The sequence below is a fragment of the Pseudomonas sp. GW456-E7 genome (genome assembly GCF_059424105.1).
In genome coordinates, this window is record NZ_JBWKZB010000005.1 from 115,344 (window position 1) to 172,432 (window position 57,089).

51 protein-coding genes and 1 other RNA gene (2 of these 52 cut by a window edge) are annotated in these 57,089 nt (G+C 60.5%); 12 read left to right on the forward strand and 40 right to left on the reverse strand.

The window, feature by feature from the left end:
* Positions 1-93: the final stretch of a substrate-binding periplasmic protein gene (locus AC07YV_RS05825; protein ID WP_102698767.1), read on the forward strand. 705 nt of this gene lie to the left of the window's left edge; the window shows 93 of its 798 coding nt (coding positions 706-798); its start codon lies beyond the left edge, outside the window; it ends in the stop codon at positions 91-93.
* A 60-nt stretch (positions 94-153) separates the two neighbouring features.
* On the opposite strand, the gene ffs is transcribed toward AC07YV_RS05825, so the two are convergent.
* From ffs to AC07YV_RS05855, 6 genes are all read right to left on the reverse strand, one after another.
* Positions 154-250, reverse strand: an RNA gene (gene ffs, locus AC07YV_RS05830) — signal recognition particle sRNA small type.
* Between the two features lie 111 nt (positions 251-361).
* The gene (locus AC07YV_RS05835) at positions 362-1,528 is read right to left on the reverse strand and encodes a zinc-binding metallopeptidase family protein (RefSeq protein WP_102698768.1); all 1,167 of its coding nucleotides are present in this window, start codon (positions 1,526-1,528) and stop codon (positions 362-364) included.
* A gap of 149 nt (positions 1,529-1,677) precedes the next feature.
* Positions 1,678-4,035, reverse strand: a complete 2,358-nt coding sequence (ligA, locus tag AC07YV_RS05840; protein WP_102698769.1) for an NAD-dependent DNA ligase LigA — start codon at positions 4,033-4,035, stop codon at positions 1,678-1,680.
* Positions 4,036-4,277: 242 nt separating this feature from the next.
* Positions 4,278-5,132 carry a cell division protein ZipA gene (gene zipA / locus AC07YV_RS05845; protein WP_102673249.1) on the reverse strand — a complete coding sequence of 285 codons (855 nt, stop codon included), beginning with the start codon at positions 5,130-5,132 and terminating at the stop codon, positions 4,278-4,280.
* Between the two features lie 258 nt (positions 5,133-5,390).
* On the reverse strand, positions 5,391-8,879 hold the full coding sequence (gene smc / locus AC07YV_RS05850) for a chromosome segregation protein SMC (protein ID WP_102698770.1): 3,489 nt from the start codon (positions 8,877-8,879) through the stop codon (positions 5,391-5,393).
* 2 nt (positions 8,880-8,881) lie between these two features.
* On the reverse strand, positions 8,882-9,541 hold the full coding sequence (locus tag AC07YV_RS05855) for a GntR family transcriptional regulator (RefSeq protein WP_102698771.1): 660 nt from the start codon (positions 9,539-9,541) through the stop codon (positions 8,882-8,884).
* Positions 9,542-9,808: 267 nt separating this feature from the next.
* Here AC07YV_RS05855 and xdhA point away from each other — a divergent pair, with 267 nt between their 5' ends.
* The 4 genes from xdhA (at position 9,809) to guaD (ending at position 15,942) form a co-directional block, all read left to right on the forward strand.
* On the forward strand, positions 9,809-11,263 hold the full coding sequence (gene xdhA, locus AC07YV_RS05860) for a xanthine dehydrogenase small subunit (protein ID WP_102698772.1): 1,455 nt from the start codon (positions 9,809-9,811) through the stop codon (positions 11,261-11,263).
* Positions 11,256-13,655 carry a xanthine dehydrogenase molybdopterin binding subunit gene (gene xdhB, locus AC07YV_RS05865; RefSeq protein ID WP_102698773.1) on the forward strand — a complete coding sequence of 800 codons (2,400 nt, stop codon included), beginning with the start codon at positions 11,256-11,258 and terminating at the stop codon, positions 13,653-13,655. Before xdhA ends, xdhB begins: the two co-directional genes overlap by 8 nt.
* A gap of 117 nt (positions 13,656-13,772) precedes the next feature.
* Complete coding sequence (xdhC, locus tag AC07YV_RS05870; RefSeq protein WP_102698774.1) at positions 13,773-14,630, forward strand: xanthine dehydrogenase accessory protein XdhC; 858 nt, start codon at positions 13,773-13,775, stop codon at positions 14,628-14,630.
* A 7-nt stretch (positions 14,631-14,637) separates the two neighbouring features.
* Complete coding sequence (gene guaD / locus AC07YV_RS05875) at positions 14,638-15,942, forward strand: guanine deaminase (RefSeq protein ID WP_102698775.1); 1,305 nt, start codon at positions 14,638-14,640, stop codon at positions 15,940-15,942.
* Positions 15,943-16,121: 179 nt separating this feature from the next.
* Here guaD and AC07YV_RS05880 read toward each other — a convergent pair whose 3' ends face one another.
* A complete protein-coding gene (locus tag AC07YV_RS05880) occupies positions 16,122-16,886 on the reverse strand; it encodes a GntR family transcriptional regulator (protein ID WP_007971481.1) in 765 nt (254 codons plus the stop codon).
* A gap of 357 nt (positions 16,887-17,243) precedes the next feature.
* Between AC07YV_RS05880 and AC07YV_RS05885 the strand changes: the two genes are divergently transcribed.
* Positions 17,244-18,458, forward strand: a complete 1,215-nt coding sequence (locus tag AC07YV_RS05885) for a benzoate/H(+) symporter BenE family transporter (protein ID WP_102698776.1) — start codon at positions 17,244-17,246, stop codon at positions 18,456-18,458.
* A 114-nt stretch (positions 18,459-18,572) separates the two neighbouring features.
* Here the strand turns inward: AC07YV_RS05885 and AC07YV_RS05890 are convergent, their stop codons facing one another.
* On the reverse strand, positions 18,573-18,917 hold the full coding sequence (locus AC07YV_RS05890; RefSeq protein ID WP_007971486.1) for a YggL family protein: 345 nt from the start codon (positions 18,915-18,917) through the stop codon (positions 18,573-18,575).
* A gap of 234 nt (positions 18,918-19,151) precedes the next feature.
* On the opposite strand from AC07YV_RS05890, the gene dacB reads away from it, so the two are divergent.
* On the forward strand, positions 19,152-20,612 hold the full coding sequence (dacB, locus tag AC07YV_RS05895; protein ID WP_102698777.1) for a D-alanyl-D-alanine carboxypeptidase/D-alanyl-D-alanine endopeptidase: 1,461 nt from the start codon (positions 19,152-19,154) through the stop codon (positions 20,610-20,612).
* Between the two features lie 147 nt (positions 20,613-20,759).
* On the opposite strand, the gene AC07YV_RS05900 is transcribed toward dacB, so the two are convergent.
* Both AC07YV_RS05900 and rlmKL read right to left on the reverse strand, forming a co-directional pair.
* On the reverse strand, positions 20,760-23,159 hold the full coding sequence (locus AC07YV_RS05900) for a sensor domain-containing diguanylate cyclase (protein WP_494990268.1): 2,400 nt from the start codon (positions 23,157-23,159) through the stop codon (positions 20,760-20,762).
* Positions 23,160-23,356: 197 nt separating this feature from the next.
* Positions 23,357-25,627, reverse strand: coding sequence for a bifunctional 23S rRNA (guanine(2069)-N(7))-methyltransferase RlmK/23S rRNA (guanine(2445)-N(2))-methyltransferase RlmL (rlmKL, locus tag AC07YV_RS05905; RefSeq protein ID WP_007971490.1), 2,271 nt, complete (start codon positions 25,625-25,627; stop codon positions 23,357-23,359).
* Positions 25,628-26,157: 530 nt separating this feature from the next.
* On the opposite strand from rlmKL, the gene rmf reads away from it, so the two are divergent.
* A complete protein-coding gene (gene rmf, locus AC07YV_RS05910) occupies positions 26,158-26,373 on the forward strand; it encodes a ribosome modulation factor (RefSeq protein WP_003223300.1) in 216 nt (71 codons plus the stop codon).
* Positions 26,374-26,595: 222 nt separating this feature from the next.
* Here the strand turns inward: rmf and AC07YV_RS05915 are convergent, their stop codons facing one another.
* From AC07YV_RS05915 to AC07YV_RS06055, 29 genes are all read right to left on the reverse strand, one after another.
* Entirely contained in the window at positions 26,596-27,615 is a 1,020-nt protein-coding gene (locus AC07YV_RS05915; RefSeq protein WP_102698779.1) for a quinone-dependent dihydroorotate dehydrogenase, read from the reverse strand.
* 143 nt (positions 27,616-27,758) lie between these two features.
* Positions 27,759-29,129, reverse strand: a complete 1,371-nt coding sequence (locus AC07YV_RS05920; protein WP_494990269.1) for a hypothetical protein — start codon at positions 29,127-29,129, stop codon at positions 27,759-27,761.
* A gap of 53 nt (positions 29,130-29,182) precedes the next feature.
* A complete protein-coding gene (locus AC07YV_RS05925) occupies positions 29,183-29,620 on the reverse strand; it encodes a hypothetical protein (RefSeq protein WP_102698780.1) in 438 nt (145 codons plus the stop codon).
* Positions 29,610-30,329 carry an oxygen-regulated invasion protein OrgB gene (locus AC07YV_RS05930; protein WP_102698781.1) on the reverse strand — a complete coding sequence of 240 codons (720 nt, stop codon included), beginning with the start codon at positions 30,327-30,329 and terminating at the stop codon, positions 29,610-29,612. Before AC07YV_RS05930 ends, AC07YV_RS05925 begins: the two co-directional genes overlap by 11 nt.
* Entirely contained in the window at positions 30,301-30,867 is a 567-nt protein-coding gene (locus tag AC07YV_RS05935; protein WP_102698782.1) for an OrgA/MxiK family T3SS sorting platform protein, read from the reverse strand. The genes AC07YV_RS05930 and AC07YV_RS05935 overlap by 29 nt, the downstream gene beginning before the upstream one ends.
* Positions 30,854-31,576, reverse strand: coding sequence for an EscJ/YscJ/HrcJ family type III secretion inner membrane ring protein (locus AC07YV_RS05940; protein ID WP_102698783.1), 723 nt, complete (start codon positions 31,574-31,576; stop codon positions 30,854-30,856). Before AC07YV_RS05940 ends, AC07YV_RS05935 begins: the two co-directional genes overlap by 14 nt.
* Positions 31,573-31,881, reverse strand: a complete 309-nt coding sequence (gene sctI / locus AC07YV_RS05945; RefSeq protein ID WP_102698784.1) for a type III secretion system inner rod subunit SctI — start codon at positions 31,879-31,881, stop codon at positions 31,573-31,575. The genes AC07YV_RS05940 and sctI overlap by 4 nt, the downstream gene beginning before the upstream one ends.
* A gap of 60 nt (positions 31,882-31,941) precedes the next feature.
* Positions 31,942-32,202, reverse strand: coding sequence for a type III secretion system needle filament subunit SctF (gene sctF, locus AC07YV_RS05950; RefSeq protein WP_102698785.1), 261 nt, complete (start codon positions 32,200-32,202; stop codon positions 31,942-31,944).
* A gap of 10 nt (positions 32,203-32,212) precedes the next feature.
* The gene (locus AC07YV_RS05955; protein WP_102698786.1) at positions 32,213-33,382 is read right to left on the reverse strand and encodes a PrgH/EprH family type III secretion apparatus protein; all 1,170 of its coding nucleotides are present in this window, start codon (positions 33,380-33,382) and stop codon (positions 32,213-32,215) included.
* Between the two features lie 126 nt (positions 33,383-33,508).
* On the reverse strand, positions 33,509-33,961 hold the full coding sequence (locus tag AC07YV_RS05960) for a transglycosylase SLT domain-containing protein (protein WP_102698787.1): 453 nt from the start codon (positions 33,959-33,961) through the stop codon (positions 33,509-33,511).
* Entirely contained in the window at positions 33,958-35,541 is a 1,584-nt protein-coding gene (locus tag AC07YV_RS05965) for a winged helix-turn-helix domain-containing protein (protein ID WP_494990270.1), read from the reverse strand. Before AC07YV_RS05965 ends, AC07YV_RS05960 begins: the two co-directional genes overlap by 4 nt.
* Before the next feature lie 306 nt (positions 35,542-35,847).
* A complete protein-coding gene (locus tag AC07YV_RS05970; protein ID WP_102698789.1) occupies positions 35,848-36,117 on the reverse strand; it encodes a phosphopantetheine-binding protein in 270 nt (89 codons plus the stop codon).
* Positions 36,118-36,226: 109 nt separating this feature from the next.
* A complete protein-coding gene (locus tag AC07YV_RS05975; protein WP_102698790.1) occupies positions 36,227-37,312 on the reverse strand; it encodes an IpaD/SipD/SspD family type III secretion system needle tip protein in 1,086 nt (361 codons plus the stop codon).
* A 14-nt stretch (positions 37,313-37,326) separates the two neighbouring features.
* Entirely contained in the window at positions 37,327-38,427 is a 1,101-nt protein-coding gene (locus AC07YV_RS05980; RefSeq protein ID WP_494990271.1) for an IpaC/SipC family type III secretion system effector, read from the reverse strand.
* 29 nt (positions 38,428-38,456) lie between these two features.
* Positions 38,457-40,214, reverse strand: coding sequence for a type III secretion system translocon subunit SseC family protein (gene sctE / locus AC07YV_RS05985; RefSeq protein WP_102698791.1), 1,758 nt, complete (start codon positions 40,212-40,214; stop codon positions 38,457-38,459).
* Positions 40,207-40,698, reverse strand: a complete 492-nt coding sequence (gene sicA, locus AC07YV_RS05990; protein ID WP_102698792.1) for a type III secretion system translocator chaperone SicA — start codon at positions 40,696-40,698, stop codon at positions 40,207-40,209. The genes sctE and sicA overlap by 8 nt, the downstream gene beginning before the upstream one ends.
* Positions 40,699-40,817: 119 nt before the next feature.
* Entirely contained in the window at positions 40,818-41,852 is a 1,035-nt protein-coding gene (locus tag AC07YV_RS05995; RefSeq protein WP_102698793.1) for an EscU/YscU/HrcU family type III secretion system export apparatus switch protein, read from the reverse strand.
* On the reverse strand, positions 41,827-42,633 hold the full coding sequence (gene sctT, locus AC07YV_RS06000; RefSeq protein WP_102698794.1) for a type III secretion system export apparatus subunit SctT: 807 nt from the start codon (positions 42,631-42,633) through the stop codon (positions 41,827-41,829). Before sctT ends, AC07YV_RS05995 begins: the two co-directional genes overlap by 26 nt.
* A gap of 4 nt (positions 42,634-42,637) precedes the next feature.
* Positions 42,638-42,892 (reverse strand): EscS/YscS/HrcS family type III secretion system export apparatus protein, encoded by a 255-nt coding sequence (locus AC07YV_RS06005; protein WP_007993424.1) that lies wholly within the window; start codon positions 42,890-42,892, stop codon positions 42,638-42,640.
* A 10-nt stretch (positions 42,893-42,902) separates the two neighbouring features.
* A complete protein-coding gene (locus AC07YV_RS06010; protein ID WP_102698795.1) occupies positions 42,903-43,562 on the reverse strand; it encodes an EscR/YscR/HrcR family type III secretion system export apparatus protein in 660 nt (219 codons plus the stop codon).
* Positions 43,559-44,482 carry a FliM/FliN family flagellar motor switch protein gene (locus AC07YV_RS06015; protein ID WP_102698796.1) on the reverse strand — a complete coding sequence of 308 codons (924 nt, stop codon included), beginning with the start codon at positions 44,480-44,482 and terminating at the stop codon, positions 43,559-43,561. Before AC07YV_RS06015 ends, AC07YV_RS06010 begins: the two co-directional genes overlap by 4 nt.
* Positions 44,479-45,453: a SpaN/EivJ family type III secretion system needle length determinant gene (locus AC07YV_RS06020; protein ID WP_102698797.1), complete on the reverse strand. Its 975-nt coding sequence runs from the start codon at positions 45,451-45,453 to the stop codon at positions 44,479-44,481. Before AC07YV_RS06020 ends, AC07YV_RS06015 begins: the two co-directional genes overlap by 4 nt.
* Positions 45,450-45,905, reverse strand: a complete 456-nt coding sequence (locus AC07YV_RS06025; RefSeq protein WP_102698798.1) for a SpaM family type III secretion system protein — start codon at positions 45,903-45,905, stop codon at positions 45,450-45,452. The genes AC07YV_RS06020 and AC07YV_RS06025 overlap by 4 nt, the downstream gene beginning before the upstream one ends.
* A complete protein-coding gene (gene sctN, locus AC07YV_RS06030) occupies positions 45,902-47,188 on the reverse strand; it encodes a type III secretion system ATPase SctN (RefSeq protein ID WP_102698799.1) in 1,287 nt (428 codons plus the stop codon). The genes AC07YV_RS06025 and sctN overlap by 4 nt, the downstream gene beginning before the upstream one ends.
* Complete coding sequence (locus AC07YV_RS06035; RefSeq protein WP_102698800.1) at positions 47,185-47,592, reverse strand: InvB/SpaK family type III secretion system chaperone; 408 nt, start codon at positions 47,590-47,592, stop codon at positions 47,185-47,187. The genes sctN and AC07YV_RS06035 overlap by 4 nt, the downstream gene beginning before the upstream one ends.
* Positions 47,593-47,605: 13 nt before the next feature.
* The gene (locus tag AC07YV_RS06040) at positions 47,606-49,657 is read right to left on the reverse strand and encodes an EscV/YscV/HrcV family type III secretion system export apparatus protein (protein WP_102698801.1); all 2,052 of its coding nucleotides are present in this window, start codon (positions 49,655-49,657) and stop codon (positions 47,606-47,608) included.
* 23 nt (positions 49,658-49,680) lie between these two features.
* On the reverse strand, positions 49,681-50,787 hold the full coding sequence (gene sctW, locus AC07YV_RS06045) for a type III secretion system gatekeeper subunit SctW (RefSeq protein WP_102698802.1): 1,107 nt from the start codon (positions 50,785-50,787) through the stop codon (positions 49,681-49,683).
* The gene (sctC, locus tag AC07YV_RS06050) at positions 50,784-52,439 is read right to left on the reverse strand and encodes a type III secretion system outer membrane ring subunit SctC (protein WP_102698803.1); all 1,656 of its coding nucleotides are present in this window, start codon (positions 52,437-52,439) and stop codon (positions 50,784-50,786) included. The genes sctW and sctC overlap by 4 nt, the downstream gene beginning before the upstream one ends.
* Before the next feature lie 4 nt (positions 52,440-52,443).
* Positions 52,444-53,226 (reverse strand): helix-turn-helix domain-containing protein, encoded by a 783-nt coding sequence (locus AC07YV_RS06055; protein ID WP_102698804.1) that lies wholly within the window; start codon positions 53,224-53,226, stop codon positions 52,444-52,446.
* A 173-nt stretch (positions 53,227-53,399) separates the two neighbouring features.
* Here AC07YV_RS06055 and AC07YV_RS06060 point away from each other — a divergent pair, with 173 nt between their 5' ends.
* Both AC07YV_RS06060 and AC07YV_RS06065 read left to right on the forward strand, forming a co-directional pair.
* A complete protein-coding gene (locus AC07YV_RS06060; RefSeq protein ID WP_102698805.1) occupies positions 53,400-54,611 on the forward strand; it encodes a CmpA/NrtA family ABC transporter substrate-binding protein in 1,212 nt (403 codons plus the stop codon).
* Between the two features lie 15 nt (positions 54,612-54,626).
* On the forward strand, positions 54,627-55,202 hold the full coding sequence (locus AC07YV_RS06065) for an ANTAR domain-containing response regulator (protein WP_015096057.1): 576 nt from the start codon (positions 54,627-54,629) through the stop codon (positions 55,200-55,202).
* Here the strand turns inward: AC07YV_RS06065 and AC07YV_RS06070 are convergent.
* Complete coding sequence (locus AC07YV_RS06070) at positions 55,174-55,434, reverse strand: hypothetical protein (RefSeq protein ID WP_102698806.1); 261 nt, start codon at positions 55,432-55,434, stop codon at positions 55,174-55,176. The two genes, AC07YV_RS06065 and AC07YV_RS06070, sit on opposite strands and share 29 nt — an antisense overlap.
* A gap of 36 nt (positions 55,435-55,470) precedes the next feature.
* Here AC07YV_RS06070 and AC07YV_RS06075 point away from each other — a divergent pair, with 36 nt between their 5' ends.
* Both AC07YV_RS06075 and AC07YV_RS06080 read left to right on the forward strand, forming a co-directional pair.
* The gene (locus AC07YV_RS06075; protein WP_095965153.1) at positions 55,471-56,682 is read left to right on the forward strand and encodes a nitrate/nitrite transporter; all 1,212 of its coding nucleotides are present in this window, start codon (positions 55,471-55,473) and stop codon (positions 56,680-56,682) included.
* 7 nt (positions 56,683-56,689) lie between these two features.
* Positions 56,690-57,089 carry the start of a bifunctional protein-serine/threonine kinase/phosphatase gene (locus AC07YV_RS06080; RefSeq protein ID WP_102698807.1) on the forward strand. 1,268 nt of this gene lie beyond the right edge of the window, so 400 of the gene's 1,668 nt are visible here — the first part of the coding sequence; it begins with the start codon at positions 56,690-56,692; the stop codon falls past the right edge of the window.

Consider the following 57,089-nt stretch of genomic DNA (forward strand, 5'->3'; position numbering starts at 1 on the left):
GAAATTGTTCGGCTGTATATCGGTGGCGAGCCGGCGCCTGTGGATAAAGCGCAAACGACGAAAAACCGCCCCGGAGAAGATCCTGGCAGCTAGCGAAAGTCTGTATTGAAGAAGATGACGCGAGAGAACACTCGCGTGGCGTTAAGGTGGTAACCCTACCAGCCACACCCCGGCACACAATGTCACCGCTGCGGCTGCTCCCTTCCAGGCCTGACCGGGTTCACGGCTGATCGTTGCGGGGGGACCGATAGGGTCACCATAACGACGCTCACCTGTCGGCGAGCCGCGCCATTGTACCTATCTGAGGCGAAGTTACAACCGTTGGTTTCGGATAAAAAACATGAGGGGCTTCAAGCACTTGCTATTGCGCCTCAAGCACCGCGTCCGCCCTGCCGCCCGCCTGCTGAATCACCAGGTGAACGAAATGCAGCTTGGCAACGACAGCAGGCGGCAGGACGAAGGGGTAGAAATCCGGCTGCCCCATGCTGCGTGACAGCTCGTTGAGCATGCCGGCCAGTTCGATCCAGGCGTTGACGAACGACAGGAAAGCCGTGCCGCCGGGATGCTGCGGATCGTAGAGGGTTTCGGGCGGAAACGGCTGATAATCGAAGTCCATTTCCCGGGCGCTCATGCCAAACCCCAGCGCGGTGTCCACGGCGTCCATCATGTGCAGGTAATGCGCCCAGGTTTCCGCCCAGTCTTCCCACGGGTGCATGGTCGCGTAGGCGCTGACACAGTGCTGCTGCCAGTCGAGCGGCGCGCCCTGCTGATAATGCCGTTCGAGGGCATCGGCGTAGCTCGCGCGTTCATCGCCAAACAAGCCGCGAAAAGGCTCAAGCCAATGGCTGCAGGCGATCAATCGGTCCCAGTAGTAATGCCCGACTTCGTGACGAAAATGCCCGAGCAAGGTGCGATAGGGTTCGTGCATTTGCACCCGCACCTGCTCGCGGTGCGCGTCGTCGGCCTCCTTGATATCCAGGGTGATCAGGCCGTTGGCGTGGCCCGTGGTCGGCGGCTTGCCTTCAAGGTCGACACCAATGAAATCGAAGGCAAGGCCAGTCTCCTCATCGACTGCCTTGGGAATCACCCGCAACCCCAGGCTGACCAGTTGCGCGACCAGACGCCGCTTGGCGGTTTCCACTTTGCGCCAGCGCTCGTGGTTTTCCGTGATTGACAGGTCGGGAATCGTGCGATTCAAGCTACAGGCCATGCACAAGGATTCGTGGTGATTGGCTGGAAGCAGCCAGTTGCACGCAGCCGGAGAGTCGAGATTGGCGCAGCGGCGGAACGCGCCCGCCTGCGGATCGGCGTCGAGCCACCAGGTGTCGGGGCGCTCGCCCGGTTGCAGGGAAGATAAACGACTTTGCTCAGGTTGATACCCGAGGGCCGCTGAACACGCCAGGCACTGGCTGTTGCGGAAGAACAGCGACTGCCCGCAACGACAGGGCCACACCTTGCTGTTGCGCGAGCTTTCGCCCATGAACGGTGCAGCGATGCGCGAGCTGAGCTGCTCGAAGAAAGGGTGCATGGCGATCTCTCCCTGGGGCTTGCAGAGACTAGATCATTCTTGTGCCTGGATCGTTCCAGTTGAAGTTGAGGTGCCTGTAAAAAGATCGCAGCCTTCGGCAGCTCCTACAGAGATCGGTGTAGGAGCTGCCGGAGGCTGCGATCTTTTGTTCAGACCGGGACGCCGTGCTCTTTCAGGAATACCACAAACGCCTCTTCATCCAGCACCTTCAACCCCAGCTCATTGGCCTTGGTCAACTTCGAACCGGCGCCCGGCCCTGCGACCACGCAATGGGTCTTGGCCGACACGGAGCCGGCGACCTTGGCCCCCAGGCTTTCGAGTTTGTCCTTGGCCACATCGCGGCTCATCAGCTCCAGCGAGCCGGTCAGCACCCAGGTCTGCCCGGCGAGCGGCAAGCCTTCGACGACCTTCTTCTCGCTCTGCCAGTGCATGCCGAATTCAGCCAGTTGCTTCTCGGCCGCCTCGGCCAATTGGCGATTCTCTTCGAGCGCGAAGAACTCGCGCACCGAATTGGCCTGTTTCTCCGGCAGAGCCTGACGCATATCCAGCCAGTCAGCACCGATCACCGCCTGCAGCGAGCCGAACTTGTCCGCCAGTTTCTGCGCCCCGCCCGGACCGACCGATGGAATATGCAGTTTGTCGAGGAAACCGCCCAGCGTGGTGCTTGCCGAAAACTCGGCGCCCAACTCGCCCTGATCCTGGATCTGCAAACCATGCTTGAGCAGTTCAGCAATCACCTGCTGGTTATGTGCGTCTTCAAAGAAGCTGTGGATCTCATGCGCGACTTCCAGCCCGACATCCGGCAAGTAGGTCAGCACCTGCGGCAAAGCCTGCTGCACCCGCTCCAGCGACCCCAGGGAGCGGGCCAGCACCTTGGCCGTCTCTTCGCCGACATCGGGAATCCCGAGGGCGTAGATAAACCGCGCCAGGCCCGGCTTCTTGCTGTCTTCGATGGCGCCGAGCAGGTTCTTGCTCGACAGTTCGGCAAAGCCTTCCAGATCGACGATCTGCTCGAACGTCAGGGCGTACAGATCGGCCGGCGAACTCACCAGGCCTTCGTCGACCAGTTGCTCGACGCTCTTCTCGCCCAGGCCTTCGATATCCATGGCACGACGGGAGACGAAGTGAATGATGGCCTGCTTGAGTTGCGCGCCACAGGCCAGGCGACCGACGCAGCGGTACACCGCGCCTTCGCTGATCGTCTCGCGACCCTTGCTGCGCTTGATCAGTTGTGTGCGCTCGACATGGGAGCCACACACCGGGCACTTCTCCGGAATCTGCACCGGCCGGGCGTTTTCCGGACGACGCTCCATGACCACTTGCACTACTTGCGGAATCACGTCACCGGCGCGGCGAATGATCACCGTATCGCCGATCATCAGGCCCAGGCGTGCGACTTCATCCATGTTGTGCAGTGTGGCGTTGGCCACCGTGACGCCTGCGACCTTGACCGGCTTCAGCCGTGCCACCGGTGTTACCGCACCGGTGCGGCCGACCTGGAACTCTACATCGAGCAGTTCGGTGAGCTCTTCCATGGCCGGGAACTTGTGGGCGATGGCCCAACGCGGCTCACGGGCGCGAAAACCCAGTTCGCGCTGGGAGGCGATGCTGTTGACCTTGAACACCACGCCGTCGATTTCATAGGGCAGCGCGTTGCGCCGCTCACCGATGTCGCGGTAGTAATCCAGGCACTCGGCGATACCCTGCGCCAGTTTCAGCTCATGACTGATCGGCATGCCCCAGGCCTTGAGTTGCTGCAAATTGCCGATGTGCGTATCGGCAATGTCCGCCGACACCTGGCCGATGCCGTAGCAGCAGAATTCCAGTGGACGGTTGGCGGTGATCTTCGAATCCAGCTGACGCAAACTGCCCGCCGCTGCGTTGCGCGGGTTGGCGAACGTCTTGCCGCCGACTTCCAGTTGCGTGGCGTTGAGCCGTTCGAAACCGGCCTTGGACATGAACACTTCGCCGCGCACTTCCAGGGTCGCCGGCCAGCCAGTACCGTGCAGCTTGAGCGGAATGTTACGCACGGTGCGTACGTTGACGCTGATGTCTTCGCCCGTCGTACCGTCGCCCCGCGTGGCACCGCGCACCAGGACGCCATCCTGGTACAACAGGCTGACGGCCAGGCCGTCGAGCTTGGGCTCGCAGCTGTATTCGACTGTTGCGCCGCCACCGAACAGGTCACCCGCCGGCAAATCCAGGCCTTCAGTCACCCGGCGGTCGAACTCACGCATGTCGGTTTCTTCGAAGGCGTTGCCGAGGCTGAGCATCGGCACTTCGTGACGCACCTGGGTAAACGCCGACAGCGCCGCGCTGCCCACTCGCTGGGTGGGCGAGTCGCTGGTGATCAGCTCGGGATTGGCCGCTTCCAGCGCCTTGAGCTCGTTGAACAAGCGGTCGTATTCGGCGTCCGGAATGCTCGGCTCGTCGAGCACGTGATAGCGATAGTTATGCTGATCCAGCTCAGCGCGCAGCTCTAAAATACGGTTTTTGGCGGCGGTCATGGGTGTTCTCTCGTAAAGCAAAAGAGCAGCCGAGGCTGCTCAATTTTCATATTTCGGCCCGGCAAGGGGCTGCATTTGTGGCGAGGGGGCTTGCCCCCGTTCGGCTGCGAAGCAGTCGTAGATCCAGTGTTCGTATTTTATCTGACACAACGGGTTGGCTGGTTTTGGGGCCGCTTCGCAGCCCAACGGGGGTAAACCCCCTCGCCACAAACGCTCTCCTGACATAGAGAGCTCCGTTTGATTTAGCGCTTCTGGGTCAGGGCGCGGCGTTCGAACTCTACGATGCGCTGACGGTAATGCTCGATCGTCTGGGCAGTCAGTACGCTGCGCTGGTCGTCCTTCAGTTCGCCGTTGAGCTCCTGGGACAACTTACGCGCCGCGGCCACCATCACGTCGAAAGCTTGCTTCGGATGGCGAGGGCCTGGCAGGCCCAGGAAGAAGCTCACCGCCGGGGTGCTGAAGTGGTCGATGTCGTCCAGGTCGAATACGCCCGGCTTGACGGCGTTGGCCATGGAGAACAGCACCTCACCGTTACCCGCCATGCTTTCGTGACGGTGGAAAATATCCATCTCGCCGAAACGCAGGCCGCTTTCCAGAATGTTCTGCAACAGCGCCGGGCCCTTGAAGCCGGCAGCGTCGCGGCAGATCACGCTGATCACCAGCACTTCTTCAGCTTGCGGCTGATCTTTTTCGCCGTGCGCTGGCGAGGACTTGGTGTCATCCGGGAAATCGTCGTCGCGGCTGCTGAAGCTCGGGCCGCCATCCAGATCCAGACTGAGGTTCATGTCGCCCTGGGAAGGCTCGCTGTGGCCACGCTTGCCGCGCTTGGAGCCCGATTCACGAGGCTCGCGGGCCGGCATGCTCACCGACGGCAGGTCCTGCTCGTCCAGTTGCGGCTCTTTATGCGTGTCCAGCACGCGCGGCGGGCCCAGCAGCTCGGCGCTGCTGTCCTCGTCCGGCAGATTGGACAGACTTCGGTCAAGGCGGAATTTCAGTTTTCCCTTGCCGCCGCGCATACGGCGCCAGCCATCAAAAAGAATACCGGCAATGACAATAATGCCGATGACGATCAGCCACTCGCGCAGACCGATTTCCATGTAATCCCGTGCCTCTATAAAAAATGCTGAAAAATAAGGGGTTTACAACCTGTAAACCGCTTTAAAACGTGGCGCCAACTCTATGTTCTGACAGGCGTTTTGCCCACGTATACGAAAAATTGACATTAAACTAGCACGACCAAAGGCAACTTTACACCGTCTACCACCTTGGCTAGCGCGAATATGTCGATTGGCCAGCAAGTCGAAGCGAGGAAAAGAGTCCTACAACCCATAAACACGCCTTCCTGCAACCACGACTCAGGCATCCACCATCGCCATCGCCTCCTCGACATCCACTGCCACCAGACGTGAACAACCGGGTTCGTGCATCGTCACACCCATCAGTTGATCGGCCATTTCCATGGCGATCTTGTTGTGGGTGATATAGATGAACTGCACTGACTGCGACATTTCTTTAACCAATTTTGCGTAGCGTCCAACGTTAGCGTCATCCAGTGGCGCGTCAACTTCATCGAGCATGCAGAACGGCGCCGGATTCAACTTGAAGATCGCAAAAACCAGGGCCAATGCGGTCAGGGCTTTTTCGCCACCGGAGAGCAAATGGATGGTGCTGTTCTTCTTTCCAGGCGGCTGCGCCATGATTGTCACCCCTGTATCGAGTAGATCTTCGCCCGTCAGTTCCAAATACGCGCGACCTCCACCGAAAACTTTTGGGAAAAGCGCCTGTAAACCGCCATTGATCTGATCAAAGGTATCCTTGAAGCGGTTGCGGGTTTCCTTGTCGATCTTGCGAATCACGTTCTCAAGGGTTTCAAGCGCTTCCACCAGATCGGCGTCCTGGGCATCCAGATAACGTTTACGCTCCGATTGTTGCTGGTACTCATCGATGGCCGCCAGGTTGATCGCGCCCAGACGCTGGATCCTCGCGGCGATGCGCTCGAGTTCTTCCTCGGCCTCCTTCTCGCTGGCCTCGGCGGTCAATGTCGCGAGTACGCCGTGGAGATCGTAGCCGTCTTCCAGCAACTGGTCCTGCAAAGTCTTGCGGCGCACGGTCAGGGCTTGCCATTCCATGCGCTGGGTTTCGAGCTGGCTGCGAATCAACTGGGATTGCTGTTCGGCCTGGCTGCGGCGCTTCTCGGCGTCGCGCAGTTCGCGATCGGCGTCTTCGAGGGCGATCTGCGCGGTCTTGAGCTCTTCGTCGACGGTCATGCGCTTGTCGAGCAACTCCTCGAGTTTCAGGCGCAGCTCTTCCAGGGGTGCTTCGCCCTCCTCCAGGTTGAGGCTCAGTTGTTCGCGCTTTTCGGTCAGGCGTTCGGACTGCATCTCCAGACGCTCCAGCGCCTGGCGAGTCGAGTCGTGCTGCGCCTTGAGCGAACCCAGGCGCACCGCCAACTGATGGGCATGATCCTTGTGTTGCCGTGCTTCCTGCCGCACCCGATCCAGGCGCTCGCGCAAGCTGTCGCGCTGGGCCAGTAACAGCTCGCGCTGCTCGGTGTCCAGCGCCATGCTGTCGAGGGCTTCCTGCAGTTGCAGACGGGCTTCACCGATGTTTTCGTGCTCCAGCGCGCGCTGCTCATCCAGTTCGGTGAGCTCTTCGTCGAGGCGGGTGCGGCGCAGGGTCAATTGCTCGGCCTTGGCTTTTCCGGCCGACAGCTGGGCTTTCAATTCACCTTGCTGGCGGGCTTCGTCTTGCAGCAAACGGCGCAAATGCTCGCGGCCGTTTTCCTGCTGACGCTGTTGCGCCCTGAGATTCTGCAATTGGGTTTCCAGGGTTTCGACGGCGGCTTCGCGCTCTTCGCGCTCAAGGCCCAATTGCTGGATTTCCTGACCACGGGCAAGTACACCGCTTTCCGCTTCACTGGCCCGACGCACGCGCAGGAAATGCCGACCGACCCAGTAACCGTCACGGCTGATCAGGCTCTGCCCGGCAGCCAATTGCCCGCGCAAGGCCAGGGCCTGCTCAAGGCTGTCCACCGGCTTGACCTGCCCCAGCCATGGCGACAGATCGATCTGCGCCTCGACCTTGTCCAGCAGGCTGCCCGGCACCCGTACGCCATCGCCGGCCGGGCTGAGCAAGCGCAAGTCGCCCTGGGCAAAGCCCGACAAATCGAAATCGTTGAAATCATCCACCAGCACCGCCTGCAGGTCGGCGCCGAGCACGGTTTCCACCGCCAGCTCCCAACCGGCCTCGACCTTCAGGCCTTCGGCCAGGCGCGGGCGATCCGCCAGGTTCTGTTCGCGCAGCCATTCAGCGGTGCCGGTGCCCGGATCGAGCGCGGCTTGCTGCAAGGCTTCGAGCGAAGCCAGTCGACCGTTGAGCCGCTGCAAATCGCCCTGGGCCTGTTGTTGCGCCGTCAACGTTTGCTGTAATTGCTGGCGCAGTTGCTCGAGCTTTTCGACCTGAGCCTCTTCACTGGTCTGCAAATCTTCGAGGGTCGCCTCGGACTCGGCGAGCTGCTCGCTGAGCTCCATGATCGCCGCGTCTTCCGGGTCGGCCGAGAGCAAGGCGCGCTCTTCGCCCAGACGCTTTTGACGATCGGCCAGGCGCTCCAGGCTGGTTTCCAGTTGCTGGATCCGCGATTGCTGCACTTCGGCCTGACGGCGCGGTTCGGCGGCGGTGAGGTTGAACGTATCCCACTGCTCCTGCCAGCCATGCATGGTGGTTTCGGATTCTTCCAGCGCGGCGGCGGCCTCTTCGGCGGCGGCGCTGGTGACTTCCTGTTCCGGGGTCAGCATGTCCAGCTCTTCGCCCAGGGTCAGCAGCAGCGTGCGGTCATGGCCGAGGTGGGATTCGGTTTCGAGGCGCGCGCGCTCGGCTTCCTTCAGGTCGTCCTGCAATTGCCGCAAGCGTTGCTGGCCGTGCTGGATGCTCTGCTCGACCCGGGCAATGTCACCGCCGACCGAGTAGAAGCGCCCTTGCACCAGATTGAAGCGTTCCGACAGGTCGTGGTGCCCATCACGCAGGCGCTCGATGCTCGCGTCGGCATTACGCTGTTCGGCCACCAGGGCTTCGAAGGAAACCTCCTGGTTGCCGATGATCGCTTCACGCTGGCCGACCTGATCGTTCAACGCCTGCCAGCGCAGGGCCGACAGTTGCGCCTTGAGTTGGCGCTCCTCGCCCTTGTATTCCTGGTACTTCTTGGCGGCCTCGGCCTGGCGATGCAAGCGCTCGAGCTGACGCGTCAACTCTTCGCGCAGGTCGGTCAGACGCTCCAGGTTCTCGTGGGTACGACGGATGCGGTTTTCGGTCTCGCGCCGGCGCTCCTTGTACTTGGAGATGCCCGCCGCTTCTTCGATGAAGTTGCGCAGGTCTTCGGGCTTGGACTCGATGAGTTTGGAGATCATCCCCTGCTCGATGATCGAGTAGCTGCGCGGGCCAAGGCCGGTGCCGAGGAAGATGTCGGTGATGTCACGACGCCGGCACTTGGTGCCGTTGAGGTAATAGGTGGTCTGGCTGTCGCGCGTCACTTTGCGGCGAATGGAAATTTCCGCGTAGGCGGCGTATTCGCCGAGCAGGGTGCCGTCGGAGTTATCGAACACCAGTTCAATGCTCGCCTGGCTCACCGGCTTGCGGCTGGTGGAGCCGTTGAAGATGACGTCGGTCATCGACTCGCCACGGAGGTTCTTCGCCGAACTCTCCCCCATTACCCAGCGAACGGCGTCGATGATGTTCGATTTGCCGCAGCCATTGGGCCCGACCACCGCCGCCATGTTGCTGGGGAAGTTCACCGTGGTCGGGTCGACGAAGGACTTGAACCCCGCCAGCTTGATGCACTTGAGCCGCACCCTCAGGCGTCCGTCAGGGCGGAGATCACCAGATCGCAACTGCGCTGGCCATACGCGGTCAGCACGGTGCGGATCTGCGCAAAGTCACGGGCGATCACGGCCGCGAGCAGGCGTTCGAACAGTTCCAGGTATTCGCTCATCGACGCCTTGCGCTGGTCCAGGGCAAGGAAATAGGCACGGCTCATGGCCGGCTGCAGATTCTCGACGGTTTCCTGCAAGTACGGGTTGTTGGCAAACCCGTAGGTGGCGCGCATCACGTTGAAACTGTCGTCGACGAAGGTGTGGATGTCCTGGCGCTCGTAGCTGGCATTCAGGCGCTGCTGGATCTGCACGAACGGCGCCAGGTCGGCCTGGACTTTCCAGCCGCTGGCCACGGCGTTGGCCAGCAGGATGTACATCTCGCTCATCAGCGTGCACAGGCTCTGCACCTTGTGCGGCGTGAGCTCGGTGACGTGGGCGCCACGTCGCGGCAGGATCGCGATCAGGTGGCGACGCTCGAGGATCAGCAAGGCCTCGCGGACCGAACCGCGGCTGACATTGAGGGCCAGCGTGACCTTCTGTTCCTGGATGCGCTCCCCGGGCTTCATTTCGCCGCGAATGATGCGTTCGGCGAGGTGGTGAGCGATTTGCTCGGCGAGGCTGTCCGGCGCCTTGAACGTCATGGTTGTCCTTCAAACTCTTTGATCTGTACAAGCGGCGCAGTGTAGCGCAATTGCTGCGTCAGGGCGGAGTGCCCGCCCGGAGGTTTTTGGCACGATTCAAGCAAAAAAGCAGGCTATCGAACCAACGACAATAATTAAGGAACAAGGGGTTGATCGACAAAATGCAATTTCCTGACCTTTAAGTCAGAAAATCATTGACCGAAAAGTCAGACCTGCTAAATTCGGTTCCTATCGGTTAACAACAATAATGAGTCTGCGAGGCCTTCCGTGATCCAGTTTTTACTAAACCAGGAACTCCGTAGCGAGCACGCCCTGGACCCGAACCTGACCGTGCTCAATTATCTGCGCGACCATGTGGGCAAACCCGGCACCAAAGAAGGCTGCGCCAGCGGTGACTGCGGCGCCTGCACAGTGGTCGTCGGCGAATTGCAGACCGATGACGACGGCCGCGAACACATTCGCTATCGCAGCCTCAACTCGTGCCTGACCTTCGTGTCGTCCCTGCACGGCAAGCAACTGATCAGCGTTGAAGACCTCAAGCACAAGGGTGAGCTGCACAGCGTGCAGAAAGCCATGGTCGAGTGCCACGGCTCGCAATGCGGCTTCTGCACCCCAGGCTTCGTGATGTCGCTGTTTGCCCTGCAAAAGAACAGCGATGCACCGGATCATGCCAAGGCCCACGAAGCACTGGCCGGCAATCTCTGCCGCTGCACCGGCTACCGGCCGATCCTGGAAGCCGCCGAGCAGTCCTGCTGCGGCAAGCAGCCGGACCAGTTCGACGCCCGCGAGGCCGATACCATCGCGCGCCTCAAAGCCATTGCCCCGACCGATATCGGCGAACTCAACAGCGGCGACAAACGCTGCCTGGTGCCGCTGACCGTGGCCGACCTGGCCGACCTCTACGACGCTTATCCACAGGCCCGCCTGCTGGCCGGCGGCACCGACCTGGCGCTGGAAGTCACGCAGTTCCACCGCACCCTGCCGGTGATGATCTACGTCGGCAATGTCGCCGAGATGAAACGCATCGACCGCTTTGACGATCGCCTGGAAATCGGCGCCGCCACCGCCCTTTCCGATTGCTACGAAGCCCTGAACGCCGAGTACCCGGACTTCGGTGAATTGCTGCATCGTTTCGCGTCCCTGCAGATCCGCAACCAGGGCACCCTGGGCGGCAACATCGGCAACGCCTCGCCGATTGGTGACTCGCCGCCCCTGTTGATCGCCCTCGGCGCGCAAATCGTCCTGTGCAAAGGCGAAACCCGTCGCACCCTGGCGCTGGAAGACTACTTCATCGACTACCGCGTCACGGCGCGCCAGGAAAGCGAGTTCATCGAGAAGATCATCGTGCCCCGCGCCAGCGTCGAAAAACTGTTCCGCGCCTACAAGGTCTCCAAGCGCCTGGACGATGACATCTCGGCAGTGTGCGCGGCCTTCAACATTCGCCTGGAAAACGGCGTGGTCGCCGAGGCCCGCGTCGCCTTCGGCGGCATGGCCGCGATCCCGAAACGCGCCGCTGCCTGCGAAGCCGCGTTGCTCGGCTCGCCATTCAATAACGCCACCGTTGAACGCGCCTGCGCTGCCCTGGGCGAAGACTTCACGCCGCTCTCGGATTTCCGTGCCAGCAAGGAATATCGCCTGCTCAGCGCGCAAAACCTGCTGCGCAAATACTTCATCGAACTGCAAACACCGCACATCGAGACCCGGGTGACCGCTTATGTCTAATCATCACGCCGTAGAGAAGACCCAAGCCGAACTGGCTGAACTGTTCGCCAAGGACCTGACCACCGGTGTCGGCCGCGCCGTCAAGCACGACAGCGCCGCCAAGCATGTGGCCGGTGAAGCGCAGTACATCGACGATCGCCTGGAATTCCCCAACCAGTTGCACGTTTATGCGCGCATGTCGGACCGTGCCCACGCCCGCATCATCAGCATCGACACCTCGCCCTGCTATGCCTTCGAAGGCGTGCGCATCGCCATCACCCACGAAGACGTGCCGGGCCTGAAGGACATCGGTCCGTTGCTGCCGGGCGATCCGCTGCTGGCCATCGACACCGTGCAGTTCGTCGGTCAACCGGTGGTCGCCGTCGCAGCGAAAGACCTGGAAACCGCGCGCAAGGCGGCGATGGCCGCGATCATCGAATACGAAGACCTTGAACCTGTGCTGGACGTGGTCGAAGCCCTGCGCAAGCGCCACTTCGTACTCGACAGCCACACCCACCAACGCGGCGATTCGGCCACGGCGCTGGCCACTGCCGAGCACCGCATCCAGGGCACCCTGCACATCGGCGGTCAGGAACACTTCTACCTGGAAACCCAGATCTCTTCGGTGATGCCGACCGAAGACGGCGGCATGATCGTCTACTGCTCCACGCAGAACCCCACCGAAGTGCAGAAGCTGGTGGCCGAAGTCCTGGACGTGTCGATGAACAAGATCGTCGTCGACATGCGCCGCATGGGCGGCGGTTTCGGTGGCAAGGAAACCCAGGCGGCCAGCCCGGCGTGCCTGTGCGCGGTGATCGCGCACCTCACCGGCCAACCGACCAAGATGCGCCTGCCGCGGGTCGAAGACATGCTGATGACCGGCAAGCGTCACCCCTTCTATGTCGAGTACGACGTCGGCTTCGACAGCACCGGCCGCCTGCACGGCATCAACCTGGAACTGGCCGGCAACTGCGGTTGCTCGCCTGACCTGTCGGCGTCGATCGTCGACCGCGCGATGTTCCACTCGGACAACTCGTACTACCTGGGCGATGCGACCATCAACGGTCACCGCTGCAAGACCAACACCGCGTCGAACACCGCTTACCGTGGCTTCGGCGGCCCGCAAGGCATGGTCGCCATCGAAGAAGTGATGGACGCCATCTCCCGCCATCTGGCCCTCGATCCTTTGGCCGTGCGCAAGGCCAACTACTACGGCAAGACCGAGCGCAACGTCACCCACTACTACCAGACCGTCGAGCACAACATGCTCGAGGAGATGACCGCCGAACTGGAAGAAAGCAGCCAGTACGCCGAGCGTCGCGAGGCGATCCGTCGCTACAACGCCAACAGTCCGATCCTGAAAAAAGGCCTGGCGCTGACCCCGGTGAAATTCGGTATTTCCTTCACCGCCAGCTTCCTCAACCAGGCCGGTGCCCTGGTGCATGTCTACACCGACGGCAGCATCCACCTGAACCACGGCGGCACCGAAATGGGCCAGGGCTTGAACACCAAGGTCGCGCAGGTGGTGGCTGAAGTGTTCCAGGTGGAAATGGACCGCGTACAGATCACCGCGACCAACACCGACAAGGTGCCGAACACCTCGCCGACCGCCGCGTCCAGCGGTGCCGACCTGAACGGCAAGGCTGCGCAGAACGCCGCCGAAACCATCAAGCAGCGCCTGGTGGAATTTGCCGCGCGCCAGTACAAGGTCAGCGAAGAAGACGTGGAGTTCCACAACGGCCACGTGCGGGTCCGCGATCACATCCTGACCTTCGAAGCGTTGATCCAGCAGGCGTACTTCGCCCAGGTCTCGCTGTCGAGCACAGGGTTCTACAAGACCCCGAAAATCTACTACGACCGCAGCCAGGCCCGTGGCCGGCCGTTCTACTACTTCGCCTTTGGCGCGGCGTGCTGCGAAGTGCTGGTCGACACCCTGACCGGCGAATACAAGATGCTGCGCACCGACATCCTCCACGACGTCGGCGCCTCGCTGAACCCGGCCATCGACATCGGCCAGGTCGAGGGCGGTTTCATCCAGGGCATGGGCTGGCTGACCATGGAAGAACTGGTGTGGAACAACAAGGGCAAGCTGATGACCAACGGCCCGGCCAGCTACAAGATCCCGGCCGTGGCGGACATGCCGCTGGACCTGCGGGTGAAGCTGGTGGAGAACCGCAAGAACCCGGAAGACACGGTGTTCCATTCCAAGGCCGTGGGCGAGCCGCCGTTCATGCTCGGCATCGCTTCGTGGTGTGCGATCAAGGACGCCGTGGCGAGCCTGGGCGACTACAAACATCAACCGAAGATCGACGCACCGGCGACTCCGGAGCGGGTGTTGTGGGGCTGTGAGCAGATGCGCCAGTTGAAGGCGGCGAAGGCTGTCGAGGCGGAGACCGAGTTGGCTTCGCTCTAAGACCGAGGTGCGGCCTTCGCGAGCAAGCCCGCTCCCACATTGAAATGCATTCCAAATGTGGGAGCGGGCTTGCTCGCGAAGAGGCCGGTACAGACAACAGAGATGTTGAGGTGAAACATGTACAACTGGATCGACGCCCTCGCCGACCTGCAAAACCGGGGTGAACCCTGCGTTCTGGTGACCATCATCGAAGAGCTCGGCTCCACGCCGCGCAACGCTGGCTCGAAAATGGTCATCAGCGCGAACCAGGCCTTCGACACCATCGGTGGCGGGCACCTGGAATACAAGGCCATGAAGATCGCCCGCGAGATGCTGGCCAGCGGCAAGCAGGACACCCATCTGGAGCGTTTCAGCCTCGGCGCCAGCCTCGGCCAGTGCTGCGGCGGTGCCACCGTTCTGTTGTTCGAACCGATGGGCCAGGTGCAGGCGCAGATCGCCGTGTTCGGTGCCGGCCACGTCGGTCGCGCCCTGGTGCCGCTGCTGGCCAGCCTGCCTTGCCGGGTACGCTGGATCGACTCGCGGGAAGATGAATTCCCCGAACAGATCCCCCACGGTGTGCGCAAGATCGTCAGCGAAGAGCCGGTGGATGAAATCGATGACCTGCCCGCCGGCAGCTATTGCATCGTCATGACCCACAACCACCAGCTCGACCTCGAACTGACCGCCGCGATCCTCAAGCGCAACGACTTCGCCTACTTCGGCCTGATCGGTTCGAAGACCAAGCGCGTGAAGTTCGAACATCGCCTGCGCGACCGCGGTTTCGACAACAGCGTCGTGCAACGCATGCGCTGCCCGATGGGCATCGGCGAAGTCAAAGGCAAGTTGCCTGTGGAAATCGCCATCTCCATCGCCGGCGAAATCATCGCCACCTATAACGCGAACTTCGGCCAGCAGACCTCCAGCGCCGAACCGATTGCCAAACTGCTGCCCGCGTCACGCCGCAGCCAAACCGCAAACTTGAAAGCCTCGAACTGAGAATCTCATGCCTCTGACTCGCAAAGCTTACCGCGCCGCCATCCTGCACAGCATCGCCGACCCAGCCGAAGTCGGTATCGAAGCCTCCTACGAGTATTTCGAAGACGGCTTGCTGGTTGTGGATAACGGCCAGATCAGCGCCCTGGGCCACGCCAGCGAATTGCTGCCGACCCTGGCGGCGGATATCGAGATCACCCACTATCAGGATGCGCTGATCACCCCCGGCTTCATCGATACCCACATCCACCTGCCGCAAACCGGCATGGTCGGCGCCTATGGCGAGCAATTGCTGGACTGGCTCAACACCTACACCTTCCCGTGCGAAAGCCAGTTCGCCGACAAGGCCCACGCTGACCAGGTCGCGGACATTTTCATCAAGGAACTGCTGCGCAACGGCACCACCACCGCGCTGGTGTTCGGCAGCGTGCACCCGCAATCGGTGAACTCGTTCTTCGAAGCGGCCGAGCAGCTCGACCTGCGGATGATCGCCGGCAAGGTGATGATGGACCGCAACGCCCCGGACTACCTGACCGACACCGCCGAATCCAGCTACGTCGACAGCAAGGCGCTGATCGAGCGCTGGCACGGCAAGGGTCGCCTGCACTACGCCGTCACCCCACGCTTCGCACCGACCAGCACCCCGGAACAGTTGACCCTGGCCGGCCAGTTGCTGACCGAATACCCGGATCTGTACATGCAGACCCACATCAGCGAAAACCTCAAGGAAATCGAGTGGGTCAAGGAGCTGTTCCCCGAGCGCAAAGGCTACCTGGACGTCTACGATCACTACCAGTTGCTCGGCGAACGCTCGGTATTCGCCCACGGTGTGCACCTGTGCGATGACGAGTGCGCGCGACTGGCAGAAACCGGTTCGGCCATCTCGTTCTGCCCGACCTCGAACTTCTTCCTCGGCAGCGGCCTGTTCAACCTGCCGATGGCCGAGAAGCACAAGCTCAATGTCGGCATCGGCACCGATGTCGGCGGTGGCACCAGTTTCTCGCTGCTGCAAACCCTTAACGAAGCCTACAAGGTGATGCAGCTGCAAGGTGCGCGCCTGAGCCCGTTCAAGTCGCTGTACCTGGCCACCCTCGGCGGCGCTCGTGCACTGCGCCTGGAAGACAAGATCGGCACCCTGCAACCGGGTACCGACGCCGACTTCCTGGTGCTGGACTACAACGCCACGCCGCTGCTGGGCTATCGCCTGAAGCAGGCCAATAACATCGCCGAGACGTTGTTTGTGTTGATGACGCTGGGGGATGACCGGACGGTGCTGCAGACCTATGCGGCAGGCAATCTGGTGCATCAGCGCTAAATTTCTTCGGGCATAAAAAATCCCCCGCCGCTTTTCAGCCCGGGGGATTTTTATTGCCTGTCACACCGCCTTCGCGAGCAGGCTCGCTCCCACAATGAATCTTCAGTGATCCTGGCTTATGTATTCAACACAAAACCCTGTGGGAGCGAGCCTGCTCGCGAAAGCAGCGACGCGGTCTATCAGATTTTCGCCGGCGATCGCCCAGGCTTCTTGGTCTGCAGCAAATGCGAGAACACCGCATGCAGGTCATCCGAAGCACTTTCCTCGTCGAGGTTGAGCTTGCTGTCGATGTGATCCATGTGATGCATCATCAGGTTCACCGCCAGTTCAGCGTCGCGCTTCTCGATGGCGTCGATCAACTGGGTGTGCTCGTCGTAGGAACAGTGGGAGCGGTTGCCGCTTTCGTACTGGGCGATGATCAGCGACGTCTGGGACACCAGGCTGCGCTGGAAGCTGATCAACGGGGCGTTTTTCGCCGCTTCAGCCAGTTTCAGGTGGAATTCGCCCGACAGGCGGATGCCGGCACCCCGGTCGCCACGGGAAAAGCTGTCGCGTTCGTCGTTGACCATCTGGCGCAATTCGGCGATCTGCTCGGCGGTGGCGTGCTGCACGGCCAGCTCGGTGATCGCGCGCTCGACCAGACGCCGGGCCATGAACACCTGGCGCGCCTCTTCGACACTCGGGCTGGCAACCACGGCGCCGCGATTCGGACGCAACAGCACCACGCCTTCATGGGCCAGGCGCGACAGGGCGCGGCGAATGATGGTACGGCTGACCCCGAAAATTTCCCCCAGCGCTTCTTCGCTCAACTTGGTGCCGGGCGCCAGGCGCTGCTCGAGGATGGCCTCGAAGATATGCGCGTAGACAATATCGTCCTGGGTACCGCTGCGGCCGGCTTTGCCTGCTCGCGGTTGTTTCTTTAGGGGTTGCAACTGTTCGTTCATGGGCACTCGAGTCGGAAGAACTGCGGCGAATTGACCGTGACTGTAATACGGCACAGTGGGTCGCTGGCAAGTATCGCGTAAAAAACACTGCGATTGTACACAATGGACGGTGGCAACACGACTGTACGGCTGAATGTTGCCTCGGCTGTATCGCAACGCCTGATTACTTTTGAGTTTAGGCTTTAACGCAGAATCCGCCTTTTGTGATGCACTCCCTGTGGGAGCGAGCTTGCTCGCGATGACGGCGTCACATTCAGCATTTCTGTTGGCTGATCCACCGCTATCGCGAGCAAGCTCGCTCCCACAGGGTTCAGTGTTGCAGCGGACATTTTCATCTGTAAAAGGAACACCACCGTCATGAACGACGCCACCCACACGCAAATCCGGCCGCTGGCCGACACCTCGCCCTCGGCCGTCGTCGCCGGATTCATCGCCATGATGACCGGCTACACCAGCTCCCTGGTGCTGATGTTCCAGGCCGGGCAAGCGGCGGGCCTGAGCAGCGGGCAGATTTCTTCGTGGATCTGGGCGATCTCCATCGGCATGGCGGTGTGCTCCATCGGCCTGTCCCTGCGCTATCGCACGCCGATCACCATTGCCTGGTCGACCCCCGGTGCCGCGCTGCTGATCACCAGCCTGGGCGGCGTGAGCTACGGCGAAGCCATTGGTGCCTATATGACTTGCGCAGTGCTGGTGACGATTTGCGGGCTGACCGGCAGCTTCGAACGGCTGGTGAAAAAAATCCCGGCCTCCCTGGCCGCCGCCCTGCTGGCAGGGATCCTGTTCAAGATCGGCAGCGAGATTTTCGTCGCCGCGCAGCACCGCACGGCCCTGGTACTGGGGATGTTTGTCACTTATCTGCTGGTCAAGCGCCTGTCGCCGCGCTATGCGGTGCTGGCAGCCTTGGTGATCGGCACGGCATTGTCAGGTTTCATGGGGCTGCTGGACTTCAGCGGTTTCCACCTGGAGGTCGCCACGCCGGTCTGGACCACACCGCAGTTCTCCCTGGCCGCGACCATCAGCATCGGCATCCCGCTGTTTGTCGTCGCCATGACCTCACAGAACATGCCCGGCATCGCCGTATTGCGCGCCGATGGCTACACCGTGCCAGCCTCGCCGCTGATCACCACCACCGGCATCGCCAGTTTGCTGCTGGCTCCCTTCGGTTCTCACGGGATCAACCTGGCGGCGATCAGCGCGGCGATCTGCACCGGTCCGCACGCCCATGAAGATCGCAACAAACGCTACACCGCCGCCGTCTGGTGCGGGATTTTCTACGGGATCGCCGGCGTGTTCGGCGCGACGCTCGCGGCATTGTTTGCCGCACTGCCCAAGGAACTGGTGCTGTCGATTGCCGCACTGGCGCTGTTCGGCTCGATCATCAACGGGTTGAGCATCGCCATGAGCGAAGTGAAGGAACGTGAAGCGGCGCTCATCACCTTCATGGTCACGGCATCGGGGCTGACGCTGTTTTCCATCGGTTCGGCGTTCTGGGGGATTGTCGCGGGGGTGGTGACGTTGTTGATTCTGAACTGTGGGAGCGAGCCTGCTCGCGATGGTCGTCAACGATAACGCTGGAAGCCTGACACCCCGCGGTGTTCTCAGGTTCATCGCGAGCAAGCTCGCTCCTACAAAAAAAAGGCAAAAAAAACGGCGACCCTTGGGTCGCCGTTTTTTTTCAGAACATCAAGCTACCGGATTGATCGGCTTTTCCGGGTACCAGACGTCCAGCAGCGGGCTGACTTCAACGCTGGTCAGCTCGGTGCGGCCTTTGAGCCAGGCTTCAACGGCAGCGCGCTGTTCAGCGCTGACCGAGCCACGCTTCTGCAGGCACACCAGACCGTAGTCGTCGCCGCCAACATAACCCAGGCCGTTGGCTTCCATGGCTTCTTTGAGGAACGCATCGAGGAAAGCATCAATGGCTTCATCAGCCAAATCTTCTTTGAAATCCAGGTTCAGTTCGAAACCCAGCTCTTGAAATTCATCGACGCACAGTTTTTTGCGCAGACGCTGGGAACGGTTAGTCGCCATTGGAACAATCCTCTTAAGTAATAACGGGCGGCACTTTAGCAGTTTAAGCCGCCGATTGCCTGACTCTCTGGGCCATCACGCCTACCGTCGGTAAAAAAATAGCCCATCGAACAGCCCTCGCACGGCACAAGTCGTGGCACCTTGGGGCATAATGCCGACACTTTCATGACCATTGAGGGAATTTATCTTCATGCCCTCATCTTTTTTCCCCTCGGCTGTAGGGTTTTATTTCAGATGATCAAGTCTTTGCGTCCATTGCTGTTGGCCGGTTTTCTTCTCCCCCTGGCCCTCCCCGTTTCTGCAGCTCCGGTCAATACTGCGCTGTCGCCCAACGTTGAAAAAGCCCTGAAAGCCAGCAAGTTGCAGGACAACGCCCTGTCGCTGGTGATGATCCCGCTCACCGGCCCCGGCAACCCGACGGTGTTCAACGCCGACGTGTCGGTCAACCCGGCGTCGACCATGAAACTGGTCACTACCTACGCGGCCCTGGAAATGCTCGGCCCGAACCACCAGTGGAAAACCGAGTTCTATACCGACGGCACCCTTAGCGGTGGCATCCTCAACGGCAACCTCTACCTCAAGGGTGGCGGCGATCCGAAGCTGAACATGGAAAAACTCTGGCTGCTGATGCGCGACCTGCGTGCCAACGGTGTCACCCAGGTCACCGGCGACCTGGTGCTGGATAAAACCTTCTTCGTGCAACCGCAACTGCCGGAGTTCAATGACGACGGCAACGACGAGAACAAGCCGTTCCTGGTCAAGCCCGACTCGCTGCTGGTCAACCTCAAGGCGCTGCGCTTCGTTGCGCGCAATGACTCGGGCAAGGTACTGGTCTCGGTGGAGCCGCCGATTGCGAGCATCCGCATCGACAACCAGGTCAAGGCCCTCAATTCCAAGCAATGCACCGGTGGCGTGCGTTACAACCCGGTGGCGCAAGCCGATGGCACCGTGACCGTTACCGTCGGCGGTCAATTGGGTGAAGGCTGCAGCTCGCAGACTTACCTGTCGCTGCTCGACCACGCGACCTACACCGCCGGCGCCGTCCGCGCGATCTGGAAGGAACTGGGTGGCAGCATCCAGGGCAGGGATGTGCTGGCGCCAACCCCTAAAGACGCCAAGGTTCTGGCCCGGGCGTTCTCGCCGGACCTGGCGGAAATCATCCGCGACATCAACAAGTACAGTAACAACACCATGGCCCAGCAGTTGTTCCTGAGCCTTGGCCAACGTTTCCGTACCGATGCCGATGGTGACGACGCCAAGGCTGCCCAGCGTGTCGTGCGTCAGTGGCTGGCGAAAAAGGGCATCACCGCGCCGCACCTGGTGATGGAGAACGGCTCCGGCCTGTCCCGCGCCGAGCGCGTCAGCGCCCGGGAAATGGCCTCGATGCTCGAAGCGGCGTGGCACAGCCCGTATGCCGCCGAGTACATCAGTTCGATGCCGATTGCCGGCACCGACGGCACCATGCGCAAACGCCTGAAGACCACGGCGATGCGCGGCGAAGCCCACGTCAAGACCGGCACGCTGAACACCGTACGGGCGATTGCCGGCTTCAGTCGCGACGTCAACGGCAACACCTGGGCGGTGGTGGCGATCCTCAACGACAAGGCCCCGTTCGGCGCCTCGTCGGTGCTCGATCAGGTGCTGCTCGACCTGTACCGCCAACCGAAAGCGCCGCAGACGGCTTCGGTGTTGTAACCGAATCGAGAAACTGCAGAGATCCACTGTGGGAGCAGCCGGTCGACGCTCGATTGCTCGCGATGGCGGCCTGACAGTCAACAATGATGTTGAATGTTATGGCCTCATCGCGAGCAAGCTCGCTCCCACAGGAATTGCATGCCCCCCCTAGTTCATTTCCGCCTCAACCCTATCCCTTCCTGCCTGCTTCGCCGCATAAACCCCCGAATCCGCGCGCAACAGCAAGGCATCGGCGCCCTCCCCGGCGCGCCAACTGGCAATCCCGAAACTGGCGGTGACCGTACCGACGCCTTCAATGGGTGAACTGCGCAAGCTCTGCCACAGTTGCTGGGCCAGCACAAAGGCATGTTCGCCGCCGATATCCGGGCACAACACCATGAACTCCTCGCCGCCCAGGCGGCAGAACACATCGGTGCGTCGCAGCCGGTGGCCGATCCGTTCGCACACTGCCTGCAACACCCGGTCACCGATGGCGTGGCCATGCAGGTCATTGATGCGCTTGAAATGGTCGATGTCGAGCATGATCACCGACAAATCCCCACCGCCCCGCTCCACCCGGGCCATTTCGGTGGTCAGGCGTTCCTGGAAATAACGCCGGTTGTGGATACCGGTCAGGGAATCGGTGACCGACAACGCGCGCAATTCTTCTTCCACCCGCTTCATATCGGAAATGTCCGAGATGTAGCCGTGCCAGAGCACACCGCCACCGGGCAACTCCTCCGGAGTGGCTTCGCCGCGCACCCAACGCACCCCGCGTAGCGGCAGTTGCACGCGGTACTCCTCGCGCCAGGGGCTGAGGGTTTCGGCCGAAGCGCGGATCGAGGCGCGGACACGGGTCGTGTCCTGGGGGTGAATCCGGGTGAAGATCGCTTCGGCATTGAGCAGCAGCACGTCGGGTTCCAGCTCGTAGATATCGCGAATGCCATCGCTGGCATAGATCACGCTGAAGCGCCCGTCGAACTCCATCTTGAACTGGTAGATGCCACCGGGCACGTGGGCGCTGAGTTTCTTCAACAGCAGGTCCCGCGCCGCGAGCGCTTCATGGACCCGCTTGCGTTCGGTGATGTCGATGCACACCGCCAGGTGCCCGACCCACAGGCCTTGCTCGTCGAGCACCGGGGTGGCGAGCATGTTGACCATCAGATGGCTGCCATCGCCGCGCACCAGGGTCCACTCCCGCGCCTCGTGACCGCCCTCCACGTCGCCTTCGACCAGCATCGCCTGGCAGGTCGGCACCGGCTTGCCATAGCGCGCGCTCAACTCGACCGAACGACCGGCCAGCTCCCTGGGCAGGTGCAGGTTCTCCAGGGTCATATGGCCGACCACTTCGGCGCTGCTATAGCCGAGCATCTGCTCGGCACCGGCGTTGAAGGTGCTGATGACGCCGCGCAGGTCGGTGGCGATGATCGCGACCTGGGTGGCGGCATTCAGCACGCCACGCAACTGACCATGGGTGCCACGCAGCTCCTGTTCCCGATCGCGCAGCTCCTGGGTACGCTGCTCGACCAGTCTCAACGCCCGCTGCCGCTGACTGACCAGCACATAGAGCAAGGCACTGAGCATCAGGCTGAGCAATCCGCCCAACACGACCAGACTGGTCACGGAGGAATGGTTGGCCTGCACGAACGCATCGCTGGGCTGGATATCGACCTGATAGTCATGGTCGGCCATGCGCAACAGGCGCGTGGCCGACAGCTCGCTGACGGCTGGCGGGTTGGGCGACTCGAACAGCACTTCGTGCTGGTCCTCGGTGGACAAATCGAGGATGCGTACCGAGAGATAGTCGCGACTCGCTTCCGGCAGTCCGTCCGCCAGCAATTGGCGCATGCTGATCACGGCCATCACATACCCGTAGGGTTTCGTGGCTGTGAGGTCCTGTCCGGTGCGCCGCGTGAGCGGCGCGACCAGCAGCACGCCGCGCGCGTAAGCCGGTTCGATACTCACCAGATGCATCGGTTGCGACACCGCCATGCCGCCATGCTGATCGGCCCGTTCGAGCGTGGCACGCCGCAGCGGCTGGGCCAGCAAGTCGTAGCCGAGGGGGGAACCGAGTTTGCTTTGCGTCTGGCTATACAGCACCGCCACGTACTCATCGCGCTCGCCGGCCAGTTGCAATTGGCCGTCGGCGTTGAGTTCTCTCAGGGTGAAGCTGTTCAAGCCCTCGTCTCGCACCCGTCGCTCGAACGCCGCCCGCTCGTCACGAGTGACCCGCTGGGCATACGAATACGCCTGGGTTCGCAGCAGCAAAGGTTGGGTGTAGCCGTCGAATTCCGCTCGGGACACCGAGCCGGAATTGGCGAAAAACCGGCGCAGGCCGTCGAGGCGCTGCTCCTGATCTTCGAAACGTTCTTCGATACGGCTGTAACGCTCACTGGCCAGCAGTTGGAAGCGTTGCCGCAATTGATGGTGAAACAGATTCAGCGTCGACCACGCCAGCAACCCGGTGAGCACCCCGCCGATCAACAAAACCAGCAGCGCGACCAGCCAGGCCGAGGCATCTTCGCTGATAAAACCCAGGATCTTGGGGCGCACGGCGTGCAACGACATAAAACGCAACTCAAAACGCCAGGTGCGGGAAAGCCCTTTGGCCATGAGTTGAGTTATAGCTATTTGCCACTAATTTGACCAGCGTTGTAGGAGCGAGCCTGCTCGCGATGGACTCAAGAACACCGCGTGCTTTCAGACAGCCCGCGTTATCGTTATCGACCATCGCGAGCAGAGCTCGCTCCTACAGGGGGCAACCCTCAACGTGCCATGATTTTCCAGGCGCGATGGATCTTGGCGTTGCGGGCAAAATCCGGATCGAGGGTCTGGGCGGTGATGTCCTCGACCGCATAGCGCTCGCCGAGATTGGCCTCCAGTTCGAACTTGCGGAAGTTGTTGGAGAAGTACAGCACGCCACCGGGTGCCAGACGCGCCATGGCCAGGTCGATCAGTTGCACCTGATCGCGCTGCACGTCGAACACGCCTTCCATGCGCTTGGAGTTGGAGAACGTCGGCGGGTCGATGAAGATCAGGTCGTACTCGTCACGACTGGCTTCGAGCCACGCCATCACATCGCCCTGCTCCAGGCGGTTCTTGTCGGAAAAACCGTTCAGCGACAGGTTGCGACGCGCCCAGTCCAGATAAGTCTTCGACAGATCGACACTGGTGGTGCTGCGCGCCCCGCCCTTGGCCGCATGCACACTGGCCGTTGCGGTGTAGCAGAACAGATTGAGGAAGCGTTTGCCGGCCGCCTCTTTCTGGATACGCATGCGCATCGGCCGATGGTCGAGGAACAGACCGGTGTCGAGGTAGTCGGTGAGGTTCACCAGCAACTTCACACCGCCTTCATTGACCTCGACAAATTTGCCCTGCGCCGCCTGGCGCTCGTACTGCTTGGTGCCGCTCTGACGCTCGCGGCGCTTGACCACCACGCGGTTCTTGTCGATGTTCAACGCCTGCGGGATGGCGGCCAGCGCATCGAACATGCGGGCCGAGGCTTTTTCCGGATCGATGGATTTCGGCGCGGCGTACTCCTGAACATGGACCCAGTCGTGATACAGGTCGATGGCCATGGAATATTCCGGCATGTCGGCATCGTACACGCGGTAGCAGTCGATGCCTTCACGCTTGACCCACTTGCCCAGGGCCTTGAGGTTTTTTTGCAGGCGGTTGGCGAACATCTGCCCGCCTTCACTCAGGCGCGGCTGCTCGACCACCGGAGCTGGTGCCGGCGTCGGTTTGATCGGGTTGCCGTTTTTGTTGAACTTGCGTTCCTGCGGTTCGTTCGGCGCCTGATCGTAGGCGGCTTGCTCACGCTCGACCTGGCGCTGTTCCGGCGTACGACGTTCGCCGGTGACGAACTGATCGGGCAGCACCTTGATCAGCAGCAGCTTGCACGGCAAGGCGCCGTTCCAGAACGAATACTGCTTGTGGCTGCGGATACCCATGCGCTTGCCCAGGTCCGGCGCGCCGGTGAACACCGCCGCTTCCCAGTTCAGGCAGGCTTGACGCAGGCGTTCGCCGAGGTTCTGGTAGAGGTAGAGCAGGCTCGCCTCGTCGCCCAGACGCTCGCCGTACGGAGGGTTGCAGATCACCAGGCCTTTCTGGTTCTGGTCCGGGCGCGGCTCGAACGTCGCGACTTCACCCTGGTAGATCTTGATCCACTCGCTCAGGCCGGCGCGCTCGACGTTGTTGCGCCCCGGTTGAATCAGGCGCGGATCGGCTTCGTAGCCGCGGATCCACAGCGGTGTCCTGGCCAAACCGGCCGCGGCGCGCTCGGACGCTTCTTCGTGGAGTTTTTTCCACAACGCCGGAACGTGACCGAGCCAGGCAGTGAAGCCCCACTGCTCACGACGCAGGTTCGGCGCGATGTCGGCGGCGATCATCGCCGCTTCCACCAGGAACGTACCAACGCCGCACATCGGGTCGGCCAGCGCGCCGCCTTCGGCCGCGATACGTGGCCAGCCGGAACGGATCAGGATGGCGGCCGCGAGGTTTTCCTTCAGCGGTGCCGCACCTTGCTGCAGGCGATAGCCGCGCTGGTGCAGGCTGTGGCCGGACAGGTCGAGGGACAGAATGGCTTCGCCACGGTCCAGGCGCAGGTGAATGCGCAGGTCCGGATTGAGCTTGTCGATGGACGGACGGTCGCCTTGCGGGGTCCGCAGTTTGTCGACGATGGCGTCCTTGACCTTCAGCGCGCCGAAGTGGGTGTTGTCGATACCCGAGCCATGGCCGCTGAATTCGACGGCCAGGGTGCCGTCGTTGAGCATGTGGTCTTGCCACTCGATGTCCAGCACGCCGTGGTACAGGTCTTCGGCGTCCTTCATCGGGAAACGCTTGAGCACCAGCAGCACGCGGTTGGCCAGGCGTGACCACAGGCACAGGCGATAAGCGGTTTCCATGGTGGCCATGCCGCGTACGGCAGAGGTGTGCTCCCGCGCTTCCTCAAGGCCAAGCCCGACGGCTTCCTCGATGAGCAGGCCTTCAAGGCCTTTTGGGCAAGTGAGGAAGAGTTCGAAACGATCGGACATGGGAATTCCAGAACCTTTAGCTGAGTGACCGGGCAACGCATTGCCGGTCCGGTTTTCAATCAGGCGCTTTTCTCGAAGAGCGCCCGCGTGGCACGAAGGTGTGCCGTTCCACCCCTGCTGCTCGGGTTAAATGAGCTTAGATGCAAGGACAGATAAAAAAGTTGATGCAATGAAATGTCATAAGTCGACCCTTCGTCGAATAGTGCCTCCCGGCAACGGGAGCCATTCTCACTAAAGGATTAAGCCCATCATCCAGCGCAGGGCTGATCATACCGGGGTTTGGCCAATAAATACGCTACAAACACTCTGTTACTTATGGCCTTAACACATGAATGGTTACGTCCTTATGACAAAACGATCATTCCCTCGATGTGACGCATTGGTTAGAACTCAACTCAGGTTGGCGCCGCAATGACGCCAACACCTTGGCTCGTCACGCCGGCAACGAGCCCCCAACGGCAGAGTTTTTCTGCCAGACCTCAATAGAGGTCGACGCGATAAATACAGTCAACAAGTGAGGGCAACACCCTATGAGAAGACTTAAGCGTGATCCGTTGGAAAGAGCATTTTTGCGCGGATATCAATATGGCGTTGGTGGCAAATCCCGTGAGCTTTGCCCATTTACTCTACCGTCGGTACGCCAAGCCTGGATCAACGGCTGGCGAGAAGGACGCGGCGACAACTGGGACGGTATGACCGGCACTGCGGGAATCCACAGACTCAACGAACTTCACGCCGTCGGCTAATTACAGGGCACAACACTCCGACACGACAATCTGATTTTGTACTGAATTAACCACGCACGTCCCATCCGGACGGCGGGCTACGGCCCAGGGGCTCCTTTGAAGGAGCCCTTTTTTATGAATGCAATTTTCCCGTGTAGGAGCTGCCGAAGGCTGCGATCTTTTGATTTTGATTTTTCAAGATCAAAAGATCGCAGCCTTCGGCAGCTCCTACAGGGACCGGGTTTATCTCAGGGCGGCGATGGCGTCTACGGACTCGCGAATCAGCGCTGGGCCTTTATAGATGAAGCCCGAATAGATCTGCACCAGGCTCGCGCCCGCGGCGATTTTCTCTGCGGCGTGCTTGCCTTCGGTAATGCCGCCGGCCGCGATGATCGGCAGGCGACCACCCAGCTCAGATGCCAGCACCTTCACGGTGTGGGTGCTCTTGTCGCGAACCGGTGCGCCGGACAGGCCACCGGCCTCGTCGCCATGTTCCATGCCTTCGACGCCGACGCGGCTCAGGGTGGTGTTGGTGGCGATGACCGCATCCATTCCGGTTTCGATCAGCGCTTGTGCAACCTGTGCGGTTTCTTCGTCGCTCATGTCCGGCGCGATCTTGATCGCCAGCGGTACATGCTTGCCATGACGCAAGGCCAGCTCCGCGCGGCGCTCGGCCAGATCAGCCAGCAACTGCTTGAGCGAGTCGCCAAATTGCAGGCTGCGCAGGCCCGGCGTATTCGGCGAACTGACGTTGACCGTCACATAGCTGGCGTGGGCATAGACCTTGTCCAGGCAGATCAGGTAGTCGTCCACCGCACGCTCGACCGGCGTATCGAAGTTCTTGCCGATGTTGATGCCCAGCACGCCCTTGTATTTGGCCGCCGCCACGCGGGCCAGCAGGTGATCGACGCCGAGGTTGTTGAAGCCCATGCGATTGATGATCGCCTCGGCTTCCGGCAATCGGAACAGGCGCGGCTTGGGGTTGCCCGGCTGCGGACGCGGGGTGATGGTACCGATTTCGACAAAACCGAAACCCAGTTGGGCGAAACCGTCGATGGCCGCGCCGTTCTTGTCCAGACCGGCGGCCAGGCCCACCGGGTTCGGGAACTCCAGGCCCATGACGTTCACCGGCATTTTCGCCGGGGCCTTGCACAGCAAACCGTTGAGCCCAAGACGCCCGCCCGCGCCGATCAGGTCCAGGGACAGATCGTGGGAGGTTTCCGGGGAGAGTTTGAACAACAGCTGACGGGCCAGGGTGTACATGGGCGGGTTTGACTCAAGGCTACGAAAAGTGGGGCGATTATAGCCATGTGGAGGGTGGCGGGCGAGAAACTCTGCGATTCAACGTCGCAGACCTGATCCACCACCCGGATCGCCGCTGTCGAGCCGGGTGGTGGCGTATCAGGTTACGCCTGCAACTGCGCTGCAGGTTGAGCCTCAGGCGTGCTCTGGGAGCAACTCCAGATGAATGGGTAGTAGATGAGCATCATCATTATCCCCAGGCAGATATTCAGGAGTTGAACTTGAGTGTTTTCTCCAAGATCAGTCAACGACAGTGCAGCGGCTCCGGCCCCCAAGGCAAGAACAAGGCCCATAAACGCCGAAGTTCGCGACGCCCCGTTATTGAACATTGCATTCCCCAACTGTTGTGCCGTGGGCAGGCGTGCTTCGGTACGTACTTCAAGGACACGTTGCTCGAGTGATCCGATGTCAACCGACCCCAACCCCACTGATGGCGATAACAACGACCAGCTTCGGCAAAGGATAAAGACGCAATCGTCAGCCACCGCGCCAAAAGCATTCACGGCTCCCGCAATAGCATCGGCCCCCAGGCTCCAACCAAGGTCCGCCGCTGCGCGCCCCGGGCCACTGGGAGGCATCAGTGGGGCCAATTGCTCCAATAGATACTGCACCACACCGAAGGCTACCGTGGCGGCTCCCGTCGCTCTGTCATTCACCGCTCCGGCGTTGTCATTCAAAGGAAAGAAGGCATTGCACAGGTCCCGGGCAAATGTATAAACAGTCGTATTGATCGCCGTCGAAAGCATTGAGTTGGATGCACCGGTCAGATGCGCCGCGATCAACGCCCCCATCGTAATGCTTGCCATACACACTCGCCCCAGTCGAGTCTGAAGATTGGCGGTGCCTGCGCACTCATCGCGGATGGCGCCTATCAGGCTCGTCGCGGGTCCAATCATCGTTATGGCGGCCACCGCCCATGCTTGAGATGCCTCGGGTGAGTCGCCTTCCCGGATAGCTTTCTCCACGTAAAAACCGACCATCTGACGCAACACTGTGGTCAGCGCGACGACCAGGCCTGTGCGCGCTGTGACATTAAGCAGGTTCAGCCCGGGCCCTCGGGCGCTCCCAAGCAACTCCAGACCGGCTTCAAGCACCGTGCGCATTCGACTTTCGCGAGTTTGTTCGATGTCCACTGCATTTAACGCGCGGATCCGTGTTTCAAAATCCGCAGCGACAGTCCCCCCGGGTGACACTCCCTGATCAATGAAGACCTTCGTTCGTTCCACCACAGTCTGATCTGTCTCGCCTAACTCGCTATTGATCACCTCCATCGCAATCGACACCGAACGGTCAAGGATTTCCACACCCGCACCGATTTGCCTGGGTGATCCCAAACTGGCGGGGCTAAAATCCAACGAAACAACCAGGTCTGAATGATCACCTATTGACGAACTGCGATTGGTATTATTTGAGGGTTCAATTTGGCTGATAGGACGCGCAACAACGCTTCCAGAGCCGGCAAATATCCCGTTCATCGTCTTAGCCTTTATTAGTCAAAATTGTTCTGCCCAGAATTGTTCGGTTCACCTCACCACTCACTCTTCTCCCAAGCGTCATCCTCCATCGGTTGAAACACCTCACGCATGAAGCCCTTGATGAAGAGGTCCACGCTGAACGCCAGGCCATTGGCACCTTTGATTTCCTTGTAAAGCAGCGACTTCTCCAGACCCTCGTCCTTCAATCGAATCAGTACCTGGAGCGTGACCGCCATCAATGCCTGGGCCGTGGGGTACGCGGGTGATTGGCCATCTGCACTTCGAAGCGAACGGAGAAACTCATAGATGACTTTTTCTCCCTGCCCCTCCATGGCGGACAGCAGTTCATACAAGCGATCGAATTCGGGGCCCGGGCGTTTGTTTTCAGGCACGTTCCCGCTGGCCGCAAGCACACGTGACTCAAGCGACTCGAGCGTTGCGCGCCCCCCGCTTTCAGTTGTGCGCAGACTCAAACCGCTTTCAATCTTCATGGCGGACCTCGGTCGGGGCCGTTTCAGTGCAACCGGGCGAGCGTTCGGCAAAGGTCGAATACAGATCCGTGAGCGCCTGCATGGACGCCCGGTCCAGAGCGCGGACCGACTCCGGCAGGTTCGCAACGCACGCCAGCAACCGCGGCTCCAGTCGTTGCCGCGTCGTTTCCAGATCGAATTCCAGCAACTGATCCGCAAGCCGCGCCACATAGCGCTCTTGCGGGTGATAGTCGAGGACCAGCTCACCGGGCCAATGCCTGCGCAAGCGCTCGCGCAGTTCATTGCCCTGCGGCCGACAACGCAGCGGTAGCAGCACTTGCAACACCGCGTTCGAATCGCCCGGTTGCTCGCTCAGCCAACGCTCCAGCATGTCATCCAGCCATTCGGGACGACTCAAGGCTTGTGCGAGCAAATCGCGGGCGGCCTGCGCAAGGTCTTTGCGCAATTGCAGCCCCAGCGCCTGGGACATCAGCAAGCCGTCAGCCATTTGCCCGGTCGCGCGCAAGATGCCCGCGGCATAGCCCTCCTGAAAGGCCTGGGCATGAAGCGCCTGGGCATCACGCCGGGCCTGCTCGACACAATCGCGGGCCCAGCGCTGCGCCTGTTGCTGCAAGGTCCGGCGTCGACGTGCGGCGGCGATGTCCTCGCGCGACAGATGGGCGTCGCTCGACTCGGGGAGTTCAGTCAGGGTTCGGATAGCGTCGAGCATATTGCACCGCCAAAAAGAAAAGAGCTGTATCGGGTTGCGTGACCGGCCATTGCCTGTGCAAGCGAACAACCGGTTCGGAAAATTGCAAGGTCAGGCGTTCGAGCAAGGCTGGCGGTACCTGCTCGTACCAACTCCATAACGCATTGAGGCCGGCGGCTTCGACCTGCTCTATCGAAACGGGCGAGCCCCCGATCGGCAGGCCGCATCGAACACCGAGGCTGTAACCGGCGAAGCGGCGCAGTGACAAGGGCAGGTTCAGTAACGCCGCGCCTCGCGCCAGGTCGGGCATCAAGCGATAAGCGCCCATCAGCCTGGCGATGTAGGTCAGCTGGCGCCAATGGCGAACCCATTGCTTGGCTACGGCTGTCAACGGCGTCGAAGGCCACGGGTCTGGCCGTTCGAGATCTTCTAGCAGGATCTGGTTGAGCCAATGGCGTGCCTCGGGGCGATCAAATCCCTGCGGCGTCGGCAGGCGCTGCGGATGCAGATAACTCAAGGGCTCGGCGAGAATCTGCGCCAGACACTCAGCGTGCGACATGATGCTGCCCTGCACTTGAGTGGCGATAAGCCCAGGCTGCGCCACTGGCCAACAGCAATGCGGTCACCGCGGCCAACCACCAGACCCAGTGCGAATGCCCTTGCGTTGCGGCCACGGACGGCGCGACATGCTGGGTCGGGGAACGCTTGGACAGTACCACCGAGATGTTCTCGTACTCGACCGCCGCAAAACTGTTCTTGAGAAAACGCTTGATGTCGGTGATCAGCAATTGCGGGTCGACGTCGAGCTCATGGATGGCCACTGCCGAGAGATGGACAGGCGGCGCCTTGCGTCCGCCTTCGCCGGCCTCCAGGTCGTAACTGACATGCACTCGCGCCGACACCACGCCTTCAAGCACACCCAGCGACTGTTCGATTCGCTGCTCCAGCGCCGAATACAGCCGGGCTTTTTCAGCCCGGGGCGAGGCCACCAGCGAGTCGGCAGGAAACATCTCTGCCACTTGCAGGCGCGGCCGCGAAGGCAAGGAATAGAGGTTGAGCAAATCAACGGCCGCGGAAAAATCGACCTGATCGATTTTCACCGCATAGCCGGTTTTACCGGCATCGACTTTCACCGCCGCAATATTGTTGCGCTGCAGCACCGAAAGCACTTCATTGGCCTGCTGTTGATCCAGCCCTTCAAGCAGATTGGGTTGGCGACACCCCGCCAGCGCCAGGCACAACAGTATCAGCAATACGCCAGGCTTCATGAGGCACGCAACAGGGTTTCGGCAGTACCTACCGCTTTGCGGACCAATACGTTAAGCAGGTTGATGTCCACGTTGTATTCCCCTGTCAGCTCCTGCAACTTGGACAAGACTTCGGGACTGGTGATATCCGGGCGCTGCATGATCTGATTGATGGCTGCAACGTTCTGCTCGCTATTGACCGCGGAACCGGCAAACGCTTCGATCAATCGGGACTCAAGGGATACGATCGGTCCTTCCTGTGGGCCGCGCAATTCCGTAAAGACTGTCTGGTCGATGTCAGACAGGGAAATGTTTTGAATAGGCATGCGATGCACTCGTGAAAATGGCCATCGTCACGTACCAATGGCCGGTCAAAAAAGGATGAGTCAGCGAGCGGCCTGGATGATCGCCATGTCGATATCCTTGAAGCCCTTGATGGTGTTGGTCTGGGCGTTTCGAAACACCGTGTAGGATGAAAATGCGGCCTGATAAGAGGCCAGCAGACCAGGGTCCGATGCATTGCCCTTCAGTTTTTCCAGCGCTTCGTCCAGCTTTTCCTTGAGTTTGGACGCTCCGTCTTCGAATGCCTGGGCCTGACGCCCGAGAAAGTCATCGGCAAATTCGATGGGGATACCAATTTCTGCCATAAGTCACCTCTTAGTGTTGTGTAGGAAAATGCCAGGATGACGAGGTCATCTTGATGTAGCCCTGCGGGCCGGTCTGGAACGACTTGTCGTTGAGCGAGTCGTCCTTGAGTTCGACGGTGAAGTGCACGTAGCGATCCCCCCACTGCCGGTAAAAGCTGTCGACGTACCGGCGAGCGTTCGCCAGTTCGGAATCCTGCAAATTGCCTGCAATGGCAAACGTGACACCGTCCTCGTGCTCGACGCGGCTGAAGGCCAGTGACAGGCGCTGCAACCCCTCTTGCGCCAGCTCGACGAGCAGGCTGTCATCCTGCATTTGCACCGCGATGTCCTGGGCATAGGGCGCAGCCGAGAGCAATGCATCGAGCAGTTTTGCCTGTTTTTGAGGGGTGAGCAGATTGCGTTGTGCACTCAGCAACAGTCGCGGTGTCGATGGATCCTTCAGATCAATGGAGTGCCAGGCCAGTTGTGGATCATGGTCGACCAGCAAACGCTCCAGCCGACGACGCTCCTGGTCCATCACCAGCACTTTGCCGCTCAGCGTGTTGTGGCGCACCAGCACTTGCCGACTCCAGCCGGCATCGCGTTCGGAAGCCACGAACACATAGATCGCATTGTCACGACCGCTCAACACCCTGGCCTCGTCACTGGCCCCGGCGATCAACGCGCGAACATCGGTTTCAGGTGTGGGCCCGGGCATCGACCAGATGCCAACCGCGGTGACCAGTGCGGCCAGCGCCAGACCGCTGGCGACCCACCCGGACAGCGGGGCACGCCACCACACAACAGCGGCGTCAGCGGTAGCGTCAGGTTGCAGCCCGAGCAGTTCGGGTGCCCAGGATTGGTCTTCAGGCCGCAAGGCGATCAGCAGGCCGCCGATCTGCACCCTGGTGTGGAAGGTACAGTGGCGCACTTCCATTGACTCATTGAGCACCCGCAGCGGCAGACCATCCGGCGTGACTTGATCGGCCAACACCTCAAAATTGCATCCCCCCGACTCCAGGGGAACGAAGATCGCATCCGCCGGGACGCTGGCAGTCAGTACCCCCTCTCCCAGCAGATCCACAGTCCCTACCACGAACAGGGTTGTCGTTTCGCCGAGGGGAAATTCGCAACCTTGCAGCGCGCCATTGAGTATCCGTAGAACGCAGGGTCGTGGGTGGGGGGTCGGCAGAACTGTCACCGTTCCAGCTCCTGGGCTGTGAAATGAACGGCCATGGTAGTCAGGCTGCCTGCAGGCTTCCTGATCGAATTCTGCCGATTGTGCCCTGCAGAGGATCAGAATCTTGCGCCAGCGCTCATGGCACCGTCATTGTCGAGCCAGGGAAAACACCTGATAGCGCTGCCAGACCTTGCGTGCATAGCGCAGGCGCGCGGCTTGCCGGTCGGGTGAATGGCCGGCGTTGTAGGCACCCACTGCCGTCCAGTTGTAGCCGTAACGCGCGATAAAATCGGCAAGCACCGACGCACCGACTTCAACTGACAGGCAAGGCTCACCCAGCAGTCGCTGCTCAGTGATGCCCTGGGCACTCAACCGGGGGAGATGATAGCTGTTGATCTGCATTAACCCGATGTCTCGCGAGCCATCCTTGTTGTAGTTCATTGCGTTCGGATTCTGTCCCGATTCGACATCGGCAATCGCTCGGAGCAGTTCGGGTTCGATCGCATGTCGCGCCCCCGCCTCACTCCAGCACCAGGCTTGCGCCTGACCCGCGCCAAGGCACACCAGCACCGTTAGCCACTTGATTGTGCACTGTGTCATGCCAGACGCCGCTCGCTGACCAGTGTCAATCGCTCGCGGACAGGATCGTCCTGCGTCGATGCCTGATAGCCCACTTCAGGTGTTCGTTGCAAAGAACTCCAGAGCGGCTCAATCACCGGACCACCCGATAAACCGGACCAACCTGACAACGCAATGTCATCAACGGATCGCAGCCGGGTCAGGGCCAACCAGTTCGCATACAGGTCGCGGGCATTGAACGGATTGGCGCCGAACAGCACATTCCAGGCAGCCAGTCCCTGTTCACCGATTGCGCTTTCGCAGAGCCCGGCCTGTTCGAGCTCGACCCAGGCTGCCGCGTGCTGGTCAAAATAAGCCAACACCACGGCATACAGAATCACCAGCAACGAATTGCCCGAGGCGCCTTGTTGCAGGGCTCGACGAGCCATCTCCAAGGCCGACTCGGGACTTGCGGCAAGCGCAATGCGCATACGCAAGACCTGCGCCCTGACGCAATCAGGATCGTACCGCAGAGCATTGTCGATGCTTTGCGCAGCCTGATCGTTGTGCCGCCAGAACCAGTGATGCCAGGCATGAAAGTAATGAACGTCAGCCTGATCGGCCGCCAGCAAACAGCGTCGGAAAAGCACCTGGGCCGCCTGTTCGCAGCCGCCCAGACTGGTGAGCAAAGCCAGGCGGGCCAATGCAGGGATGTTGCCAGGATCCAATGCCAAGGCATTGGAAATCGCCGATTGTGCCTCATCGATTGCCCGGCCCTGATCACAGGATCCGATCATTGCCTGCCCCAGCCACGCATCCGCCAAACCATACCAGGACAATGTGTGCCCGGCATCGAGCTTCAGGCACTGGCGAAACTGTACCAGGGCATCGCGCAGGCTTTGCGGCGTGTGCTGCTGCACGCTACACAAACCACGCAGGTACGCCACCGCCGCCGGGTATGACGCGCAGGCATCACCGACAAAGCTCAAACCGGGAATGCGCTGCGCAACCAGGCACGTCAATGCCCCAAGCGATGCCCCGGGATCACGGGCATCCAGTGTCTGCCCATGCAGCAGAGCGTGATCGCGGCCACGGATCAACTCGACCGACCATTGCTGCTGATCGCTCGGGCCGCAACAACGCCCGCTCAAGCAGTAGTCCGCAGACAACTGCCCGACCAGCGACCGCACATCGACCGGTTGCGCATAGGCCGCCATCAATCCCGAGGGAATGACGTGCAACATCTCGCCGAACGCCAACGTCAACTGACGGATCATCACATCCTGCAGATCCAGCGCTGCCGTCTCCCCCAGATTGCGAAACGGCAGAACAGCCAGCGAAGGCGCCACAGCCCTCGCCTGACCCGGTGTGTCGAGTTCGACAACCGCACAGGTAAATCGATAACCCTGGCCGTACACCGTCGCAATGTAATCCTTGTTTTCCCTGAGCAGCTTGCGCAATGCATAAATGCAGCGGGTCAAGGATTCTTCGGCGGCATCCATCTCGGGCCATACATGGTCCAGCAGATAATCCTTGCTGACGACCGCCCCTGCCGACTTCAGCAACAGGCGCAATACATTCAACTCTTTGGGCGGGACGTGAACGCCTTCTCCATCCCGCATCAGCGTTCCATCACTTTGCAATAGCCAGTGGTCAAAAACGAATGACTTGACCGGCGTTTGATCAGCGGCACTGTCCATACTCTGAGACATCTCTATAGAAAGGTACTGAAGCGCAATTGAGCCCAGGGGTGGTCAGGCTCAAGATGACAAGGTGCGTGACTATAGGAAGTTGAGTCGGTTGATTCCGTAGGAAAATTGATTTATTACCAAATGAAACTACGATTTTTTCTGTAGGAAAAATCGTAAAAAACAAAGCAAAACCATACAAAACGCCTTGCTTCTATAGAAACAAGGCGTTTTGTATGCTTACTCCAAATCTAACACCCGGCAACTTCTTGAACTCATCACCGATTCACAAACATCCTCTACCGTCCTCCACAACCCAACTTCACCTTCAGGAAGGTCAATATCGAACGTTTCATTCAGCGCCATGACAATCTCAATCAGACTGATGGAGTCAACATACAAATCCCCGACCAATCGCGAAGTCACCTCAATGTCTCGACGACCCGCCGGAAAATAGTCCGACAACACCTTGATCACTTGACTCAAAACGTCGAGCTGATCATTTGACATTCTTTTCTCCCACACAACAAAACGCGGGCGCAACGCCAGTTCAAACGAACCCGCGTTACGCCCGACCTACTGGCATTTAATGGCTCGACCCAAACACCTCAGACTCACATCAAAAATTCAACATCGCCTTCAACATGTCAGAAAACTGACTCAAATGTGAAGACAGCGTTTTATTGAAGTTGTCATGATAAGAATTGGCATTCGAGTACTTCTGCGTGAAGGACTGCAATGTATTCTTCATGCGTTCTTCCTGGGCATTGAAGCCGGCTTGCCAGGCCTGGAATTTGGCGGTGTCCCACTCAATCCAGCCGATAGGTGGCAGACTTTCTCGCATTTTCAATAGCGGCCCAGTGTCTATGACGACGCAGTAACTACCGTCGGGATTTTGTTTAAGGCAACTGTCAGGCAGCCCCAGCGCCTTTCGCCACTTTTCCGCTTCCTCCCTGCTCGCGCCTTCTTGTCCGGGTTTGGGAAACAGCACGGATGCAGGATTTGGATGGCTGTATTTATCGATCAGTTCTTTGAGTGCCTCTCGCAGCGGACCGGAAGCCAACCAGACCGATTTACCGTCGTTCCCACCCTGGATCCAGTCTTTCAACTTCGCAGTAATTAGCTCATTAAAATCGGCGAAGAAGTCGGAGTAGGCCTCCAAGATGTGTTCATAACCGGCCAGATAACCGTTTTTGATCAAGTCAATGAGATCGATCAACTTGTCGAAAAAATCGTTTGATGAGTTCACTCTTGCGTCGAACTCGTCAGCGATCTCATCCGGCACCGACATTCGTCTCAGCTCACCAATAATACGATCTTGCTCAGCGTAGAGTTGCTGACGTTGCTCCATTGGCAGCGTATCGAGGCAAAGGGTGAACACCGTTCCACTCTGACGCATCTGGTGTGTCCACATCAGCGATCGAATACGTTTAGCGTGAATCTGCTCGGCAAACTCGGCAGACGAAAAATACTGCGCAAGCATCTCTGCTGGCGAGCCTTGAAGCTCTCTTGGAACGCCCGCTGGACACTTGAGCATATTTTCCAGGTGACGATTGAGCACCTTCCCCGAACGCTCGAGCAACTGCGCAAGGGAAAATCCGGCATGGACCTCGGCAGGTATTTCGGGAGGCAGCGGCGCCTCATCGATGGCATTGAAGTCAGCAGGCAAACGGCTTGATGGATGTGAGGACTCGGCAATTCTCATCTTGGTTTCCTCACTCAAACCCGTCCAATGACTTCAATGCGCGACTGCAGTATCTGCAGCACCGTATCCATGAGTTTTTGCAGCAGCGCCCCGTCGGCCGAGTCTTTCTGGCCGATCTCGTCGCTCAAGCTTTTCTGGGTGTTCTGTGCACTTAGCTGCAGAACTTCTTTCTCCCGCGCAGCGTGCTCGCTCATGCGCACCATGCTGGACACGACCTGACTCAGGCTCATCGACATCGCACTGAACGTACGGCCGATTTCGAGCTTTTTCTCAATGCCTTTGCTGCCCATTTGGCTCAACCAGTCGGAGGTTTGCCCAACCTTCTGCGCCTTGAGTATTTCACCGTCGAACCACGCCTGTTCCTGAGGCGTCAGCGTGGCCCCCTTGGGTTTGAAGTCGACGGAATTCGACCGGCCGAAATCGTCGAAAGTCTTTATTTTGTAGGTGGTTTGCGGATCCCAGTCATCGCGGGAACGATCGTGCTTCAGGTCACGCTCAATGTTGTTGGCGTCCAGAGCGTTGCGCTTGTGCAGATTGATATCCGCATGCTTGAGCCCCTGACCTTGAAAGGTTTTGAACATGGCAAAACCGGCGACTGCACCGGACACCACGGCGTTGGTGATGCTGGCGTAAAGGGCGGCCTGACCTGATTCAACGATGGCAGCCCCCTGAGCCTTGGCGGCCTCCGCCGCCATGACACTGAAATGCCCGCGCAATTGCGCGTTGGATACCCGTGCGACGTTGAGTGCAATGATCGCGGCGACCAATACGTTGGCATGCTTCTCCCAAGCGCCGGGATCAAACACCAGATCGTTGCGCACTTCATCGTTGAGCATCGTCAAGGCTGCAAAGGAGCCCAGCCAGTCCGACTCACTGAGCTGGTGGGCTTTGATTTCACTTTCGATCTCCGCAGGCGTAGGCGCTATGAAGTTACCGTTCTGGAGCACTTGCTTTTCGGCGACCTGGTTGAGAAGCGCCGTATCCGAGAGGCGCTTGCCTTCGGGCTCTTTCGAGAGTTTTCTCGGGACAATCGACTCGCTCAACCCTGCGTTGATCATCGAATCTTGATTCGTTACCAGTGAAGCAGGTCCGGCCATGGCGTTAGTGATGGACATGAAAAACTACCTTTTTTTTATCAGTGACTTCAAACGTGCCGAGCCATTTGCAGGCTCACGGAATGACTGCGTTGCATGTCGGCAAAGACCTGCTCGATCTGTCGGGTGCGGGCCTGCATCGCCTGGCCGTAGTCATCGACCAGCCGGGTGAGGTAGGCCGTGATCTCTTCGCTGACCGCCATGCGCACCCGCACGTCCGCCAGGTGTTCCGCTGCCTGGGCCTGATGTACGCCGCTCCTGATCTGCAAACCGCCCTGTACCGCCACATTGCCGAACTCGGTGACGGCCTGAGCCGTCTGCAGATTGGCGGCGTAGCGGGCCAGGGACACGGGATCGGCGCCGTTGGTGATGAAGCTGCGCAACTGGGTCAGCATCTGGGTCAGTGAATTGCTGACCGATGAAGCCACCTGCTTCAACGCCTGCATGGCAGCAGGCGCAACGTTGGCGATCATCGAGGACAGTTTCGAGGCAATGGCGCCGACCATTGGCCCGACTACCTGTGCCCCGACCACGGCCACCAATGCAACGGCAGCCAACGTGGCCGCGATCCCCGCGATCATGCCGGCGATTTGCGCAATGTCTTTTGCGGTCTCCTCGTCGACAAACGCCACCAGAAATTGTGTATAGAGTTCGGTGAACAGCTTGATGGCTTCCTGCATGACCGTGGTCAGCGGCTTCATGGCTTCGGCCATGAACGACACGCCCGTCAATTCCTTGACCACCGCATCGGAAATCATCAACGCCGCGCCAACCACCCCCACAAAGACCAGCGCCGGGTTGGCGGTCAACACGCCGGCAGCAATGGTTGCAACGGTCAATAACGCACCGACGACCTTACCAATACAGCCCATGGTCTTCTGCATCGCCTCGGCCTTGCGCACTTCTTCCAGGTACTTTTCCGACTCGAGCTTCATGTGTTCCTGAAGCTTGGCTTGCAACTCCTGGAACAACTCCTGATTGAGCTCCTCCTTGTTGTTCGCCGCCTCGCCAAGCAACTCGATAATCTTCAAGCGGTTCAGGAGCGCCAGTGCGCTGCTGCTCAGCGCTTTTTCGTTGGACTCCTTCACCGAGGGTCCGGCGAGTCCGGCTTCTTGCACCTTCACGGCCACCGCGGCCAGCGTTTTGGCGCAGGCGTTGGCGATTTCAATCAGTTTCAGGTGAGCATCGGTCGCCTTTTGCAGCGTTTGGGTATGGCCCGCCAGTTCACCTTTCAGCTTGTCGCGCAGTGCCAGTTCGCGAGCGTATTCCGGTGATTCAGGGTCCAGCTCCGCCAACCGTGCCTCACTCTTATCCAGCAGTCCCTGGACCTGCCGAACCCGCTCCTGCAACTGATCAAGGTGCTCCTGGCTGCTGCCGATCTCACCTTCGGCGGCTTCCAGCGCCTCGACGGCGCTGGCGTATTCAGCCGCCAGCTTTTCGTGGCCCTGCTGCCTGGCACCGGCCATGCTTTGCAGCATCGCCAGGCGGTTTTTCAGTTTTTTGACGTCAACTTCGCCGATCAACTCGCTGATCATCGCCATCAACAGCGTGAACAGATCACCGTTGGTTTCCTGTTTGTTGCCGTCGGCGCGCAGCGCTGGCACTTGCAACATCGGTCTGCCCGCACTGGCGACGTATAGACCGGGCTGGCCGTCGAACTTCACCGACTTTATTTCAGCGAATGACTTTTGATAAACCGGCGCCATGGTCGCTTGAATGACAGACTTGCCATATTTTTCAACGGCCACGTCTCGACCGGTCAAGCCCAAAGAAGCCGGGTTGTAGGTTCTTCCGATGCTTTCAGTCATGTTCAGTCTCCGAACACTCTTTTTCAATGTGACTCAAGGTGTCGAGATACACCTGAGCCTGTTCGCGCAAATCGTCTTCCGTGGCTTGTTCAAGCACATATTCGAAGCACAATCTGGCCTTGCCGACCTTGCCCAGCGCCAGGTGACACTGGCCGGTGTACAACATCGGTCGGTAGTCGTTCTTGCCTTGGGCGAAGGCGATCGCATACAGGTCAATCGCTTTCTGGTGGTTCTGCTTGAGTTGGTGTACGGCGGCCAACCCCATCCAGTAATGGCTGTTGTTGAGGTCGTAGATGCACAGGAAATGGAAGAACTTTTCCGCATCGTCCAGCCGCCCCTGTTCGTAGAACTGGAACGCGAAGGCATAGAGGCCGTTCATGTGCTCGTCACTGATGCCTTGCACGTCTTTCAATGCCGCACCAGCGAGCACCGCATCCACGACATCGAGGGCCAGTTGTTCATCTTGTTGTTTGTCGCGACTCATCCGCCACACTCCTGAAAAACGTCAGCGCTGCTGACGACTGCATTGAGCCAAAGCGCTGCTGAGTACGCTGCCAAATTGCGCTCATGCCAACGTTTGGAGGAAAAAGGAAAAGGGAGAAATCAGGCCTGCTCGACCTGTTCGAGCCAGATCAACAGACGCAGGACTTCTTCGATTTCCTGTACTTGAAGGAAGCTGTAGCGCTGGTGGGTCTTGAAGATCCGCCGGGCCAATGCGATGTCATTGATCACCGGCACCCCGACCTCCCTGGCATAGGCTCGTACAGCCAGGGCGCGTTGGTTGGTTTCCATCAGGGAGATAAACGGCAGCACGGTGATTTCCGGGCGGAAATACACACCGATGGCAATGTGCGTCGGGTTGGCGATGATCATCCGCGAGTTGCGCACATCGGATTTGATTTGCTCCGACAGCAACTCACGATGCAGGTCACGGCGGCGTCCCTTGATCTCGGGATTGCCATCCTGTTCCTTGTGTTCGCGCTTGACCGAATCCTTGTCCATCATCTGGTCTTTCATGAACAGCCAGTATTCGCTCAGCGCATCCAGCACAACAATCAGCAGCACGCATCCGAGGAACGCCAGCACCAGCACCAGCAGCAAATGGCCCCAGATTGCGAACAGGTCCGGGGCTTGGGCGAACATTTGGGCAAACAGCAGTTGCCGCTGGGTGATCCAGACAATCCACAGGGCCAGGGCAAAACTACCCAGGTACAGCAACGCTTTGACCGTGTCCTTGACCGTGCGCATGCTGAACAGTTTTTTGAAGCCATTGATCGGGTTCAACGCTCCCAGGTTGAGCTTCAAGGCTTCGCTGGCCAGGGCGAAACCGCTTTGCAGCAGTGCAGGCAATGCGCTGGTCAACACGCACACCAGCAACAACGGCAACAATGCCTTGAGCCCGACCAGCACCAGCATGGCCGAGTACGCCTGCAGGTCCACGTCAAAGTCACTGGCGATGATGCGCCGATAGACTTCCATGACCTCCACCAGCGAGCTGTTGAACACCATGTAGGTGATGCCGCAGAGAGTCAGGCAGGTGATCACCAGATCCTTGGCCTTGAACGTCTGCCCTTTGCGTGAAGCATCGCGCAGACGCTTGGCGGTGGGTTTCTCAGTCTTCGAGGCGCTGGACGACATCGGCGGCCTCCCCTTCGCGGCCCAGATAATGTTCCAGCCCTTGGGACTTCATGCCCATGCGCAGGACTTCGTCCGGCAGGTGTACGCCGAAATACAGCATCAACACCACCAGCGCCACCAGGCTCTTGACCGTCAGCGACACCGAGAAAGCATTCATTTGCGGCGCATAACGCGAGAGCAAGCCAAGCAGCGCTTCGCTGATCAACAGCGTGGCCACCACCGGCGCGCTGATCACCAGGGTCTTGCTCACCAGCGCGTCGAGCAGGCTCAGAATCGATGTCAGGTGTATCTCGCAGCCATTGACCGGTGCGCATAGGCGGTAACTGTGGCCAACGGTTTCAAGCATCAGCAGCATGCCCCCGCCCTCGAGATAAACGGCCGCGGCGAACAACTGGAGAAAATTTGCCAGCTCCGACGTATCGACGCCGTTGGCCGGGTCCACGGTGCTGCTGAGCATCGCACCGCGCTGGTTGTCGATCAGGTTGCCCATGGCGTGCAGCACCCAGAACGGCCAGCACAGCAGGCATCCAAGCAGAACGCCAATGCCAGCCTCGCGCAACATCAGACCCAAGAACGCCAACCCGTCGAGGTCCGGCAGCGGCACCCCCACATAAGCCTGGAAACCCAACGCCACCAACACAATGACAGCCTGGCGTGGCGCGCCCGTGAGCACCCCACTGTTGAGAAACGGCAACATGAAAAAAATCGGCGCCAGGCGTGCAACCCCCAGGAGGGCGGCGGCGAACCAGGTGTACAGGTCGAAAAACAGCGTCACCGACATCGCGCTAAGCCAGCGCCAGGCGGATGACTTCTCGACTGAAGTCGAGCAAGGTTTCGCCGTACCAGCCCGACAGCAGGAACAGGCACGCGGCGACGGCCAGCAGCTTGAAACCGAACGGCAGGGTCTGCTCCTGTAACTGGGTCACGGTCTGGATCAACCCGACCACCAGGCCGACCACCGTGGCAACGATGATTGGCCACGCCACCATCAACAGGATCAAGTACAGGGTTTTATTGCCGGCATAGACCAGATCGTTCATGAGCCCGCGCCTATGCCAGCAACGTCAGGTATTGCTTGACCAGCCCGGTGGACAGCAGCGCCCAGCCGTCCAGGGCAACAAACAATACCAATTTGATCGGCACCGAAATGATCACCGGGCTCATCATCATCATGCCCAGCGCCAGCAGGATGCTGGAGATCACCAGATCGACAATCACGAACGGCAAGTACAGGTAGAAGCCGATCTTGAAGGCGCTTTTGATTTCACTCAACGCATAGGCCGGCAGCAGCGAAAACAGCGACGGCGTGAGTTCTTCATCGGCGGGCAGGCCGATATCGGATTCACCCTGGACCACTTGGGCCCGCTCGAAGAACAGCGCCAGTTCCGGGTCGGTGTATTTACGCAGGTAATCCTTGTAGCCGCCCAACCCGTTCTCGGCGAAATTCACCACGGACTCGATGTCGGTAAAAGCCACCTGTTCTTCCTTGTAATAGCCATAGCCCTGTTTCATCACCGGCGTCATCACGAAAATCGCCAGCATCAAGGCGATCGCGTTGAGGGCCATGTTCGAGGGCACCTGCTGCAAGCCCAAGGCGTTACGCACGATGACAAAGACGATGGAAAACTTGATGTAGCAGGTGCCCGCCGCCACCAGAAACGGCAGCAGTGAAGCGAACGCCAGCAGCGCGATCAGCGAGACGTCGTTCATCGCGGCATTCCGTCCGCTGAACCGTCGCGATAGACCTCGAGCAACTCCACAGCCAACTGCTCTTGCAGTTGCACCAGTTCGCCACGGGCCACCGGCTTGCCATTGGCGCGCACCTCGATGTGCCGCGCCGCATCGTCCGCCAGCGGGATCAATTGTCCCGCGATGATCTGCGACAGTGTGGCCAGGTCGATCTCCCGGGTCGCGAGCAAGAACTCCAGACGCACCGGCAAAGCGCCGAGGTCAAAATCGGGATCGGGATCTGCCGTGCTTTGGGCGTCGGTGGCGGTCGATAGCATGTGTATCCCCTGTTCAGTAAAGGTGAAAGCGCCGAGGCATTGATGCCCCAGGTAGCATTGTTGCGAACGCTGAAAGATTCGCAGGACATCGCCGGCCTTCAGCCGTATCCCGTGCCTGAGGTGACTCGACCCCAGCATCAGCTCCAGGCGCAGCGGCAAATCGCTCAGCCAAGAGTCAGCGTCCAGGGGCCGGCTGGCGGCCCGTGCCGGTGGCAATCGGGTCAACCACAGGCGCCCGCGAGGCGTGTCTAGCCATGGCAGTTCTTGCGGGGGCAATTGCCCGGGAAGGACCCCGTCGACGTCGGATATTTGCCGGTAGTGCAAGTCGTCTACCTCCAGCAGCAAGGGTTGCGGCACCACGCGGAACAGTTCGGCGATGTTCATCAGCGAGCACTCGGCCGACAGTAACGACCGCAACTGCGGGAGTGATTGATGCAACCAGTCGCGGGCGTCGATCAAACCCCGCCATTCCCCGCCCTCGCCCGATGCGCGAAAACTCAGATAGCCCGATTGCCCTGGCGGATGGCCTGAACCGGCGTCGACATCTGCGTTTCGCCAGCGTCGTATCGCTTGCGCGGCGGCATGCGCCGAAGCGTTGATCCGGCGCAACTTCAGTGCGCTCATGCGCCCTGCCCGGCGTCTTCGGTCTGCTCGTCGTCCGGCGGCTGCCGTGAGCCCTGGCGCTGCTGCTCGCCGTCGCTATCGGTCAGGCGCCAGGCGGGTTCGCGGATGTGCTCCAGCGACACTTTGAGCTGTTCGAAAACCAGGGGATTGCTCGGGCTCAGTTGCAGGTTGCGGGTGGGCTCATCGGCCACGCGGCTGATGGTCACCTGCCCGCTGGCGGCACCTTTATTGAACGGAACCTGCAGCAAACCCCGGTCGGCAACCGGCAGGGTCTCGATGATCGGGTCGAGGGCAGGCGGCGCTGGCGGCATCCCGGACGCCGAGGCCGCAGGTGAGGCAATTGGCGGCACATGGCGCGCGGTCGGGAGGCTCGACAAGGCTTCGGGCCTTTGCCCTTCGAACTCAAATATCGAGGGTGCACCTGGACTGGCGGCACGCTCGACCGGTAGCGGTTCGACGATGTTTGATGGGCGCTCGGTCGGCCCTGGCTCAACAACGATCCGAGTCGGCAGGCTTGTCGGTGTCGGTGTCGGTGTCGGTGTCGGCGCGACAACCCTGGCGACAACAGGCGCAACGTCAGCCACCGCTGGCAACAACCGAGGCGGCACAGGTCTACTCGACAGCGGCTGTGCTGGTGGATAAAACACCGGTGGCGACACCCGAGGCTGCTCAGGTTTACTCGACAACGGCTGCGCTTGTGGATGAGACACCGGTGTGAGCGGCCGTACTTCGTCGAGTTCAGCCGCCGGCTTTTCCGGGAGCGTGACCATCGCCTGCAGAGTGATTGCGCGCCCCGTGTCCATCAAGGGCCGATGACGCAGGATCAACGGCGCCATCAGCTCCAGCACACCTTGCGGCAGTTCATCCTCACGCACCGGCACCAGCCTGTCGTGCGACTCATCCATCGGCTGTTCGGTGACAGGGTCCAAGGGTTGAACCGGCAAGGGTGAAATTACAGATACGTTACTCATCGCGGAACTCCGTTCATCTCTTCGACTTCTCTTTCTTCCCGGCGCACCTGCTCCAGCCGTTGCCCCCGTAACAGCTGCAGAACAGCCCCTTCGTACTTCTCGTGCTTGCGCTGCGCGAACCGCAGTTGCTCGCGCTGCGCCTGCAACGCTTGCTCAATCTCCCGGCACTGCTGATCGACCCGGTTACGCTCGACGCGCAACAGCTCGATCTGCCGCCGAATGACCGCCTGCCTTCGTAACAGCGCCAACAGTTGCCCGTGATCGAGCACACAGTCATTGGCGCGATGGCTGGCCAACAAACCCTGTAGCGCCGCCTCTTGTCCGTCGAAAGCGGCCCGCTCCTGGACCAGCGGCTGCAGTTGCTGCCGGGTACGCGCAATCAGCAGTTGACCGCGTTGCTGGCGGAACTGGCTGAGCGCCAACAGGCGACGACGATCGGCTAATGGATTCATGCCATGACTCCCTGCAATTGGCCCAGGGCCTCGTCCGGTTCACAGCGTTCGCCCGTGGGCTGGCGCAACCACTGGTAGAGGGCTGCACGGCGTTGCAGCGCCTGGTCATTGGCGGCGTCCGCGCCTGCGCTGTACTCGCCCATGTCGAGAAAAACCTGCAGCTGCTCAAGCCGCGTCAGCGTTTCCCGGGTCGCCGCCGCCAGTTGCTGCACCTGCGGCGGGGTGACCTGCGTCGCCACGCGACTGACGCTGCGCAACACATCGATCGCCGGGTAGTGCCCCTTGGCCGCCAGCGCACGGCTGAGGTAAATATGGCCGTCGAGGATTGAGCGGATCTCCTCGGCGATCGGGTCCGGTTCGTCGTCACTTTCCAGCAGCACCGTGTACCAGGCGGTAATGCTGCCGGAGGCAGTCACCCCGGGCCGTTCCAGCAGGCGCGGCAAGGCATCGAACACCGAGGCCGGATAGCCTCGTCGCGCCGGCGCTTCACCCGCGGCCAGGGCCAGATCACGACGGGCCCTGGCGTAGCGCGTCAACGAGTCCAGCAACAACACCACACGCTGGCCCTGGTCACGGAAATACTCGGCGATGGCCGTAGCCTGCAAGGCCGAATTGCAGCGATCCACCGAGGAAAAATCCGACGTGGCATACACCACCACGCATCGAGAGCGTATTTCAGACTGACGCAGATGCTCGATGAATTCGGTCACTTCACGTCCGCGCTCACCGATCAGGCCAATGACAAACACATCGGCGTCGGTGTGACTGATCAGCATATTGATCAGGGTGGTTTTGCCGGAGCCGGCGGCGGCGAAAATGCCGATGCGTTGGCCGACACCGCAAGTCAGCAAGCCGTCGATGACCCGAATACCGGTGCGCAACGGGGTGTCCACCGGGCGCCGCTGCTGGTATGACGGCGGGTCGGCGTCCACCGGATAGTCCTGTTGCGCCAGCGCCGTAGACGGTGCCAGACGCTCGACGATAGTGCCTTGAGGGTCGACTACGCTGCCGAGCAAGGCATCACTGCACGTCAGTTGCAGGATCGAGCCCGTGGGAACGATCATCGACTCCCTGGACAAGCCCTTGGCATCGCCGAGCAAACTGAGCAGGACCGCGCCGGGCTTGAAGCCAATGACCTGCGCCCTGGCCGCTACCTCAGGCAAGCGCCAATGCCGTCGCACTTCGCAGACTTCACCGATCACCACGTCGCCCAGCGCCGCTTCGATCAATGGACCACTCAAACGCAAGGGATGGGCACCGTGCCGTGGCAGCCGGATTTTCATCGACGCAACAGTTCGCACAGTGTTTCAAGCGCCAGCACAAAAGAGTCGAGGGCCTGGGCGAAATGCACGGCGTCACACAGGGCATCGGCATTGGCCATCAACCGCAGTTCCAGGCGCTCCTGAACCTCGCACAGATGCAATTGCCCGGTGCGGGAAAAGGCGTTGCCTTCGAGCAAAAACCGTATCAACTCACCGGCACAATGATGGGTAATCTGTGGGCCGGCTTCGCCGACCACCGCCCAGACCCATACATCGCCCTCCACCTCGGCGACGTTGACATCAGGCAGGCTCTTCATCTGCATTTCGATTGTACTGTGACTGTCGAAGTGCCCTATCTGGCTGTCCATGCAGCCGCTGTGCCGCAGCGCTTCGCGCAACAGGTCGGCAATATCCGTCGGAACCATTTGCAGTATTTCCCTACAGTGTTTTGATGACATTGACAGAGACAGTCTCGGAGACTTCGCCGAACGACATCACGTCCAGTTCCCGGAACCGCCCCTCGATCAGCTTCTTGATGTAGCGCCGCACATCGACCGAACACAGCAACACCATGTCCTTGTGTGCAATGTGCAGACTGTCCAGGCCGACACTCAGCCGGTCCATCAGCTCTTCCGACTCGGCCGGCTCCAGATTGATGAAACTGCCGCCCGAGGTTTGGCGGATGCCCTTGCGCACCACCTCTTCGAACTCCGCCGACAACAGCAACACCCGCAAGTCATTACCCTGGGCAAACTTGTTGCTGATGTAGCGGGCCAGCGAGCCACGAACGTGCTCGACCAGCGCCAGCACGTCTTTTTCCCGGGACGCCCAATGGGCCAGGGACTCAAGAATCAGCTTCATGTTGCGCACGGAAATGCGCTCGCCAATCAGGCGCTGCAACACTTCGGCGATCTTCTGCACGGTGACGTGGCGATAGACTTCCTTGAGCAGATCGGGACAGCGGGTTTCCATTTCGTCGAGCAGTTGCTTGGTTTCCTGCACGCCAAAAAACTCCTGGATGTTGCGCGCCAGCAAGGTGACCAGGCAGCGGTAGCATTCCTCGTCTGCCGGACGCAGGTGATAGCCCAATTGCTGCACCCGTTCCTGGTCGGTGGCGTTGACCCACACCCCGCCCAGGCGATTGCTGTCACTGCCGTGCACCAGGGCAAAGCCCATGGGTTCCAGCTCCGGCGAGTAGTCGAGCAGCCGCCAGTGATCGAAATGGATATCGAATTGCTCGGCGCGCACTTCGTTGATCAGCACCGCCACTTGATGCGCCGGCAAGGCATCGCTGGCGCGCAATTGCGGCTCTGGAATGCGCAGACCGTAATCGACGAAAAACTGACTGCGAAAACGCGCCGCCCAACGGGCCTTGTTCAACTCATCGAGGCGCGCCGTGGGCACCAACAACATCAGCGGGATGGTTTCAGTGGCGACGTTATCGATGTCCTCGAGCAGGCCCGAGCCGGTCTGCATGGCTTGGCCCTGTGACGACGATGGACGGCTGTCACCCTGACCCTCGGCCTTGGAGGCCTTGCGCCGGCGAACGAATACCAGCAGTGCCAGGGCCGCGGCGATGGGCAGGAAGGTCAGCAGCGGAAAACCGGGCAGCAGGCCGACACCCACCGCCAGCAGCGCCGTCACCCCCAGCACGAACGGATGACCGAGCATCTGGGCGAGCATGTTGCGCCCCAGGTTGGCGTCATCGCCGTTGACGCGGGTGACGATGAAGCCGGCGCCGATGGCGATCAGCAACGCCGGAATCTGTGCCACCAGACCATCGCCGATGGTCAGCAGGGTGTAGGTCGACAAGGCGGTGGACAGGTCCATGCCCATCTGCCCGACGCCAATGGCCATGCCGCCGATGAAGTTGACGAAGATAATGATGATGCCGGCGATGGCATCGCCCTTGATGAACTTCATCGCGCCGTCGAATGAGCCGTACAACTGGCTTTCGCGCTCCAGCACGCTGCGTTTTTCCTTGGCTTCCTCGGCCGTCATGGCGCCGGCCTTGAGGTCGCCGTCGATGCTCATCTGCTTGCCGGGCATGCCGTCCAGCGAGAAGCGCGCCGCGACTTCGGCCACCCGCTCCGACCCCTTGGTGATCACGATGAACTGGACAATAGTGACAATGGAAAAGATCACGAAGCCCACCACCAGGCTTTCGCCGATCACGAACTCACCGAAGGAGGCGATGATCTCCCCCGCATCAGCCTGGCTGAGGATCAGCCGGCTGGTGCTGATCGACAGCGCCAGGCGAAACAGGGTGGTCAACAGCAGCAACGCCGGAAAGGTCGAGAAACTGAGGATGCGTTCGATGTAGAACGACCCCATGAACACCAGCAGCGAAATCACGATGTTCAGGCCAATGAGAAAATCCACCAGCACCGTCGGCAGGGGAATGATCAGCATGGCGATGATCATCACCATCAATGTCAGGATCAGCAGCTCCGGACGAGCGCCGACGTTGCGCAAAAACACATTGAGCATGGCAGGTCAGCTCCGGGAAAAAGTCATGAGCAGCCGCCGAGGCGTCGCCGTTCTTTACATTCGTGGGCGTAGGCAATGTCAGCCAGTCGGGTGAACTGTTCTGCCAGGCGCAGTGGCGCGCCTTCATCGGCAAACAGTTGCGGCGGCAACTGCAGGCTGTGCCGGCGTACCTTCTGCAGCAGCGTCGAACGCTCACGGTGCGGGCTCAACAGCACGCGCTCACCCAACGCACCGAGCAACAGCTGGTCGAGCTCATCGGGGTACGTCAGCACGCCGAGCAGGAACACCAGCCAGTCGGGCTCATTGGCGTTGTGCCGGCAAATGAGTGCATCGCCGAGCAGTTGAGTGATAAACAGCTCATCCGCTGAGCGCAGGCGCTTGAGATCGGTCACCCTGGCCAGCAGTTGACCGAACTCCACGCGCGAGCAACTGGGGTCCTGGGCACTGATATCCGTGAGCAATGCGGCTTCGATGAAGGCGAGTACCGCCATGCGTTGTGACGGACCATACAGTGCGATCCAATCCTGATAACAACCGATCGGGCCCTCGTCGGACTCCAGAAAATCCCGGTAGGTCTCGCGCAACACCCCTGCGCGCACCGCCATGCTCGCCCCGAACATCCTGGCCTTGAGGGCGGCGTTGATCCCGGCATTCATCCGCTTGGGGGAGCCTTGGGCAACCACCGTCTGTAAAAGCGTTTCAAGTCGCTGACGGGTGGTCTTTTCCAGTTTCTTGCGACGTAGCAGTTCTCGCAGCACCAACGCCAGATCACTGTCATCGGGGAACAGTTGTCGCACCCTTTGCAGCAACCAGGCGACCGGCTTGTCCGCCAGCCGCACGAGGCTGAGCACCTGCTGCACCTTGGGCAGAGTGTCGTCTTCAAGGACTCGTTCGAAGTTGTCCATCAAGGTCTCGGACTTGAGTTCGAAATGTCGCCGCCCGCGAAACTGAGCCAGTGCCGCCGACATTTCATCGCTGATCTGCACAAAGCGCTGCGCAACGGTAACTGTCGAGCTGTCGTCGAGATCAACCTGCGCATCCGCCTGGGGCTGTGGATGTTCGGCGGCCTTTTCGGCGTTGAGCCGTGCCTGGGCCGCTCGCCCACCTGTGGAAACCGGCGGCAGGATCATTTTTCTGCCGCCCGGAAATAGGAGCGGCGCACCCGCTCATGCTGCTGCGGGGTCAGCAGCCGGGTGGCAGGATCTGTCGTGGCGGGCTCAAGTGTGTCGAGAATCTCCTTGGGCTGAATCAGGAACACCCGCACCGTGTTGGCCGAGCGGTTCTGGCGATAGCTGAACAGGCGCCCGATCCACGGAATCGAACCCAGTACCGGAATCCGTCCGACTTGCTCGCTGTGATCATCGCGGGTGAAACCGCCCACCAACAGACTCTTGCCCTGAGGCACACGCGCCACCGTGCTGATCCGTGTGCGCCCGACCGTCGGCAAACTGCCGGGTTGCTTGTTCTGGTCAGGGTTTTCTACTTCGTTGCCGTCTTCGATATTGAGTGACATTTCAATTTCGTCCGCCTGGGCGAAACGGGGCAGAACACTGACGAGCGTGCCATAGGTCACGTGCTGCAAATCGACACTGCGCTCCCCCACCAGCGGGGCATAAAAGGTGCGGTTGTTGTCGAAGATCGCCGGCACGTTCTCTTGTGTCAGGATCACCGGACGCGAGACCACATTCGCCCGGTTGGTGCGCTCCAGGGCCATGACCTGGGCGACGAACGAAGCGCCATCGAGGGTGGTCGCCGAGCCGGCGTTCAGCGATACACTGAATGTCCCACTGGACTTCAATGCGCCCTGCCAGTTGATGCCCAGCTGATTGAGTTCATCCTTGTGCAAATCGATGATCCACAACGACAACTCCACGTGCCGTTTCGGCGTGTCCAGCGCACTCACCAGGTTCTCGATAAAGCGCACTTGCTCCGGCAGCCCCTTGACCAGCAGGCTGTTGGTGTCGGGATAGGCCACCACCCGTATATTTCCGGCAGCCACCTCTCGCGCAATGATTCGCGGCGCGGTCGGGTCTTGCTCCGAGGGGGCGCTCGCCAGGCCTTCCAGAGGAAACGCCGGCATCAATCCCTGCGGACGCTGCGCGGGGGCTTGTGCCACCGACGGCTCGACCTCGCGCTTTTCGCCACGCAACAACTCCTCGATCACGGTTGCCAGCCCGGGAATGGTCACCTTGTCATCACGCAGCTCATACTTGCGGTCGCTGACAAAGGTATTGCGCACCTGGATCACGCCGATCTGCTGCTTGCCCAGCAACAGTTCCGAGCGCTGGTTATCCATCAGTCCGGCGGCTTGCACCACCAGATCGACATACATCGGCGGGCCCGACACATGAAAAGTGCGCAAGCCGTCGTGGCGCAATGGATAACGTGCATCGTGCAACCCGGAACGCTCAAGGAACGCCTGAAGTCGGGTGACTGTCAGGGTCTGCAGCGACATCATCGAGCTTTTGACTTCCGACGCGTCATACAGATACATCGCCTGGCCATCGCTATACCAGATAAGCCCCATCTGCGCGCTGACCCGTTCGAAGGTCCGCTGCGGCGAACGCAGATCGAAGGCACCGGAAATCCGTTTGGCGGCGGCAGTCTTGCTGACGATGACAGGTTTGCCCAAGGGGCCGGACAACTCGCTGAAGAATGTGCGCACGCTCTGTTCGCGAGCCACATAGCCGTCGGCATTGGCGCGCGCGGCAAGCGGCACCAGCGACAACAGGGCGCCTAACCAGAACGGCAAAACAAATAACGAAAGCAATCGGCGGTTCATTGGCTCACTTGCCTGGGAGGTAGGTTATGTCGGCCAGGCTACTGGGCGTGAAGCCAACAAGATCACGGATTTCCTTGGAGAAATGCGAAGAAGAGGCAAAACCCAACTCCAGCGCGATATCCGTCAGGGAGCCTTCCTGCAGGCTCATGTTCAACAGCGCCCTGGCCGCACGCCAGCCGCGCAATGCAGGCTTGGTCGCCGTGCCTAGCGCCTGCCGGCACAGTCGACGGAAGTGCGACACGGAAACGCCATAACGCTGGGCCAGGATGGTCAACTTTTCGCTGCGAGTGCCCTGCTCCAGCAGGAAACGCACGAGTCCGTAACTCTCGGTATGACGCAGCACGCCGGCGAAGGTCTGGTAAGCCATACCCCCGACCATGGCCTGTTCGATGTACCAGCGCTCAAGTACCTGCCCGGACCACACGGTGGGGTACGCCACCGGCAACGCCGCCCAGGATGTCGGGCTGGGTCGTTGATCAAGCAGCGTGTTTCCCAGATCGATGAACACTTGCAATTTCACCAGCGCCGCCTCTGCAACCGGCCGGGTCTGTGCGCCACCGCTCAGCTCGAATGTATCGCTCGTTGCAATCAGCCCTTCCCAACCGACCGGCAGACAGACCCGCGGGCGCTGCGCCGAAGCCAGATACACAGGGGATTCGCTGACCCGCACATGCAGCACCCGCTCGCTGCAACGAGCATCAGGCAGACCGGTGGCGTGTAGTAATTGGATTTGCACGCCAACCTCCTTTGCGGCCTGACGATTAACGGCCGGCAGGATGAAAGACATGACGCGATCAATCCTGATGTAAAGCTGATGAACCGGTGATGGCATATGCCTTGCACCCTTCCGGGTACCAGCACCCCTGCCAGCGTCGGAATGGGTGCAAAGACAATGGCGTCGTCCCCGGCCTGCCCATGCACGGACCCGGGACGACGTTTTTTTTGCAAGGTGAACGTGCGATGAACGAACCGTCAGCCGGCCCTCTGGCCTGGGTCAATGGCAGCGATGCCCCGGAAAAAACCGAAATCAATCTCGGCTTCATGGCCCTGAGCGACTGCGCCTCGGTGGTGGTCGCCGCCACCCAGGGCTTCGCCCAACCCTATGGCTTGACCCTGAACCTCAAGCGCCAAACGTCCTGGGCCAACCTGCGGGACAAGCTGGTCAGCGGCGAACTCGATGCCGCCCACAGCCTCTACGGTCTGATTTACGCCGTCCACCTGGGCATCGGTGGCGTGGCCGCGACCGACATGGCGGTGTTGATGGGCCTGAATCAAAACGGCCAGAGCATCAATCTGTCCCGCGGCTTGCAGGCGCTTGGGGTGACCAGTCCTGAGGCATTGGATCGGCACGTGCACCAAACTCGCGCAAAACTCACCTTCGCCCAGACGTTTCCTACCGGCACCCACGCCATGTGGTTGTATTACTGGCTGGCCAGCCAGGGCATTCACCCGCTGCTGGATGTCGACAGCGTCGTAGTGCCGCCGCCGCAAATGGTCGCCCACCTGCGGGCCGGGCGTATCGACGGGTTCTGTGTCGGCGAACCCTGGTCCGCCAGCGCCGTGCAACAGGACCTCGGTTTCACCCTGGCCACGACCCAGGCCCTCTGGCCCGATCACCCGGAAAAGGTCCTCGGTTGCACCCGTGCGTTCGTCGAGCAATACCCCAATACCGCGCGGGTGTTGGTGATGGCGGTACTGGAAGCCAGCCGCTTCATCGAACAAAGCCGTGAAAATCGTCGCAGCACCGCGCAATTGCTCAGTGCAGCGCAATACCTCGATGCACCGCTCGAATGCATCGAGCCGCGCCTGCTGGGCGACTATGTCGATGGCCTGGGCAATCGCTGGCAAGACCCGCACGCCCTGCGCTTCCATGGTGAAGGCGAGGTCAATCTGCCGTACCTGTCCGACGGCATGTGGTTCATGACCCAGTTCCGTCGCTGGGGCTTGTTGCGCGATGACCCCGATTACCTCGCCGTGGCCCGTCAAGTCCATCAACTAGACTTGTATCGTGAAGCGGCCGGCGCTGTAGGCGTCGCGGCACCGGGCAAGGAGATGCGTAGCAGTCAATTGATCGACGGCAAGATCTGGGACGGTTCGGACCCGGCCGGTTATGCCCGCAGTTTCAAACTGCACGCCATGAGCGACAGCTCGCACCGATCCGCCAGCCGCTGACAGGAGACGACGAACATGCTGCGTATCCTGCTGATCAACGACACCGCGAAAAAAGTCGGACGCCTGAAGGCCGCCCTCACCGAGGCCGGGTTCGAAGTGATTGATGAGTCCGGCCTGACCATCGACTTGCCCGAACGCGTCGAAACGGTGCGTCCGGACGTGATTCTGATCGATACCGAGTCACCAGGCCGCGATGTCATGGAACAAGTGGTGCTGGTCACTCGCGACCAGCCACGACCGATTGTGATGTTCACCGACGAACATGACCCCGATGTGATGCGTCAGGCGATCAAGTCCGGGGTCAGTGCCTACATCGTCGAAGGCATTCACGCACAACGCCTGCAGCCGATTCTCGATGTGGCCATGGCACGCTTTGAAAGCGATCAGGCCTTGCGTGCCCAGTTGCAGGCCCGCGACCAGCAACTGGCCGAGCGCAAGCGCATCGAGCTGGCCAAAGGGCTGCTGATGAAAATGAAGGACTGTAACGAAGAAGAGGCCTACACACTGATGCGCCGCCAGGCGATGAGCCGCCAGCAGAAGCTGATTCAAGTGGCGGAGCAGATTATTGCCATGAGTGAATTGTTGGGTTGAGCAATAAAAGATCGCAGCCTTCGGCAGCTCCTACAGGTGCGATCTTTTCCAATGTGGCATAGATCTGGCAAAGCAATCCCCACAGGTAACCAACGGCGGTTGCCCCACCTACGACAAAGACGTCGCTCACCTCATTTGCCCTTGGCGGATCGGGTGGCGGCGTTTTTTCGTTTTGGCCCCACAGCACGGGGCCGGTGGAGCGGCCGTAGCGGCGCCCCACCTGCAAGCTCATGACTCCTTTCGAGACTCTTCACAGCTGAGGTGCGCAATGAATTCAAGCTTCTGGAAATCCGGCCACACCCCCACATTGTTCGCAGCCTTCCTCTATTTCGACCTGAGCTTCATGGTCTGGTACCTGCTCGGACCTCTGGCGGTGCAGATCGCCGCCGACCTGCACCTGACGACACAGCAACGCGGGCTGGTGGTCGCCACGCCGATTCTGGCCGGGGCGGTCTTGCGTTTTGTCATGGGGATGCTGGCTGATCGCCTGTCGCCCAAAACCGCCGGCCTGATCGGCCAGGTCATCGTGATCTGCGCGCTGTTCGGCGCCTGGAAGCTCGGCATCCACAGCTACGAGCAAGCGCTGCTGCTGGGTCTGTTCCTCGGCATGGCCGGTGCGTCCTTTGCCGTTGCCCTGCCCCTGGCCTCGCAGTGGTATCCGCCGCAGCATCAAGGCAAGGCCATGGGCATCGCCGGCGCCGGCAACTCGGGTACGGTATTCGCCGCCTTGATCGCCCCGGTACTGGCGGCGGCGTTTGGCTGGAGCAACGTATTCGGCTTCGCCCTGATTCCGCTGATCCTGACCCTGATCGTCTTTGCCTGGCTGGCGAAAAACGCCCCCGAGCGACCAAAAGCCAAATCCATGGCCGACTACTTCAAGGCCCTGGGCGATCGTGACAGCTGGTGGTTCATGTTTTTCTACAGCGTGACGTTCGGCGGCTTCATCGGCCTGGCCAGCGCCCTGCCCGGCTATTTCAACGACCAGTACGGCCTGAGCCCGGTAACGGCCGGTTACTACACGGCGGCCTGCGTGTTCGGCGGCAGTCTGATGCGCCCCTTGGGCGGCGCGCTGGCTGACCGGTTCGGTGGCATTCGGACCTTGTTGGCGATGTACACCGTCGCGGCGATCTGTATTACCGCGGTCGGTTTCAACCTGCCGAATTCCTACGCCGCACTGGCACTTTTCGTCTGCACCATGCTCGGCCTGGGCGCCGGCAATGGCGCGGTGTTCCAGTTGGTGCCGCAGCGGTTTCGTCGGGAGATCGGTGTGATGACCGGCCTGATCGGCATGGCCGGCGGCATCGGTGGTTTTGCCCTCGCGGCCGGCATGGGCGCGATCAAGCAAAGCACCGGCAGCTATCAACTGGCCCTGTGGTTGTTCGCCAGCCTCGGCATTCTGGCCTGGTTCGGCCTGCACGGCGTGAAACGACGCTGGAGAACCACCTGGGGTTCGGCGGCCGTGACGGCTGCGCGGGTCTGACGCCTCGATGAGCCTGCAACTGAGTTTCGCCGAAGCCAGCGCCATCGGTCCGCGCGAAGAGAACCAGGATGCCCTGCGCCTGGTCACGCCGGCCCCGGCGCTGGCGGCGAGCAAAGGCTATCTGTTCGCTATCGCCGACGGCGTCAGCCAGTGCGCCGATGGCGGCCTGGCGGCCCGTTCGACGCTGCAGGCCCTGGCGCTGGATTACTACGCCACGCCGGAAACCTGGAGCGTGGCGCAGGCACTCGATCGCCTGTTGCTGGCGCAAAACCGTTGGTTGCAGGCCAATGGCGGCGGACAACCGCTGCTGACCACCCTCAGTGCGCTGGTCCTGCGTGGCCGGCGCTTTACCCTGGCCCATGTCGGCGATTGCCGGGTGTATCGCTGGCACGCCGACCGATTGCAGC

What these genes read in the sequence shown, in the direction of transcription:
- sctC (WP_102698803.1), bottom strand. Translation starts at nt 52,439, where the DNA reads ATGAACCGCCGATTGCTTTCGTTATTTGTTTTGCCGTTCTGGTTAGGC.
- AC07YV_RS05855 (WP_102698771.1), bottom strand. Translation starts at nt 9,541, where the DNA reads ATGACGTTCAAGGCGCCGGACAGCCTCGCCGAGCAAATCGCTCACCAC.
- sctW (WP_102698802.1), bottom strand. Translation starts at nt 50,787, where the DNA reads ATGATCCTGCCGCCGGTTTCCACAGGTGGGCGAGCGGCCCAGGCACGG.
- xdhC (WP_102698774.1), top strand. Translation starts at nt 13,773, where the DNA reads ATGTACAACTGGATCGACGCCCTCGCCGACCTGCAAAACCGGGGTGAA.
- rlmKL (WP_007971490.1), bottom strand. Translation starts at nt 25,627, where the DNA reads ATGTCCGATCGTTTCGAACTCTTCCTCACTTGCCCAAAAGGCCTTGAA.
- zipA (WP_102673249.1), bottom strand. Translation starts at nt 5,132, where the DNA reads ATGGAAATCGGTCTGCGCGAGTGGCTGATCGTCATCGGCATTATTGTC.
- sctT (WP_102698794.1), bottom strand. Translation starts at nt 42,633, where the DNA reads ATGTCGGTGACGCTGTTTTTCGACCTGTACACCTGGTTCGCCGCCGCC.
- AC07YV_RS05965 (WP_494990270.1), bottom strand. Translation starts at nt 35,541, where the DNA reads ATGCGGGATGGAGAAGGCGTTCACGTCCCGCCCAAAGAGTTGAATGTA.
- AC07YV_RS06055 (WP_102698804.1), bottom strand. Translation starts at nt 53,226, where the DNA reads ATGTCTTTCATCCTGCCGGCCGTTAATCGTCAGGCCGCAAAGGAGGTT.
- AC07YV_RS05995 (WP_102698793.1), bottom strand. Translation starts at nt 41,852, where the DNA reads ATGTCGTCCAGCGCCTCGAAGACTGAGAAACCCACCGCCAAGCGTCTG.
- sctI (WP_102698784.1), bottom strand. Translation starts at nt 31,881, where the DNA reads ATGCCTATTCAAAACATTTCCCTGTCTGACATCGACCAGACAGTCTTT.
- AC07YV_RS05940 (WP_102698783.1), bottom strand. Translation starts at nt 31,576, where the DNA reads ATGAAGCCTGGCGTATTGCTGATACTGTTGTGCCTGGCGCTGGCGGGG.
- sctE (WP_102698791.1), bottom strand. Translation starts at nt 40,214, where the DNA reads ATGACTGAAAGCATCGGAAGAACCTACAACCCGGCTTCTTTGGGCTTG.
- sicA (WP_102698792.1), bottom strand. Translation starts at nt 40,698, where the DNA reads ATGAGTCGCGACAAACAACAAGATGAACAACTGGCCCTCGATGTCGTG.
- AC07YV_RS06070 (WP_102698806.1), bottom strand. Translation starts at nt 55,434, where the DNA reads ATGAGCTTGCAGGTGGGGCGCCGCTACGGCCGCTCCACCGGCCCCGTG.
- AC07YV_RS05880 (WP_007971481.1), bottom strand. Translation starts at nt 16,886, where the DNA reads ATGAACGAACAGTTGCAACCCCTAAAGAAACAACCGCGAGCAGGCAAA.
- AC07YV_RS05925 (WP_102698780.1), bottom strand. Translation starts at nt 29,620, where the DNA reads ATGAAGATTGAAAGCGGTTTGAGTCTGCGCACAACTGAAAGCGGGGGG.
- AC07YV_RS05980 (WP_494990271.1), bottom strand. Translation starts at nt 38,427, where the DNA reads ATGTCCATCACTAACGCCATGGCCGGACCTGCTTCACTGGTAACGAAT.
- ligA (WP_102698769.1), bottom strand. Translation starts at nt 4,035, where the DNA reads ATGACCGCCGCCAAAAACCGTATTTTAGAGCTGCGCGCTGAGCTGGAT.
- AC07YV_RS05835 (WP_102698768.1), bottom strand. Translation starts at nt 1,528, where the DNA reads ATGCACCCTTTCTTCGAGCAGCTCAGCTCGCGCATCGCTGCACCGTTC.
- AC07YV_RS05975 (WP_102698790.1), bottom strand. Translation starts at nt 37,312, where the DNA reads ATGAGAATTGCCGAGTCCTCACATCCATCAAGCCGTTTGCCTGCTGAC.
- sctF (WP_102698785.1), bottom strand. Translation starts at nt 32,202, where the DNA reads ATGGCAGAAATTGGTATCCCCATCGAATTTGCCGATGACTTTCTCGGG.
- AC07YV_RS06010 (WP_102698795.1), bottom strand. Translation starts at nt 43,562, where the DNA reads ATGAACGACGTCTCGCTGATCGCGCTGCTGGCGTTCGCTTCACTGCTG.
- AC07YV_RS06005 (WP_007993424.1), bottom strand. Translation starts at nt 42,892, where the DNA reads ATGAACGATCTGGTCTATGCCGGCAATAAAACCCTGTACTTGATCCTG.
- dacB (WP_102698777.1), top strand. Translation starts at nt 19,152, where the DNA reads ATGATCAAGTCTTTGCGTCCATTGCTGTTGGCCGGTTTTCTTCTCCCC.
- AC07YV_RS06035 (WP_102698800.1), bottom strand. Translation starts at nt 47,592, where the DNA reads ATGGTTCCGACGGATATTGCCGACCTGTTGCGCGAAGCGCTGCGGCAC.
- sctN (WP_102698799.1), bottom strand. Translation starts at nt 47,188, where the DNA reads ATGAAAATCCGGCTGCCACGGCACGGTGCCCATCCCTTGCGTTTGAGT.
- AC07YV_RS06020 (WP_102698797.1), bottom strand. Translation starts at nt 45,453, where the DNA reads ATGAGTAACGTATCTGTAATTTCACCCTTGCCGGTTCAACCCTTGGAC.
- guaD (WP_102698775.1), top strand. Translation starts at nt 14,638, where the DNA reads ATGCCTCTGACTCGCAAAGCTTACCGCGCCGCCATCCTGCACAGCATC.
- AC07YV_RS05935 (WP_102698782.1), bottom strand. Translation starts at nt 30,867, where the DNA reads ATGTCGCACGCTGAGTGTCTGGCGCAGATTCTCGCCGAGCCCTTGAGT.
- AC07YV_RS06025 (WP_102698798.1), bottom strand. Translation starts at nt 45,905, where the DNA reads ATGAATCCATTAGCCGATCGTCGTCGCCTGTTGGCGCTCAGCCAGTTC.
- AC07YV_RS06075 (WP_095965153.1), top strand. Translation starts at nt 55,471, where the DNA reads ATGAATTCAAGCTTCTGGAAATCCGGCCACACCCCCACATTGTTCGCA.
- AC07YV_RS06040 (WP_102698801.1), bottom strand. Translation starts at nt 49,657, where the DNA reads ATGCTCAATGTGTTTTTGCGCAACGTCGGCGCTCGTCCGGAGCTGCTG.
- AC07YV_RS05900 (WP_494990268.1), bottom strand. Translation starts at nt 23,159, where the DNA reads ATGTCGTTGCACGCCGTGCGCCCCAAGATCCTGGGTTTTATCAGCGAA.
- xdhB (WP_102698773.1), top strand. Translation starts at nt 11,256, where the DNA reads ATGTCTAATCATCACGCCGTAGAGAAGACCCAAGCCGAACTGGCTGAA.
- AC07YV_RS05970 (WP_102698789.1), bottom strand. Translation starts at nt 36,117, where the DNA reads ATGTCAAATGATCAGCTCGACGTTTTGAGTCAAGTGATCAAGGTGTTG.
- AC07YV_RS06015 (WP_102698796.1), bottom strand. Translation starts at nt 44,482, where the DNA reads ATGAGCGCACTGAAGTTGCGCCGGATCAACGCTTCGGCGCATGCCGCC.
- AC07YV_RS05930 (WP_102698781.1), bottom strand. Translation starts at nt 30,329, where the DNA reads ATGCTCGACGCTATCCGAACCCTGACTGAACTCCCCGAGTCGAGCGAC.
- AC07YV_RS05915 (WP_102698779.1), bottom strand. Translation starts at nt 27,615, where the DNA reads ATGTACACCCTGGCCCGTCAGCTGTTGTTCAAACTCTCCCCGGAAACC.
- AC07YV_RS06060 (WP_102698805.1), top strand. Translation starts at nt 53,400, where the DNA reads ATGAACGAACCGTCAGCCGGCCCTCTGGCCTGGGTCAATGGCAGCGAT.
- AC07YV_RS05960 (WP_102698787.1), bottom strand. Translation starts at nt 33,961, where the DNA reads ATGACACAGTGCACAATCAAGTGGCTAACGGTGCTGGTGTGCCTTGGC.
- AC07YV_RS06065 (WP_015096057.1), top strand. Translation starts at nt 54,627, where the DNA reads ATGCTGCGTATCCTGCTGATCAACGACACCGCGAAAAAAGTCGGACGC.
- AC07YV_RS05920 (WP_494990269.1), bottom strand. Translation starts at nt 29,129, where the DNA reads ATGAACGGGATATTTGCCGGCTCTGGAAGCGTTGTTGCGCGTCCTATC.
- AC07YV_RS05885 (WP_102698776.1), top strand. Translation starts at nt 17,244, where the DNA reads ATGAACGACGCCACCCACACGCAAATCCGGCCGCTGGCCGACACCTCG.
- rmf (WP_003223300.1), top strand. Translation starts at nt 26,158, where the DNA reads ATGAGAAGACTTAAGCGTGATCCGTTGGAAAGAGCATTTTTGCGCGGA.
- AC07YV_RS05890 (WP_007971486.1), bottom strand. Translation starts at nt 18,917, where the DNA reads ATGGCGACTAACCGTTCCCAGCGTCTGCGCAAAAAACTGTGCGTCGAT.